Origin of the sequence: Aquabacterium sp. OR-4, from assembly GCF_025290835.2 — a bacterium.
GTDB lineage: Bacteria > Pseudomonadota > Gammaproteobacteria > Burkholderiales > Burkholderiaceae_C > Pseudaquabacterium.
This window is the reverse complement of the sequence record NZ_JAOCQD020000002.1, coordinates 2,207,967-2,251,152: the sequence shown is the minus strand read 5'-3', so window position 1 is coordinate 2,251,152 and position 43,186 is coordinate 2,207,967. Positions and strand designations below refer to the sequence as shown.

The 43,186-nt window shown below is 72.5% G+C and carries 41 protein-coding genes (1 of these 41 running past the window's edge); 25 read left to right on the top strand and 16 right to left on the bottom strand.

The genetic code is table 11. The features are described from left to right. The 3 genes from N4G63_RS22060 to N4G63_RS22050 form a co-directional block, all read left to right on the top strand. The coding region (locus N4G63_RS22060) for a hypothetical protein (protein ID WP_314600208.1) at positions 1-327 on the top strand (327 nt) is incomplete at its 5' end. Positions 328-391: 64 nt separating this feature from the next. Next, positions 392-937 carry a PEP-CTERM sorting domain-containing protein gene (locus tag N4G63_RS22055; RefSeq protein WP_260786753.1) on the top strand — a complete coding sequence of 182 codons (546 nt, stop codon included), beginning with the start codon at positions 392-394 and terminating at the stop codon, positions 935-937. A 3-nt stretch (positions 938-940) separates the two neighbouring features. Next, on the top strand, positions 941-1,897 hold the full coding sequence (locus N4G63_RS22050; protein ID WP_314600207.1) for a peptidylprolyl isomerase: 957 nt from the start codon (positions 941-943) through the stop codon (positions 1,895-1,897). 33 nt (positions 1,898-1,930) lie between these two features. On the opposite strand, the gene N4G63_RS22045 is transcribed toward N4G63_RS22050, so the two are convergent. Genes N4G63_RS22045 through N4G63_RS22035 form a run of 3 tightly spaced genes read right to left on the bottom strand, consistent with a single transcriptional unit; the run spans position 1,931 to position 5,605 of the window. Further along, positions 1,931-3,499, bottom strand: coding sequence for a VWA domain-containing protein (locus N4G63_RS22045; RefSeq protein ID WP_260786756.1), 1,569 nt, complete (start codon positions 3,497-3,499; stop codon positions 1,931-1,933). Next, complete coding sequence (locus N4G63_RS22040) at positions 3,496-4,923, bottom strand: AAA family ATPase (protein WP_314600206.1); 1,428 nt, start codon at positions 4,921-4,923, stop codon at positions 3,496-3,498. The genes N4G63_RS22045 and N4G63_RS22040 overlap by 4 nt, the downstream gene beginning before the upstream one ends. 10 nt (positions 4,924-4,933) lie before the next feature. Beyond that, positions 4,934-5,605: a glutathione S-transferase family protein gene (locus N4G63_RS22035; RefSeq protein WP_314600205.1), complete on the bottom strand. Its 672-nt coding sequence runs from the start codon at positions 5,603-5,605 to the stop codon at positions 4,934-4,936. A gap of 197 nt (positions 5,606-5,802) precedes the next feature. Here N4G63_RS22035 and N4G63_RS22030 point away from each other — a divergent pair, with 197 nt between their 5' ends. The 8 genes from N4G63_RS22030 (at position 5,803) to N4G63_RS21995 (ending at position 13,203) form a co-directional block, all read left to right on the top strand. Continuing rightward, positions 5,803-6,525 carry an ABC transporter permease gene (locus N4G63_RS22030; RefSeq protein ID WP_260786757.1) on the top strand — a complete coding sequence of 241 codons (723 nt, stop codon included), beginning with the start codon at positions 5,803-5,805 and terminating at the stop codon, positions 6,523-6,525. Next, entirely contained in the window at positions 6,522-7,370 is an 849-nt protein-coding gene (locus tag N4G63_RS22025) for an ABC transporter ATP-binding protein (protein WP_260786759.1), read from the top strand. Before N4G63_RS22030 ends, N4G63_RS22025 begins: the two co-directional genes overlap by 4 nt. A 282-nt stretch (positions 7,371-7,652) precedes the next feature. Then, positions 7,653-8,126: a 4Fe-4S dicluster domain-containing protein gene (locus tag N4G63_RS22020; RefSeq protein ID WP_260786760.1), complete on the top strand. Its 474-nt coding sequence runs from the start codon at positions 7,653-7,655 to the stop codon at positions 8,124-8,126. A 16-nt stretch (positions 8,127-8,142) separates the two neighbouring features. Further along, on the top strand, positions 8,143-9,990 hold the full coding sequence (locus N4G63_RS22015) for an aldehyde ferredoxin oxidoreductase family protein (protein ID WP_260786761.1): 1,848 nt from the start codon (positions 8,143-8,145) through the stop codon (positions 9,988-9,990). Positions 9,991-10,060: 70 nt separating this feature from the next. After that, positions 10,061-11,515 carry an NAD(P)/FAD-dependent oxidoreductase gene (locus N4G63_RS22010; RefSeq protein ID WP_314600204.1) on the top strand — a complete coding sequence of 485 codons (1,455 nt, stop codon included), beginning with the start codon at positions 10,061-10,063 and terminating at the stop codon, positions 11,513-11,515. A 97-nt stretch (positions 11,516-11,612) separates the two neighbouring features. Next, positions 11,613-11,870, top strand: a complete 258-nt coding sequence (gene thiS, locus N4G63_RS22005; protein ID WP_260786763.1) for a sulfur carrier protein ThiS — start codon at positions 11,613-11,615, stop codon at positions 11,868-11,870. Between the two features lie 48 nt (positions 11,871-11,918). Further along, entirely contained in the window at positions 11,919-12,224 is a 306-nt protein-coding gene (locus N4G63_RS22000; protein ID WP_260786764.1) for a hypothetical protein, read from the top strand. 64 nt (positions 12,225-12,288) lie between these two features. After that, complete coding sequence (locus N4G63_RS21995; RefSeq protein ID WP_260786765.1) at positions 12,289-13,203, top strand: LysR family transcriptional regulator; 915 nt, start codon at positions 12,289-12,291, stop codon at positions 13,201-13,203. Positions 13,204-13,213: 10 nt separating this feature from the next. On the opposite strand, the gene N4G63_RS21990 is transcribed toward N4G63_RS21995, so the two are convergent. Then, positions 13,214-13,891 carry a glutathione S-transferase family protein gene (locus tag N4G63_RS21990; protein WP_260786766.1) on the bottom strand — a complete coding sequence of 226 codons (678 nt, stop codon included), beginning with the start codon at positions 13,889-13,891 and terminating at the stop codon, positions 13,214-13,216. Positions 13,892-14,021: 130 nt separating this feature from the next. Here N4G63_RS21990 and N4G63_RS21985 point away from each other — a divergent pair, with 130 nt between their 5' ends. After that, entirely contained in the window at positions 14,022-14,630 is a 609-nt protein-coding gene (locus N4G63_RS21985) for a DNA-3-methyladenine glycosylase I (RefSeq protein ID WP_260786767.1), read from the top strand. A gap of 93 nt (positions 14,631-14,723) precedes the next feature. Here N4G63_RS21985 and N4G63_RS21980 read toward each other — a convergent pair whose 3' ends face one another. Both N4G63_RS21980 and N4G63_RS21975 read right to left on the bottom strand, forming a co-directional pair. Continuing rightward, positions 14,724-15,326, bottom strand: a complete 603-nt coding sequence (locus tag N4G63_RS21980) for an ATP-dependent Clp protease proteolytic subunit (protein ID WP_260786768.1) — start codon at positions 15,324-15,326, stop codon at positions 14,724-14,726. A 299-nt stretch (positions 15,327-15,625) separates the two neighbouring features. Next, positions 15,626-15,991 (bottom strand): hypothetical protein, encoded by a 366-nt coding sequence (locus N4G63_RS21975; protein ID WP_260786769.1) that lies wholly within the window; start codon positions 15,989-15,991, stop codon positions 15,626-15,628. An 80-nt stretch (positions 15,992-16,071) separates the two neighbouring features. On the opposite strand from N4G63_RS21975, the gene N4G63_RS21970 reads away from it, so the two are divergent. Beyond that, positions 16,072-16,743, top strand: coding sequence for an ABC transporter ATP-binding protein (locus N4G63_RS21970; protein WP_314600203.1), 672 nt, complete (start codon positions 16,072-16,074; stop codon positions 16,741-16,743). A 128-nt stretch (positions 16,744-16,871) separates the two neighbouring features. Here the strand turns inward: N4G63_RS21970 and N4G63_RS21965 are convergent, their stop codons facing one another. Further along, entirely contained in the window at positions 16,872-17,876 is a 1,005-nt protein-coding gene (locus N4G63_RS21965) for an XdhC family protein (protein ID WP_260786771.1), read from the bottom strand. 232 nt (positions 17,877-18,108) lie between these two features. Between N4G63_RS21965 and N4G63_RS21960 the strand changes: the two genes are divergently transcribed. Next, entirely contained in the window at positions 18,109-19,482 is a 1,374-nt protein-coding gene (locus tag N4G63_RS21960; RefSeq protein WP_260786772.1) for an MFS transporter, read from the top strand. Between the two features lie 7 nt (positions 19,483-19,489). Here N4G63_RS21960 and N4G63_RS21955 read toward each other — a convergent pair whose 3' ends face one another. Further along, positions 19,490-21,043, bottom strand: a complete 1,554-nt coding sequence (locus N4G63_RS21955; protein ID WP_314600202.1) for a putative bifunctional diguanylate cyclase/phosphodiesterase — start codon at positions 21,041-21,043, stop codon at positions 19,490-19,492. A gap of 241 nt (positions 21,044-21,284) precedes the next feature. Here N4G63_RS21955 and N4G63_RS21950 point away from each other — a divergent pair, with 241 nt between their 5' ends. From N4G63_RS21950 to N4G63_RS21940, 3 genes are all read left to right on the top strand, one after another. Beyond that, complete coding sequence (locus N4G63_RS21950) at positions 21,285-22,055, top strand: GNAT family N-acetyltransferase (protein WP_260786774.1); 771 nt, start codon at positions 21,285-21,287, stop codon at positions 22,053-22,055. An 80-nt stretch (positions 22,056-22,135) separates the two neighbouring features. Further along, a complete protein-coding gene (locus N4G63_RS21945; protein ID WP_260786775.1) occupies positions 22,136-23,533 on the top strand; it encodes a TAXI family TRAP transporter solute-binding subunit in 1,398 nt (465 codons plus the stop codon). Positions 23,534-23,636: 103 nt separating this feature from the next. Further along, the gene (locus N4G63_RS21940) at positions 23,637-24,755 is read left to right on the top strand and encodes a substrate-binding domain-containing protein (RefSeq protein WP_260786776.1); all 1,119 of its coding nucleotides are present in this window, start codon (positions 23,637-23,639) and stop codon (positions 24,753-24,755) included. A 33-nt stretch (positions 24,756-24,788) separates the two neighbouring features. Here N4G63_RS21940 and N4G63_RS21935 read toward each other — a convergent pair whose 3' ends face one another. The 4 genes from N4G63_RS21935 to N4G63_RS21920 are packed head-to-tail and all read right to left on the bottom strand — an operon-like array spanning position 24,789 to position 28,656. Beyond that, on the bottom strand, positions 24,789-26,981 hold the full coding sequence (locus N4G63_RS21935; RefSeq protein ID WP_314600201.1) for an alpha/beta hydrolase family protein: 2,193 nt from the start codon (positions 26,979-26,981) through the stop codon (positions 24,789-24,791). 52 nt (positions 26,982-27,033) lie between these two features. Further along, the gene (locus N4G63_RS21930) at positions 27,034-27,720 is read right to left on the bottom strand and encodes a helix-turn-helix transcriptional regulator (protein WP_260786779.1); all 687 of its coding nucleotides are present in this window, start codon (positions 27,718-27,720) and stop codon (positions 27,034-27,036) included. Between the two features lie 16 nt (positions 27,721-27,736). After that, positions 27,737-28,243 (bottom strand): cupin domain-containing protein, encoded by a 507-nt coding sequence (locus N4G63_RS21925; RefSeq protein ID WP_260786780.1) that lies wholly within the window; start codon positions 28,241-28,243, stop codon positions 27,737-27,739. 23 nt (positions 28,244-28,266) lie between these two features. Next, complete coding sequence (locus tag N4G63_RS21920; RefSeq protein ID WP_260786781.1) at positions 28,267-28,656, bottom strand: VOC family protein; 390 nt, start codon at positions 28,654-28,656, stop codon at positions 28,267-28,269. Between the two features lie 259 nt (positions 28,657-28,915). Between N4G63_RS21920 and N4G63_RS21915 the strand changes: the two genes are divergently transcribed. Beyond that, positions 28,916-30,394, top strand: a complete 1,479-nt coding sequence (locus N4G63_RS21915; protein ID WP_260786782.1) for a M16 family metallopeptidase — start codon at positions 28,916-28,918, stop codon at positions 30,392-30,394. Continuing rightward, on the top strand, positions 30,391-31,935 hold the full coding sequence (locus N4G63_RS21910) for a M16 family metallopeptidase (RefSeq protein ID WP_260786783.1): 1,545 nt from the start codon (positions 30,391-30,393) through the stop codon (positions 31,933-31,935). Before N4G63_RS21915 ends, N4G63_RS21910 begins: the two co-directional genes overlap by 4 nt. Here the strand turns inward: N4G63_RS21910 and N4G63_RS21905 are convergent. Then, positions 31,915-32,595 carry a DUF2242 domain-containing protein gene (locus N4G63_RS21905; protein ID WP_260786784.1) on the bottom strand — a complete coding sequence of 227 codons (681 nt, stop codon included), beginning with the start codon at positions 32,593-32,595 and terminating at the stop codon, positions 31,915-31,917. The two genes, N4G63_RS21910 and N4G63_RS21905, sit on opposite strands and share 21 nt — an antisense overlap. A gap of 107 nt (positions 32,596-32,702) precedes the next feature. Here N4G63_RS21905 and N4G63_RS21900 point away from each other — a divergent pair, with 107 nt between their 5' ends. Continuing rightward, positions 32,703-33,518, top strand: a complete 816-nt coding sequence (locus N4G63_RS21900) for a M90 family metallopeptidase (RefSeq protein ID WP_314600200.1) — start codon at positions 32,703-32,705, stop codon at positions 33,516-33,518. Positions 33,519-33,585: 67 nt separating this feature from the next. Here the strand turns inward: N4G63_RS21900 and N4G63_RS21895 are convergent, their stop codons facing one another. Next, on the bottom strand, positions 33,586-34,341 hold the full coding sequence (locus tag N4G63_RS21895) for a tyrosine-protein phosphatase (protein ID WP_260786785.1): 756 nt from the start codon (positions 34,339-34,341) through the stop codon (positions 33,586-33,588). A gap of 116 nt (positions 34,342-34,457) precedes the next feature. On the opposite strand from N4G63_RS21895, the gene N4G63_RS21890 reads away from it, so the two are divergent. The 3 genes from N4G63_RS21890 to N4G63_RS21880 all read left to right on the top strand — a co-directional run bounded on the left by N4G63_RS21890 (position 34,458) and on the right by N4G63_RS21880 (position 38,002). Continuing rightward, a complete protein-coding gene (locus N4G63_RS21890) occupies positions 34,458-34,901 on the top strand; it encodes a hypothetical protein (protein WP_260786786.1) in 444 nt (147 codons plus the stop codon). Between the two features lie 99 nt (positions 34,902-35,000). Next, entirely contained in the window at positions 35,001-36,461 is a 1,461-nt protein-coding gene (locus N4G63_RS21885) for a TolC family protein (RefSeq protein WP_260786787.1), read from the top strand. A 125-nt stretch (positions 36,462-36,586) separates the two neighbouring features. Then, positions 36,587-38,002: a multicopper oxidase family protein gene (locus N4G63_RS21880; protein ID WP_314600199.1), complete on the top strand. Its 1,416-nt coding sequence runs from the start codon at positions 36,587-36,589 to the stop codon at positions 38,000-38,002. A 742-nt stretch (positions 38,003-38,744) separates the two neighbouring features. On the opposite strand, the gene glpK is transcribed toward N4G63_RS21880, so the two are convergent. Together glpK and N4G63_RS21870 are read right to left on the bottom strand one after the other, a co-directional pair. Continuing rightward, positions 38,745-40,244, bottom strand: a complete 1,500-nt coding sequence (glpK, locus tag N4G63_RS21875; RefSeq protein ID WP_260786789.1) for a glycerol kinase GlpK — start codon at positions 40,242-40,244, stop codon at positions 38,745-38,747. Positions 40,245-40,413: 169 nt separating this feature from the next. Further along, on the bottom strand, positions 40,414-41,184 hold the full coding sequence (locus N4G63_RS21870) for a DeoR/GlpR family DNA-binding transcription regulator (RefSeq protein WP_443112092.1): 771 nt from the start codon (positions 41,182-41,184) through the stop codon (positions 40,414-40,416). Positions 41,185-41,430: 246 nt separating this feature from the next. Here N4G63_RS21870 and glpD point away from each other — a divergent pair, with 246 nt between their 5' ends. After that, complete coding sequence (glpD, locus tag N4G63_RS21865; protein WP_443112078.1) at positions 41,431-43,062, top strand: glycerol-3-phosphate dehydrogenase; 1,632 nt, start codon at positions 41,431-41,433, stop codon at positions 43,060-43,062. After that, a protein-coding gene (locus N4G63_RS21860) for an ABC transporter ATP-binding protein (protein ID WP_260786791.1) crosses the window boundary here: on the top strand, positions 43,053-43,186 show its beginning. It continues 952 nt past the right edge of the window; 134 of the gene's 1,086 nt are visible here — the first part of the coding sequence; its start codon is at positions 43,053-43,055; its stop codon lies off the right edge, out of view. Before glpD ends, N4G63_RS21860 begins: the two co-directional genes overlap by 10 nt.

Below are 43,186 nucleotides of genomic sequence, written 5' to 3'. Positions count from 1 at the left end.
GTCGTGCCCCCCACCGCCTCCACCGGCACCGTCCGCCTGGAGCGCGACCGCTCAGGCATCACCCTCCAGATCGTGCCGCGCGTATCCGCTTTCACACCAGACGGAGGAAGCGGCTTCACGTTGACTGGGGACGGATTCGCAGAGGGCCAAACCGAGGTGCTGTTCATCAGCGCGGAAATGGCGGACTACAGTCGGGCCTATGGGCCAGACACGTACAACAGCAGCACGCGGCTTGCTGCTTCAGGCCCCGTAGGCGTCTCCCGCGCCACGCTGCGCGTGCGCACCCCAGGCGGCACCAGTGCCGAGTTCAACACCGGGCAACCCTGATCCGGGTCTTCCGCGGTTCAGCACTTTCAACTACCTTGTGTCACCCATCGAGAAAGGACGTTCCATGTTCAACCTGCGCTCGATCACCCGCGCCGCGCTGATGGCGGCCAGCCTGTGCGCTTCAGGGCTGGCCACGGCCGCGCCCGTGGTCTACCACTCGCTCACCGACGAGGCGGATGTGGTGCCTGGCAGCGACACCTGGCGCTATGACTTGCGCATCGAAGGCTCCGCCAGCGCCTTCGAATCGGTGAGCCTGCTGTTCACGCCCAGCCGCTTTGCCGATCTGGTGTCCAGCGGAGGCGGTGCTGATCTGTCCTTGCTGGATGTGCAGCCCGACACCGGCCTGCCCGTCGATGGCATGGTGACGGCCACGCTCTTGGCTGACCTGACGGCACCGTTGACCTTCAGCGTGGTGTTCAGCTGGCTGGGCCAGGGCGCGCCGGGTGCGCTGCCCTACGAATATCTGGATGCCAACTTCAGCCAGGTGGCCACAGGCAATACGCGTGTTGCGGGCGGCACCACCGTGCCCGAACCCTCGATGCTGGCAACGCTGCTGCTGATGGCCGGCGCGGCGATGCACTGGCGCCGTCGCGCGGCAGGGCACGCTTGACCCATGGCTGCCCTTGCTGCCATAGCCAAAGGTGCTTTGCTGGCCGAAGGCTGGCCCAGTTGGCGCGCCTCTCCCCTGCCGGTGGCACTGAGCATGTTGCTGTTGGCGGGTTGTGGCGGCGGTGGCGGTTCTGCCACCCCGGCCCAGACCAACCAGCCGCCGGTGGCGGCAGCCAAGGTAGCGGGCGAAGCCGTGCTGCAGGCCACCACACGCTTCGACACCGCCGGTACGGCAGACCCAGACGGCAACATTGCCAGCCGAAGCTGGAACTATGGTGATGGTCAGACCGGCAGCACTGACAGCCATATCTATGCCAGTGCGGGCAGCTACACGGCTACGCTGACAGTTCAAGACAACGCGGGCGCCTCGGCCAGCGTGCAAGTGCCGGTGAACGTGGCCAAGTGCAGTGCCGATGGCCTTGCTCTGGCTGCGGGCAGTCCGCAAAGGGCCACCGTGTGTATGCAGACCAACCAGGGCGAACTGGTGTTGGAACTGTTCCCTGCACAGGCCCCGGTGACGGTTGCCAACTTCCTGGCGTATGTCGACGCCGGCTTCTACAACGGCACCTTGTTCCACCGCGCCGAGCCTGGGTTCGTGATCCAGGGCGGTGGCTACACCTCTGGCATGGTCGTCAAAACCGCCACGCAAGCCGCCATTGCCCTGGAAAGCGCCAACGGCCTGCCCAACAACCGCTACACCGTGGCAATGGCGCGCACCAGCGTGCCTGACTCGGCCACCAGCCAGTTCTTCGTGAACCTGGCCGACAACGCTGCTCTTAACTTCAACGCGGCTCTGGGCCAGCTCAATGGCTATGCGGTATTCGGGCAGTTGCTGTTGACCAGCGGTACCGATGCCGTGCTGGCCGCCATTGAGACTGCTCCGGCCACCAACGTGGGCGGATTGCGCGTCATCAACGCTGCCAACGAGGTGGAGATCCGATCGGCGATCCGGGTGCCCTGACCCAGCGCTCACTACAACGCGCGCCGGCCGGCCTCAACCCGGCCGGTGCCGCGCCGCCCGTGCCGACAGCGCGTTGGGAAAGTACAGCGCGGTCAGGCTCTTGCTGTGCACCGGGCTGAAGGCGGTGCCGCCGCCGCGGGTGGCGTCCGCCGGGCCGTGGCGGCGCCAGTCGCGCACCCAGAAGATGTCGTCGGCCACTTCCATCAGGCCCAGTGTCTCGCGGTCGCCCACCAGCACGCCCTGCACGCGCAGGCCCAGCGCGGCGCGGGCCTCGTCCAGCCGTGCCAGCGTGGCCGGCGTGCAGCCGAACTCGCCGTCGCTGACGATCAGCAGGTCGGCGCTGGCCCAGGCCGCCTGGTGCACCCGCGCGATGGCGCGCTCGATCGGGGCCTGCACATCGGTGCCGCCGTCGAAGCCCTGGCCCATCAAATCCATCAACGCGGCCAGGCCGGCCGGGGTGTGGGCCAGCTCGCGTTCGAGCAGCTCGCCCGGGCCGCCGAAGGCGATGACCACGCAGGCCCGGCGCTCGGCGTAGGCGGTGCGCAGCGCCTGCAGCGCCACGGCCTTGGCAATGGCCTCGGGCGCGCCGTGCATCGAGCCCGAGGTGTCCAGGCACAGGATGATCGGGCCGCGCTGCAGCGGCTCGGGCTGCGGCGGTGCGCGGTCGGCGCGCGGGCGCTGGGTGGGGTCGGGCCGCAGGTCGTGCAGCTGGGCCTGGCTGTCGTAGCCCAGCAGACGGGCCTCGGCAAAACGGGCATGCCACAGCTTGCGCAGCACCGGGTGGCGCAGCATCGCCGCCTCGGCCGGCAGCATCTGCGCAATGCGCCCGGTGTGGCGGATGCCGCGCAGCTCGCCCGGCGCGTCGGGCAGGGTGGTGTGCACCACGCGCAGGCCCAGCAGCCGGCGCGCGCGCTCGCTGGGCGTGGGCGGCGGCGAGGGCGGTGGGGGTTGCGGCAGCGGCGCACGCTCGGCGCGGCCCAGGCGGCGGATCAGTGCGGCCAGCTCGGGCAGCTGCTGGAGCGTTTCGGCAATGCGCAGCGCCTCCTGCCACTCGCGCCGGGCCAGCAGGCCGGTCATCTGATCCCAGCGCAGGCGGGCCAGATCGCCCAGGCCCTGCAGCAGCGTGAGCAGTTCTTCCCAGCCGGCGCGCTCGAGCGTCCAGGCCGCGTGGAAGTCTTGCGCCACGCGGGCGATGGCCTCGGCGCGGCTCAGGCGCGGCTGCAGGTCAGCGATGCGGTCCAGATGCCACAGCAGGGTGCGCAGCACCTGTTCGGCCAGCGGTTCGGCGCCGCGGGCCAGTGCGGCCAGACCCAGCTCACCCACCGCCTGGCGCAGCGGCGCGGCGGCGGCGGCATCGCCAAAGTGGGCCTCGGGCGGTGGCATCGTGCCGGCCAGCAGCGCGGTGCGCCAGGTGGCCACGTCGGCCAGGCGCTGGGCGCTGTGGCCGGCGCTGGTGGTCAGGGTGGGCAGCCACAGCGTGCGCGGCAGGGCGGCCAGGCGGTCGAACGGCGCCTCGCAGTCGGCGGCCGGTGGGCCGGGCGTGGCGGGGCCGTCCGCGGCCGCCAGGGCCTCGGCCACCGCCGCGCGCTGCGCCGGGTTCATGCCAGCGCGGGCGCGGGCGGCAGATCCACCGGCTCGGGCGGCGTGGCCGGCAGGCTGTCGTCCTGCGGCTGGGCGGCAAAGCCGGCGTGGGTGTTGTCCAGCCGCGCGGCGCAGGCGGCCAGGGCGTCGAGGTGGGCGCCGTGGCGGCCCAGCCAGTGCGCGGCCAGGCCGGGCGGCAGCCACAGCCGGCCGGCCAGGCGTGCGGCCAGGGCCTGGCGCGCGGCCTGCAGCGTGGCCCGGGCCGCCTGCACCTGCTGGCGCAGCGCATCCACCTGGGCCAGGCGCGCGGCCAGGTGCACGGGGCTCCAGCGCCGCGCCAGCTTGGCCTCGAGCGTGGCCGAGACGATGCGCTGCATGCCGTCGCCACCGTCGTGTCCGCCCAGCGCGCGCGCCAGGGCCAGCTTGCCGGCGGCGTCGTCTTCGCCGTCGGCGGGCATGCGCTGCTCGATCTCGAGCTGTTTCTCGAAGGCGGTGACCGCATGGCCCAGCCAGGGCAGCGGGCCGTCCTGCGCAGCGGGCGGCGGCGGCAGCTGCAGCAGGTGGTCGTCCACCCACTGCTGCAGGCGCGGCACGCTGTCGGCATCGTGTGCCACCACGTAGGGCACCAGCCACAGGTCGATGGCGTCGAGCGTGCTGCGGCCCTCGGTGGCGGCGGCGCAGCGCATCAGGCCCAGCAGCTGGCGCCAGCGCCGGTCAGACACCGGCAGCGCCAGCGCCACGGCCTGGGCACGCAAGGCGGCCAGCGCGGTCAGCGCCTCGTCGCCCAGCGCCACGCCAGCCGCGGCGCGGCGCACGGCCGTGCGCTCATGCTCGGTGATGGGCGGCGGCGCGGCGGCCGCATCGGGCGCGGGTGCATCGCTGAGCTGCAGCAGCGCGGCAAAGCCGGCATCGCTGACCGGGGCCACCGGCACGCGCAGCAGAAATCGGTCATGAAAGGCCTGCAGCGACTCGTCGGCCGGCGGTTCGTTGCTGGCCGCGATCACGCACACCAGCGGCACCGCCAGGCGCTGCGCACCGTTGTCGAACTGGCGCTCGTTGAGCAGGGTCAGCAGCGCGTTGAGGATGGCCGAGTTGGCCTTGAACACCTCGTCGAGGAAGGCGATGCCGGCGGTGGGCAGGTAGCCATCGACCAGGCGCTCGTAGCGGTCGGCCTCCAGCGCCTGCAGCGACAAGGGGCCGAACAGCTCCTCGGGCGTCGAAAAGCGGGTCAGCAGGCGCTCGAAATAGCGCGCACCGGCAAAGGCCCGGTGCAGGCGCCGCGCCAGCTCGCTCTTGGCCGTGCCGGGCGGGCCGATCAGCAGCACATGCTCGCCAGCCAGCGCCGCCAGCAGGGCCAGGCGCACGGCCGTCTCGCGTTCCAGCAGGCCCTGGTTCAGGCGGTCGAGGTGGGCGCGCAGGCGCGCGGTGTCGGGCAGCACGGTCATGGCGCAGATTTCACACCAGCGGCGGCAGCAGGCCTTCGTCGGCGATCAAACGCTGCACGGCCGGGCGCGCCAGCATGCGCTGCAGCCAGGCCGCCAGCACCGGCCGCTCGCGCGCCGGCGCCGAGGCCGGCCCGCTGAAGCCGCGCGTCCAGCGGCACAGCATGAAGGCATAGGCGTCGCACAGGCTGTGCTGCCCGCCCAGCAGCCAGGGACCGCCGTGGCGCTCGAACTCGGCCACCAGGATGTCCAGCTGCCGGCCCACCATGGCCTGGGCATGGGCCTTGACCTGCGCCGCGCCCTCGGTGTTGCCCTCGTCCACCAGGCGCTCGGGGTAGAAGTAGACGATCAGGTTGGCCTGCAGCGTGTTGGTCAGCCAGACCAGCCACTTGGTGGCCTGCGCGCGCGCGGCCGTGCCCGGCGGCGGCATCAGCGGCGGCGCCGTGTCGGGTGCGCCGGGCCGGTCGGCCAGGTGCAGGCAGATCGCCGCGGCCTCGAACAGCACCAGCTCGCCATCGCGCAGCACCGGGATCAGGCCGTTGGGGTTCAGCGCCAGGTAGTCGGGCGCCTTGTGCGCCTGCACCGTGCGGTCGACCAGCACCTTGGTGAACGGCAGGCCGAGCTCCAGCAGCACCAGGTGCGGCGCCAGGCTGGCATTGCTGGGGTAGTAGTGCAGTTCGAGCATCGCGGCGTCCGTCCGGTGCAGGGGTACAGGCAGGGGGCCCATGATGCCGGATGGGCGCTGCGTGGCGGACTATGCACATCGGTGCATATCGCGGCCATCGGGCGTGGCGACGAAAATCGCGCCCCGTCGCCGTCATTGCCGCCACGGCGCTGGCGGCGGCGCGCAGCAACCGGATCAAGCAAAAGAGCGAACAGTCGATGGGATCGATGGCCGAGAGCGTGCAGCTGGCGCTGGCGCTGATCACCGCGGGCGACGCGGCGCTGTGGCAGGTTGTGGCCTTGTCGCTGCGCGTCAGCGCCACGGCGGTGGCGCTGGGCGCCGGCCTGGGCCTGCTGCTGGGCGGCTGGCTGGCGGTGGCGCGGTTTCCGGGCCACGGCCTGGTGGTGGGCGTGCTGAACACGCTGCTGGCCCTGCCCTCGGTGGTGGTGGGCCTGGTGGTCTATCTGCTGCTGTCGCGTTCAGGGCCGCTGGGCAGCTGGGGCATCCTGTTCACGCCGGCGGCCATGGTGCTGGCGCAGACCATCCTGGTGGTGCCGCTGATTGCCGCGCTGTCGCGCCAGCTGGTGGCCGATGCGCTGCGCGAGGGCGGCGACGAGCTGCAGGCCATGGGCGCCGGCCGCCTGCTCAGCGCACTGCTGCTGCTGCTGCACGAGCGCCGCGCGGTGGCCACGGTGCTGCTCACCGCCTTTGGCCGCGCCATCGCCGAAGTGGGCGCGGTGATGATCGTCGGCGGCAACATCCACGGCGTGACCCGGGTGATGACCACCGCCATCGCGCTTGAAACCAGCAAGGGCGATCTGCCACTGGCGCTGGCGCTGGGCCTGGTGCTGCTGGGCGTGGTGGCGGTGCTGAACCTGGCGGCGGGCCTGAGCCGGCGTGGTGGCACCGCGGCCGGGCTGGCCGGCGCAGGTGCGGCATGACGGCCGGCCGCATCCACCCGCCGCTGCCGCTGGACGGCGCCACCGTGGCCACCGCGGCCGTACCCGACAGCCCGGCCGCCCGCAGCGCGCGGGCCGGTCAGCCGGTGCTGATCGCGCTGCACGAGGCCACGGTGCAGTTCGGTGCCACGCTGGCGCTGAGCGGCCTGTCGCTGGCCATCCGGCGCGGTGAGCGCCTGGCCTTGGTGGGCGCCAACGGCGCCGGCAAGACCACGCTGCTGCGCCTGCTCAACGGCCTGCAGGCACCCAGCCGAGGTGAGCGCCTGCTCTCGCCAATCGCCCGCGCCGGCGATGCCGCGGCAGGCGCCCGGCCCCGCAAGCCGATCACCGCGATGCTGTTCCAGCGGCCATTTCTGCTGCATCTGTCGGTGCGCCGCAACCTGGCGCTGGCGCTGTGGCTGGCCGGCGTGCCGGGCCCGGAGCGGGCGGCGCGCTGCGCCGACGCGCTGGCCCGCGTAGGCCTGCAGCCCCTGGCCGATCAACCGGCGCGCGCGCTGTCGGGTGGCCAGCAGCAGCGCCTGGCGCTGGCCCGGGCCTGGGCGGTGCAGCCCGACATCCTGTTTCTCGACGAGCCCACCGCCAGCCTCGACCCCACGGCCAAGCGCGAGGTCGAGCAGCTGATCGAGGATTTCGGCCGCAGCGGCATGGCGCTGGTGATGAGCAGCCACAACCTGGGCCAGGTCAAGCGCCTGGCCGAGCGGGTGCTGTTTCTCGACCGTGGCCGCCTGCTGGCCGACCGGCCGGTGGCCGAGTTCTTTCGCGCCGATGGCGACGGCCTGCCGCCCGAGGCGGTGCAGTTTCTGCACGCCGAACTGCCCTGGCGCTGAGAGGGTGTCCCCGAAATGAGAGGCACCCGCGTGAGGCCCCGGCGCGGTGGTTTTGGTGCCGCGCCTGCTGGGTGAATACGAGGCGTTCGCAACGCCATCCGGCTGCCTGGGGCCAAACGTCACAGCCTGGAACAGGCCTTTGTAAAACCGCGACGTTTTGAGGGTTAAGCCTAGGTTCTCGCCGCTGTCCCGTATGCAGATCATTGCATAGGCCCGTCGGTGCATAGGCTTGCACGCTGCACGGCCAACCCTTCGAAGACCCACTGCGGAGAAGAGAACACCATGCAGAAGAGCCTGCACATCAACCCGGACAAGTGCACCGGGTGTCTGCAATGCGAGATGGCCTGCTCGTTCGAGAACTACGGCACCTACGCCACGGCCAAGTCGCGCATCAAGGTGTTCGACTTCCACCACACCGGCCGCAAGGTGCCCTACACCTGCACCCAGTGCGACGAGGCCTGGTGCCTGCACGCCTGCCCGGTGGAGGCGATCACGGTCGACAAGGCCACCGGCGCCAAGGTGGTGAACGAAACCACCTGCGTGGGCTGCAAGGTCTGCACCATCAGCTGCCCGTTCGGCACCGTGAACTACGTGCAGGAAACCGGCAAAGTGCAGAAGTGCGACCTGTGCGGCGGTGACCCCGCCTGCGCCACGGCCTGCCCCACCGGCGCCATCACCTACATCGACGCCAACTGGACCGGCATCAACAAGATGCAAGCCTGGGCTGAAAAGCTCGGCAACCAGACCACGGCCTGAGCGAAGGAGAACCGACATGTCCTGGGCTGGAAAAATCCTCCGCGTCAACCTCACCACCGGCACCGTGGCCAGCGAACCGCTGAACATGGAGTGGGCGCGCGCCTACCTCGGCTCGCGCGGGCTGGCGAGCAAGTACCTGATCAACGAGATCGATCCCAAGGTCGATCCGCTGTCGCCTGAAAACCGCCTGATCTGGGCCACCGGCCCGCTCACCGGCACCATGGCCTCCACCGGCGGCCGCTACACCGTGGTCACCAAGGGCCCGCTCACCGGCGCCATCGCCTGCTCCAACTCGGGCGGCTACTTCGGCGCCGAGCTCAAGATGGCCGGCTGGGACATGGTGATCTTCGAGGGCGCGAGCCCCAAGCCGGTGTACCTGGCCATCGAGGACGACAAGGTCGAACTGCGCGACGCCGCCCACCTGTGGGGCAAGAGCGTGTGGGAAACCGAGGCCATCATCAAGAAGCAGCACCAAGACCCGCTGACCCGCGTGTCCAGCATCGGCCTGGCCGGTGAGAACCAGGTGCTGTACGCGGCGGTGGTGAACGACCTGCACCGCGCCGCCGGCCGCTCGGGCGTGGGCGCCGTGATGGGCAGCAAGAACCTCAAGGCCATTGCCGCGCGCGGCACCAAGGGTGTGGGCAACGTGGCCAACCCCAAGGAGTTCATGCAGGTCACCTTCGAAAAGAAGAAGATCCTGGCCGACAACGCCGTCACCGGCCAGGGCCTGCCGACCTACGGCACCCAGGTGCTGATGAACGTCATCAACGAGATCGGCGCGCTGCCCACGCGCAACCACCGCGACATCCAGTTCGAAGGCGCCAAGGACATCTCGGCCGAGGCCATGGCCACGCCGCGCGCCACCGATGGCAAGAAGCACCTGGTCACCAACCAGGCCTGCTTCGGCTGCACCATCGCCTGCGGCCGCATCAGCAAGATGGACCAGACCCACTTCTCGGTGCAGAACAAGCCGCAGTACTGGGGCGCCTCGGGCGGCCTCGAGTACGAAGCGGCTTGGGCCCTCGGCGCCGCCAACGGCGTGAACGACCTCGAGGCGCTGCAGTACGCCAACCTGCTGTGCAACGAGCAGGGCTTCGACCCGATCTCCTTCGGCGCCACCATCGGTGCGGTGATGGAGCTCTACGAGATGGGCGTCATCACCAAGGAGATGCTGGGCATCGAGGCGCCGTTCGGCAGCGCCCAGGCGCTGTGCCAGCTGGCCGAGATGACCGCCCGCGGCGAAGGCTTCGGCAAGGAGATCGGCCAGGGCTCGGCCCGCCTGTGCAAGAAGTACGGCCACCCCGAGCTGAGCATGAGCGTCAAGGGCCAGGAGTTCCCGGCCTACGATTCGCGCGGCATCCAGGGCATGGGCCTCACCTATGCCACCAGCAACCGCGGCGCCTGCCACCTGCGCAGCTACACCGTGGCCTCCGAGGTGCTGGGCATCCCGGTCAAGACCGACCCGCTCACCGCCGAAGGCAAGCCCGAGCTGGTGATCGCCTTCCAGGATGCCACCGCCGCCTTCGACTCGGCCGGCATCTGCATCTTCACCAGCTTCGCCTGGGGCCTGGCCGACGTGGCGCCGCAGGTGGCTGCCGCCTGCGGCCCCGAGTTCACGCTCGAGAACCTGGCCAAGATCGGCGAGCGCATCTGGAACATGGAGCGCGAGTTCAACAACGCCGCCGGCTTTACCGCGGCCGACGACACGCTGCCGCCGCGCCTGCTCAACGAAGCCGCCAAGACCGGCCCGGCCAAGGGCCTGACCAGCAAGCTGCCCGAGATGCTGCCCAAGTACTACGCCGCACGCGGCTGGAACGCGGACGGCACGGTCAAGGCCGAGACGCGCGAGCGCCTGGGTCTCTGATCGATCGCTGAGGCCGTACAAACAGGGCGCGGGCCTGCCCCGCGCCCTTTTTCGTTGGAGAGCATTCGCCATGAAACACGTGATCCTGGGCGCCGGACCGGCCGGCATCATTGCCGCCGAAACCATCCGCAAGCATGCTGCGCACGACGAGATCGTCGTCATCGGCGACGAGCCCGAGACGCCGTACTCGCGCATGGCCATTCCCTACCTGCTGATCGGCAAGGTGGGCGAAGACGGCACGCACCTGCGCCACGGTGCGCGCCACTACCAAGACCTGCGCATCACGCTGCGTCGCGGCGTCAAGGCCACCGCGGTGGACACCGCGGCGCGCCGCGTGACGCTCAGCGACGGCAGCAGCGAGTCGTTCGACAAGCTGCTGATCGCCACCGGCTCCAGCCCGGCCAGCCCGCCGGTGCCCGGCATCCACGGCCCCGGCGTGCACACCTGCTGGACGCTGAAGGACGCCCGCGCCATTGCCGCACTGGCCCAGCCCGGCGCGCGTGTGCTGCAGATGGGCGCCGGCTTCATCGGCTGCATCATCATGGAAGCCCTGGCCATGCGCGGCGTGAAGCTCAGCGTGGTGGAGATGGGCGACCGCATGGTGCCGCGCATGATGGGCCCCACGGCCGGCGGCATGATCAAGGACTGGTGCGAGCACAAGGGCGTCACCGTCTACACCGGCGCGCGGGTCGAGGCCATCGAACGGCCGCTGCCCGGCCATGAGCCGGCCGCAGCGCTGGCTGCCGCCCCCGCCCCCGCCCCTGCCCCCCAGCCCGGCCTGCTGAGCCGCCTGGCCCAGGCCGTGGGCCTGGCACCCGCGCCCGCACCCGCACCAGTACCCGCACCGGCACCCGCGGCCAGCCCGGCCGCGGCCGGCGCGCCCATGACCGTGCGCCTGTCCACCGGCCAGCGCCTCGAGGCCGATCTGGTGATCAGCGCCACCGGCGTGCGGCCCAACATCGGTTTTCTCGAGCACTCGGGCATCCGCTGCCTGGTGGGCGTGCTGACCGATGAGCATCTGCAGACCAATGTGCCCGGCATCTACGCCGCGGGCGACTGTGCCGAGGCCTTCGACAAGGTCAGCGGCACCACCATCGTCAGCGCCATCCAGCCCAATGCCGCCGAGCAGGCGCGCGTGGCGGCGCTGAACATGGTGGGCCCCAGCGGCGAACAGCGGGCCGAGCTGAAGGGCGTCACGCAGATCAACGTGCTCGACACCCTGGGCCTCATCTCCTGCAGCTTCGGCAACTGGCAGGGCGTGTCCGGCGGCGAGCACGTGGAGCTCACCGACCGCCAGGCCTCGGGCGGCGGCCGCCACATCAGCCTGCAGTTCAAGGACGACCGCCTGGTCGGCTGCAACGCCATCGGCTTCACCGAGCATGTGGGCGTGATGCGCGGCCTGGTGGAAGGCGAGGTGCGCCTGACGCCCGAATGGAAGCAGCGCCTGCTGCAAGACCCCACGCAGCTGATGCCCGCCTACCTGGCCAGCGCCCAGGCCCAGCAAGACCCCGCCCACGCCAAGTGATCCCCGCCCACGCCAAGTGATGGCCGGATCGGGCCGCCTCGCGGCCCGATCCGGCTTCTGCAACCGTCTCCCCCCGAGCGCTGGCCCTGCCGCCCCAATGAACATCACCTTCAAGCTCTACGCCAGCCTGTCCGAGTACCTGCCCGCCGAGCGCCGCCAGGGCAATGTGCTGGCGCTCGACCAGGTGCCGGAGGGCAGCACCATCGCGCAGCTGATCGAGCCCTACGGCCTGCCGATGAAGCTGGTGCACCTGGTGCTGATCAACGGCGTCTACATCCCGCCCGAGGAGCGCGCCACGCGCGCGCTGGTGGACGGCGACGTGCTGGCCATCTGGCCGCCGGTGGCCGGCGGCTGACAAACCAGCCCCCTGATCCGCCAGCCCACTGATCCGCCAGCGCCCTGCATGCAAGCGCACTACCTGGCCGAGTTCACGCGCGAGCAGGGCTGCACCGAGGCCGAATGGCTGGGCTGGCTGCCTGGCGCCGTGCGCCACCACCCCTGGCACCTGAGCGCGCCCGGCCAGGCTCGCATCGACCTGCCCGGCGGCCCGCTGCACATTGACTGGCAAGCCCTGCCGCCCCGCCAGATCGCGCTGATGCGCATGCCTCGCATGGCCATCCACTACCGCTTTGCCGCCGCCACGCCCGAGGCCGAACGCCAGGCTTTCATGCGCTACTTCGACCTCTACATGCAGCGTGGGGGTGGCTGAGCGCTTGGGCATACTGCCGGCCATGCCGGCCTCCCGATCGCGCCAACCGCCAGCCGTGCCAGCCGTGCCAGCCGCGCCAGACCCACGCGCCGCGCTGCAATGGGACGACCTGCGGCTGACGCTGGCGATCTGCGAAATTGGCACCTTGTCCGGCGCCGCGGCGCAGCTGGGCATCAGCCATCCCACCTTGTCGCGGCGCCTGCAAACCATCGAGCGGCGTCTGGGCACACGACTGTTCGAGCGCACGCCCAACCGCCTGCGGCCCACCGATGCGGGCGAAGAAATGCGCCGATTGGCGCTGCCACTGCGCGAGGCCATCGGCGACCTGGAGCGGCGCATTGCCGGCCGCGACACCGGCAGCCACGGGCCGGTGCGGCTGACCGCGCCCGATGCCGTGGCCGAGTACCTGCTGCCGCCACTGCTGGCCGCGCTGTGCCAGCGGCATGCCGGCCTGACGATCGACCTGCTGGTCTCGAACCAGGTGCTGTCGCTGGCGCAGCGCGCTGCCGACATCGCCTTGCGCGTCACCGATCAGCCCCCCGACACCTTGCGCGGCCGGCGGGTGGGCACGGTGGCCATGGCGGTATACGCCAGCCGGGCGCTGGCGCCCGAGGCCGCGGCACCCGCTGCATGGGCCGGGCTGCCGTGGGTCGGCTTTGATGCGGCGCTGGCCTGCAGCGGGCCGGGCGCGTGGTTGGCGCGGCATGTGCCCGAGCACCGGCTGCGGCTGCGCGCCAACACCCTGCTGGGCGCCGCCCAGGCCGTGCGCCAGGGCATCGGCTGCGGCGTGCTGCCCTGCTTTGTGGGCGCGGCGCTGCCGGAGCTGGTGCGCGTCGGCGAGCCGCTGTGCGAGCTGGCACAGCCGCTGTGGCTGCTGGTGCATGCAGACCAGGCGCGCCTGCCGCGCATCCGCCGCGCCACCGACGCGCTGGCCGAGCAGCTGCAGCAGGCCGCGCCGCGGCTGGCAGGCCTGGCCTGAGGGGCTGCGCTCAGCGCACGGCCGCCATCCGCCGGGCCAGGTGCGACGAACGGCTGGCCAGGTAGTGCTCGAAACAATGGCCATAGGCCGGCAGCGCGGCCTGCTGCACGCTGGCCTGGCCGGCCAGGGCTGCGCGGTAGTCCGCCACCCGCGGCAAGTGGTTCATCACGCCGAAATCGGCAATGCGGTCAAAGCTGTCGAACAGGGTGAACACCGGTGCGAAGGCCGCATCCACCAGGCCGAAGCCGGCGTCATCGAAGAACGGCCCGCGGCCCAGCGCCAGTTGCCGCTCCAGCGCATTGAAGCGCGCGGCCAGTTCGCGGCCGGCGCGGTCGAACCCTGCCGCGTCGGGCGCGCTGTAGAACGCGAACACGTCCGCCAGCATGGCCGAGGCCACGGCCGTCCAGGCCCGTTGCCGGGCGCGGGCCAGTGGTGCCGCGGCCAGCATCGGCTGCTCGGGCCATTGGTCCTCCACGTAGTCGCAGATCACCGAGGTTTCGAACAGGCTGTGCCCCGCCACGCGCAGCAGCGGCACCTTGCCCAGCGGCGCGGCTGCCACAAACCAGTCGGGCTTGGCCGCCAGGTCGATGAACACGCGTTCGAAGGCCAGGCCCTTGGCCATCAACTGGATGGCGATGCGTTGCGAGTAGGGGCACAGGAGGTTGCTGATCAGTTCAACGGCCGGCATGCGGGCTCCACCAGACAAGACAGGCACGACGCTAGGGCCTGCCCGCCCGCCGCACCATCGCCAGCGTGTTCACCCGGCTGTGCAGAAGCTTTCAGGTGCCGGGCCCACGGGCCGGCACGACAATCCGGCGATGACCTCCGCCTTGCCCGCCCCCGACGGCCAGCCGCGTTGCCGCTGGTGCCTGGCCACGCCCGAGTACCTGGCCTATCACGACAGCGAATGGGGCTTTCCGGTGGCCGATGACCGGCGGTTGTTCGAGAAGCTGAGCCTGGAGGCGTTTCAGTCGGGCCTGAGCTGGCGCACCATCCTCGACAAGCGCGAGAACTTCCGTGCGGCCTTTGCCAACTTCGAGATGGCCCGCGTGGCGCGCTTCGATGAGGGCGATGTGGCGCGCCTGCTGGCCGATGCCGGCATCGTGCGGCACCGCGGCAAGATAGCGGCGGTGATCAATAACGCGCAGCGCGCGCTGGAACTGGTGGCGCAGGAGGGCTCGCTGGCGGCCTTCGTGTGGCGCCACCGGCCGCCGGCCGAGCGGCCCTCGCCCGATGTGGGCGCGGCCACGTCACCTGAATCGGTGGCGCTGAGCAAGGCGCTGAAGCAGCGCGGCTGGGCCTTTGTGGGCCCGACCACGGTCTATGCCTTCATGCAGGCCATGGGCCTGGTGAACGACCATGCCGAGGGCTGCGTCACCCGCGCGCGGGCGGATGCCGCGCGCCAGGCATTCAAGCGCCCTGGATAGGCGCCAGCGGGCCGAGCGCCGGGTCGCTTCCAGGCCGGCCCGCCACCCGCTCGGCGGATGGCCCCGCGCAGCAGCGGGGCCGGGTGCTCGAGGTCAGAGCTGATCCTGGCGCTCGATCTTGCGCGACACGATGCCGTAGCTGATCGCCTCGTCGGCGCTCATCCAGAAGTCGCGTTCCATGTCGGCGGTCACGGTGTCCAGCGGCTTGCCGGTCTGGGTGGCGATGACCTTGGCGATGCGCTCGCGGGTGCGCAGGATCTCGCGCGCCTGGATGGCGATGTCGCTGGCCTGGCCACCCGCGCCGCCGGCCGGCTGGTGGATCATGAAGCGGGTGTTGGGCAGGCACAGGCGGCGCTCGGCCGGCGGCGACAGGAAGATGTGCACGCCGGCGCTGGCCACCCAGCCGGTGCCCACGGTGGTGACCGGGGCCTTCACGAAGCGGATCATGTCGTGGATGGCGTCGCCCGATTCCACATGGCCGCCGGGGCTGCTGATCAGCATGGTGATCGGCGCGTCGCTGTCGGCGGCCAGCGCCAGCAGGCGGCGGCAGGTGGCCTGCGCCAGCTTGTCGTTGATCTCGCCAAACACCAGCACGAAGCGGCCCTTGAAGCTGAGCTGGTCTTCCAGGCGGTCACCGCCGGGGCGCTCGGCGTCGGCGGTCTTGTCGTTCTTGGTGGCGAGCTGGGGCTGCATCATGGCAAGGGCTCCCGCAAAGGGATGGTCAAGGGATGGGCGCATGCTAAGCCATCAGGGCTGCCCCAGCGGGCCAGTCAGTCCCGCCGGGCCGCCCCAAGGGACTGAGCGCCCCCGTGGGGGGCACGAGCGCAGCGACGTGGGGGGCCTGTTCAGTCCCGCCGGGCCGCCCCAAGGGACTGAGCGCCCCCGTGGGGGGCACGAGCGCAGCGACGTGGGGGGCCTGTTCAGTCCCGCCGGGCCGCCCCAAGGGACTGAGCGCCCCCGTGGGGGGCACGAGCGCAGCGACGTGGGGGGCCCGTTCAGTCCCGCCGATCACGGCGCGGTTCGTCGTGGTCTTCGGCCGATTCGTCCGGCGCCGGCCGGTGCACCCAGGGCCAGTCCAGCAGCTCGGCCAGGCGGGTGACCACCCAGCGCGCCTCGGCGGCGCCAAAGCCCGCGCCCTCGCTGGCCAGGCCGTCCTCGGTGCGCTGCAGCACGATGTCCTCGCTGACGCCCTGGCCGTGATGCACCTCCTGGCTGCGCTCGACCAGCAGTTGCGCCATGTCCTCGCACAGCTCGTAGCGGGCGCGAAACGCGCTCAGCGGCACGCTCAGGCGGCCGCGCGCGTCGCGGTACACGGCCTCGAACGAGGGCGGGATGTGGATCTGGTAGTCGTCGGAGCTCATGCGTGGCGTTCAGCGGGGTGCTGCACTGTAGTGCCGGCCCGGGCCCGTGCCGGGCCTTGGCGCGCAGCCAGAATGCGCGCATGACCCCGGCCACCGCCCCCCAGCTCGACGCCACCCCCGTGCTGCAGGCCAGCGACCTGCAGTTTGCCTACCCCGGCCAGCCGCCGCTGCTGCGCGGCTTCAGCGCCCGGCTGCCCGCCGGCCTCACGGCGCTGGGGGGCGAGATGGGCAGCGGCAAGAGCACGCTGCTGGCCCTGCTGGCCGGCACGCTGGCGGCGCAGCGCGGCCGCATCACGCTGGCCGGCTGCCAGGCCGCGCCGGGATCGGCCGTCTGGACCGCGCAGGTGTTCGCCTTCGATCACCGCGCCGGGCGCGACGAGGCCACGCCCGCACCGGCGCTGCTGGCCACGCTGCGCGCGCGCCACGCCGGCTGGGACGAGGCCTTGTTCATGCGCCATGTCCAGGGCTTTGGGCTGGCAGAGCATCTGGGCAAGCCCTTGCTGGCACTGTCCACCGGCACGCGGCACAAGCTGTGGCTGGCGGCGGCGCTGGCGGCGCGCTGCCCGCTCACGCTGCTGGACGAACCCACCGCCGGGCTCGACGCGGGATCGGTGGATCAGCTGTTCGAGAGCCTGGCCGCGCTGGCCCGCGCACCCCAGGGCCGCGCAGTGCTGATCGCCAGCGGCGAGCCGCTGGGCGAGCTGCTGCCGCTGGCGGCGGCGATCGTGATGCCGCCGGTGGCGGCGGGCTGACAAGGTGTGAATGAACCTGCTGCGCGGGCCCATGGCGGCCCTGCGCGACTCGCCGTACGGCCGTACGGCTGCGTTGCTCGAACCACCCTGAGCCCGCTCGCGACGGTTCCTTCACACCTTGAGAGGGCTCAGCTCACACAACCGGCCTCCACGCCGGCCTGGGCCTTGACGGCCACCGGCTCGGGCACGCGAAAGCCGTAACGCACGGCCGTGACCTCGGCCAGGATGCTCACCGCGATCTCGGGCGGCGTGCGCGCGCCGTTTTTCAGGCCCACCGGGCCGTGCAGGCGGTCGAGCTGGGCGGCGCTGATGCCGAAGTGCTCCATCAGCCGCTCGCGCCGCTTGGCCTGGTTGGCGCGCGAGCCGATGGCGCCCACGTAGAAGGCCTCGCTGGTGAGGGCCTCCATCAGTGCCAGGTCGTCCAGCTTGGGGTCGTGGGTGAGGGCGATGACGGCGGTGTGGCCATCCACGCGCAGCTCGCGCACGGTGTCGTCGGGCATCGTGCGCAGCAGCGTGGCGCCGTCGATCGCAAAGCCCTCGGCATATTCTTCACGCGGGTCGCACACGATCACCTGGTAGCCCAGCGCGGTGCCCATCTGCGCCAGGTACTGGGTCATCTGCCCGGCACCGATCAGCAGCAGCCGCCAGTGCGGGCCGTGGTGGGTGGTGAGCGTGGCGTCGGAAAGTTCGAGCTCGTCGGTGTCGGTGGGCGGCTGCAGGCTCACCTCGCCGCTGGCCAGGCTGAGCACGCGGCGCACGCGCTGGCCGTCGGCCAGGCGCTGCAGCAGCTCGTCCAGCCGGGTGCGCGGCAGCACCGGCTCGAGCACCAGCTCGATCAGGCCGCCGCAGGGCAGGCCGAAGCGGTGCGCGGCGTCGGCATCGATGCCGTAGCGGATGACCTGCGGCACGCCCGCGGCCAGCACGCCGCCGCGCGCCTTGTCGATCAGGTCGTCCTCGATGCAGCCGCCCGAGACGCTGCCGGCGATCAGCCCGTCATCGCGCACCGCCACCGTGGAGCCCGGTGGCCGCGGCGCCGAGCCCCAGGTGCGGGTGATGGTGCCCAGCACCACGCGGTGGCCGGCGGCCAGCCACTGGGTGATCTGGCGCAGCACATTGAGATCGACGTTGTCCATGGGCTTGAATGGGTCTGGGTCTGGGTCTGGGGCAAGGGCCGCCAGCGGCCGGCCGGTGCCGCGTGCAAAGGCCCGAGCATACGGCGGCGCCAGCGCCAGCGCCGGCGCAGGCCGCTGGCAGCGGCTGCTTGCCGTGGCTGCTTGCCGTGGGTGCTTGCCGTGGGTGCGCCGCTACACTGCCCGGCGGCCACGCCGGTGCGGGTGGATCCGCCCACGTGCCGTACCGTCGCCCATGACCGCCCTGCTGCTTGCCGGAACCTTTCTGATCACCTTCGACTTCTTCGCGATCAGTGTCGCGTTGCCGTCGATCCGTGAGGCGCTGCAGGCCACGCCCAGCCAGCTGCAATGGTGCGTGGCCGTGTTCGGCGTGATGTTCGGTGCCACGCTGGTGGCCGGTGCCCGGCTCGGTGAACGGCTGGGCCCGCTGCGCGCCTTTCGTGCCGGCATGGGCCTGTTCGGCATGGCGGCGCTGGGCTGCGCCGTGGCCCAGGGGCCCTGGCAGCTGATCGGCGCGCGCGCCCTGCAGGGCCTCAGCGCGGCGCTGCTTTCGCCCCAGGTGCTGGCGCTGATCGGCCGGCTGCCGCAGGCCGGCGAACGCGAGCGCGCCTTTGCCGGGTATGGCGCGGCGCTGGGCCTGGGCTCGGGCCTGGGCCAGCTGGTGGGCGGCGCGCTGATCGCGCTCGATCCGGCCGGCCTGGGCTGGCGCGCCGAGTTCGTGCTGAGTGCCTTGTTTGCCAGCGGCGTGGCCTGGCGCCTGCGGGGCTACCGCGGCCCGGCCGGCGTGGCGCAGCGCATCGATGTGACCAGCGTGCTGCTGCTGGCCGTGGCCGTGGTGGCGCTGATGCTGCCGCTGATCGAGGGCCGGCGCCAGCACGGGGCGCCGTGGCTGCTGCTGCCGGCGGCGCTGGGGGCCGTGGGGCTGGTACTGTTTGTCGCGCGCCAGCGCCGCCTGGCGGCCAGCGGCGGGGCGGTGCTGGTGAGCCCGGCGGTGTTCACGCCGCGGTTTGCCACGGCCCTGGTCACGGTGCTCACCTTCTATGCCAGCGTGGCCTCGTTCATGCTGATCTTCTCGCTGACGCTGCAAAGCCAGTACCGGCTGCCGCCGCACTGGGCCGGCCTGGTGTTCAGCGCCATGGTGGCGGGCTTTCTGGCCAGCAACTTCGGTGCGCGGCGCCTGGCCGCGCGCTGGCCGGGTGACCTGCTGGCCGCCGGCACCTGGGTGCTGGCGGCCGGGCATGCCCTGCTGGCCCTGGCCCTGGCCACGCAGCAGGCGCTGGCCTGGCTGCTGCTGCCGATGGTGCTGGCCGGCCTGGGCATGGGCCTGGTGATGGGCCCGCTGATCGCGCGGGCCATGGGCGTGGCACCGGCCGGCCAGCAAAGCCTGGCCTCGGGCCTGGTGGGCAGCGTGCAGTGGTTCGGCAATGCGCTGGGCGTGGCCCTGGTGGGCACGCTGTACTTCACGCTGGCCGGCGAGGCCCCTGCCGCGCCGGCGCTGGCCCAGGCTGGCGCCGCCAGCCACGGCGTGTTCGCCCTGCTGGCGCTGGGCGTGGCCGCCCTGCTGCCGCGCTGGGCGGCCTTGCCGCGGCCGCCGGCCGCGGCGGCCTGACCGGGCCTCACACCACCATCGGGTCCGGCATGGCTGGCTCCAGCGACTGCGGTCGGTGGCTGCGGGCAAAGTCGATGAAGCGGTCCAGCGGCATCGGCCGGCCGTAGCCGTAGCCCTGCACCAGGTCGCAGCGCATGCGGCGCAGCAGCTCGATCTCGGTGTCGGTCTCGGCGCCTTCGGCCACCACCTGCATCTGCAGCGAGTGCGCCAGGCGCACCATGGCGCGCACGATCTTCAGGCTGGCGCCGTTGCGCTGCATGTCGGCCACGAAGGAGCGGTCGATCTTGAGCGCATGCACCGGAAAACGCGCCAGGTACGCGAACGACGAGTAGCCGGTGCCGAAGTCGTCGATGCTGATGGCCACGCCCATGGCGCCCAGCGAGGACAGCACCTGCGCGCTGGTGTCCACGTCCTTCATCACCGCGCCCTCGGGCACCTCCACCTCCAGCAGCACCGGCGGCAGGCCGGCGCTGGCCAGCGCCGTCTGCACCCGCAGCGCCAGCGTGGGGTCGGCCAGCGAGTCGACGCTGAGGTTGATGCTCACCGGCATGGCCAGATCCAGCGCGCGCAGCGCCGCCACCTGCTGCACGGCCATCTCCAGCACCAGCTGGTCGATGCGCAGCATCAGCCCGCACTCGTCGGCCAGCGGCAGAAACTCGGCCGGCGAGATCATGCCGCGCTCGGGGTGCTGCCAGCGGATCAGCGCCTCGGCGCCCACCACATGGCCGCTGTCGAGCCGGCCCTTGGGCTGCAGCACCAGCGTGAACTGCTGCTGCTCGATGGCCGCGCGCAGCTCGGTCTCGAGCCCGGCGCGCTGCTGCGTGGCGGCTTCCAGGGCCGGCTCATAGGCCAGCACGCCGCCGCGGCGCACCTTCTTGGCATGGCGCAGCGCCAGCGCGGCATGCTTGATGCGCTGCTCGGCGCTGTCGGCGCCGTCGCTGCTGACGGCCTCGGCGCGCGCCAGGCCCACGGTGGCGCCCAGCACGAACATCGTGCCCTCCAGCACCACCGGCATGGCGCAGCGCGCGGCCAGCGTGGCCAGCCGCTCGTCCACGCCGGGGCCCTCGGGCAGCAGCAGCGCGAACTCGTGGCCGGTCAGGCGAAACAGCTGCTCGTCGGGCAGGGTGGCCGATTGCAGGCGCGAGGCCATCTCCAGGATGGCCATGTCGCCGCCGGCATAGCCGCGTGCGTCGATCACCTGGCGAAAGCGGTCCAGCCCGATGACGGCCAGGCTGAGCGGCGCATCGGCGGCGCTGCGCGAGCCCAGCACCTCCACCAGCTGCAGCTTGTTGGGCAGGCCGGTCAGCTCGTCCTGGGTGGCGCGCTGGGCCAGCTGATGCTGGCGCACAACACTCTCGGAGGCGTCGTTGGCCAGCATCATGGTGCCGCCCTCGCAGGGAAACACCCGCACCATCAGCCAGCGCTTGAGGATCGTGGAATAGCCGATGCGCGACGCGGGCTTGCGCTCGCGCCGGCAGGTGTCGATGCAGGTGAAAAAGATCGAGCGCTCGAAGCCCGGCTGGTACTCGAACGGTGTGCGGCCGAGAACTTGGTGTCGCAACAGTCCGATATTCTGCAGATAGACCTGGTTACAGAACCTTACGATCCACTGATCGTCGACATGGATCACGGCCTCCCCGGCCTGACCCAGCAGATGGTCCAACGCCATCGCGTCGACAGACTCCAACATCCAACCCATCTCGTCGCGACGCATGCAGTACCTACTTCGTGATGATCCAAACGCTGCCGACCGTGCCCATGCGACGGGTTTCGCCCCTCGCACCTGACGGACACGCCGGCCCATGAACTTCGACTTTCACCAGCTGGCGCTCGAACTCGAGCGCGCGCACAGCCGCCGCATTGCCCTCAGGCCGGTGGCCTTGAGCGATGCGTGGCCGCTGTACCACGCCAGCCGCAATCCCCTGTTCAACCAGCATCTGTTGTGGTCGCAGCCCGAAGCCGAGCGCGATGTGCTGGACCGCATGTCCGTGATCGTCGAGGCGGCCCGCAAAGGCCGTCTGGCTGGCATATCGGCGGTGGTCAAGGAAACTGGAGACTGGATCTCGCTGTTCCGCTTTCTGCCGCACGCCACCCGGCCTGGGGCGGTAGAAATGGGCATCTGGACACATGACCGTTTCTGGCACGGGCGCTACAGCCTCGAGCTGGGGCGGCTGTGCGTCTCGGCGGCCTTTGCGCTGAGCAATGTGGACATGCTGATCGGGGCCGCCTCGCCCGAGAACAAGCCTTCGTGCCAGCTGATGCGCCTGTGCGGCCTGCATCCGCTGGACCTGGTGCTGCGCGACCACGAGGCCGGCCACAAGGTGCTGCTGGAGGAGTTCGGCATCACCCGCGCCGAGTGGCAGGCGCGCCACCGCTCGGCCTTCGACACCGTGCCGCAGCGCGCCTGGCCGGCACCGGCATCGGCACCGGCGGCCGCGGCCGCGCCGATGGCGCCGCCGCAGGAGATGGCGGCCGCCGCCGTCTCGGCCGCCGCCGCCACCTCGGCGCTGGCCACGCTGTCGGCGGCCAACGCCCAGGGCCTGACCCTGGGCACTGGCGAGATGGCGCAGTAGACCCCAGCCCGCTGCGCCGCCGCGGTGGCCAGGCGCTTCGTCGGCCAGGCCGCCGGCAGGGCGCCAGTTAGCATGGCCGCATGCCGCCGCCCGCCACCCCGCCAGAGCGCAGCCGACCGCGTGCCGCGCTGCCGGCCTGGGCGGCCCCGTCGGCGCTGCGTGAGCTGGCACTGACTTTTGGGCCCTTCGTGCTGCTGGGCCTGCTGCTGGTGGCGCTGGCCTACCGCTGGCTCGATCCGGCGCCGCCGCGCCAGGTGGTGCTGGCCACCGGCATTGCGCAGGGCGCCTATGCCGAGTTCGGCCAGCGTTATGCCGAGCAGCTGCGCCGCCACGGCATCCGCGTGACGCTGCGCGCCACCCAGGGCGCGGCCGAGAACCTGGCGCTGCTGCGCGAGGCCGGCTCGGGCGTCGACATCGCCTTCGTGCAGGGCGGCGCCGACGAGCTGGCGCCGGCACCCGGCCAGCCCGCCGCCGACGCCGCGGGCCGGCCCGAGGACGGCCTGGTCTCGCTGGGCCGCATGTTCCATGAGCCGGTGTGGCTGTTCTACCGCGAGGCTGCGGCGCAGCGCCGGCTGGGCCGCGGCGTGCTGCCCACGCGCTTGGTGCAGCTGCAGGGCTGGACGCTGAACGTCGGCGCCGCGGGCAGCGGCGTGCCGCCGCTGATGGCCCGGCTGCTGTCGCTCAACGGCCTGGCGCCGCAGGCGGTGCAGCTGTCGAACCTGGCCACCACGCCGGCGGTGGTGGAGCTGCTGGAGGGCCGGCTCGACGCCCTGGCCCTGGCCACCGCGCCCGAGGCGCCGATGGTGCAGATGCTGCTGCGCACGCCCGGCATCCGCCTGCTCGATCTGGCCCAGAGCGAGGCCTATGCGCGGCGCCTGCCCTTCTTGAACCCGGTGCTGCTGCCGCGCGGCGTGGCCGATCTGGCCGCCGACCTGCCGGCCACCGACATGCACCTGGTGGCCCCCACCGCCACGCTGGTGGCGCGCGAATCGCTGCACCCGGCGCTGGTGCAGCTGTTCATGCAGGCGGCGCAGCAGGTGCACGGCGGCGCCGGCTGGTTTCAGCGCAAGGGCGAGTTTCCGAACGCCGCCGACACCGAGCGGCCGCTGGCGCCCGAGGCGCAACGCTTCTACCGCAGCGGCACACCCTGGCTGCAGCGCTGGCTGCCGTTCTGGCTGGCCAACCTGGCCGACCGCATGTGGGTGGTGCTGCTGGCCATCGTGGCGGTGCTGATCCCCTTGTCGCGCGTGCTGCCGCCGATCTACGAGTTCCGCATCCGCTCGCGCGTGTTCCGCTGGTACGCGCGGCTGCGCGCGGTGGAGGCGGCGCAGGGCCAGCGCCCCGCGGCCGAGCTGCTGGCCGAGCTGGACGCGATCGAGCAGCGCGTCAGCGCGGTGATGGTGCCGCTGTCGCACACCGACGCGCTGTATGCGCTGCGCAGCCACATCCAGCTGGTGCGCCGGCGCCTGCAAGCCTAGACCCCGTGCGCCGGTGCGCCGGTGCGCCGGTGCACCCACCCGGCGTGCGCTATCGTCGCGCCCGGTCCGGCACCGGCCGGCACGTCTTTTTGTTCGAGCTCTGATGAAGTCCCGCGGCGTCCACCTGCAATACAGCTTTGAAGCCACCGACCAGCGCGGCGCGGCCCTGCACAACCCGCTGTTCGAGCTGCTCAGCGCGGTGCGCGAGCACGGCTCGATCCAGCATGCCGCCAAGGCCCTGGGCGCCAGCTACCGCCATGTGTGGGGCGCGCTCAAGCGCTGGGAGGTGACGCTGGGCGAACCCCTGCTCACCTGGGTGCAGGGCCAGCCGGCGCGTCTGACGCCCTTTGCCGACCGCCTGCTGTGGGCCGAGACCCGCGCGCGCACCCGGCTCACGCCGCACATCGAGGCGCTGCGTGCCGAGCTCGAGCGGGTGCTCGACGAGGCGCTGGACGGTGATCAGCATGTGCTGCCCATCCTGGCCAGCCACGACCTGGCCCTGCCGCAGCTGCGCGAGCTGGCCAGCAGCGCCCAGCGCCTGCACATCGAGCTGCGCTTTGCCGGCAGCGTGGACGCGCTGACCGCACTGGCCCAGGGCCGCTGCCTGGTGGCCGGCTTCCATGTGCCGCCGCTGCCGGCCGGCTCGGCACTGTTCTCGAAGGTGATGAAGCCGCTGCTGCAGCCCGGCGTGCACAAGCTGATCGGCTGCGTGCGCCGCACCCAGGGCCTGATGGTGTCGCCCGGCAATCCGCTGGGCCTGCGCGGCCTGGCCGACATCAGCGGCAGCGCGGCGCGATTCGTCAACCGCCAGGCCGGTTCGGGCACGCGGCTGTTGCTGGACCACCTGGTGGACGAGCTGGGCCTCGAGGCCGCCAGCCTCCGCGGCTGGCACGACACCCCCGAGGACAGCCACGTGGCGGTGGCCGCCGCGGTGGCCAGCGGCCAGGCCGACGTGGGCCCCGGCCTGGCGGCCGCGGCGCGGCAGTTCGGGCTGGACTTCGTGCCCCTGCTCGACGAAGACTACTTTCTGGTGTGCCTGAAGGACGCGCTCGAGCACCCGGCCGTGCGCAAGCTGCGCGAGGCCCTGGCCAGCCCGGCCTGGCAGGCCACGCTGGCCGGGCTGCCGGGCTATGCGCCCTGGCACAGCGGCGAGGTGCTGTCGCTGACCCAGGCGCTGCCCTGGTGGCACTACCGCGTGGCCAAACACCCGCCGGCAGCCTGAGCTTCTGGCCGGCCCGCGGCCGCGCGTGGCCGTTCAGCGCACGGGCGTGTCCAGATGCCGGCGCAGAAAAACCTCGAGCCGCTGCGCAAAGTCCACCCGGTGGTCGGTGCGCCGCCAGCCGTGGCCCTCGTCGTCGTACAGCAGCCATTCGGGCGGGTGGCCGGCGGCGCCCAGGGCCTCGCGCAGGCGCTGGGCATGGACGGGCGGCACGCGGCGGTCCAGCCCGCCATGGGCCAGCAGCAGCGGCGCCCGGATGTGCGCGGCCTGGCGCAGCGGCGAGGCGGCGGCCAGCATCCCGGCGTCTTGTTCGGCGTCGCCGATCAGGTCGGGCAGGCGGTGGCGGCGCAGCGCCTCGTTGCTGTCGTCCACCAGCCACCACGGGCTTTGCAGCAGCAGCAGCGGCTCGCTCACCGCGGCCCAGGCGGCGCCGCAGCGGTACAGGTCGGCGTCGCGCACCAGGCCCATCAGCGTGGCATAACCGCCGTAGCTGCCGCCGATGATGCAGGCCTGCGGCCCGGCCAGGCCCTCGCGCCGGGCCCAGCGCAGCGCATCGGCCAGGTCGTCCTGCATGGCGCGGCCCCACTGGCGGAAGCCGGCACGCAGGTGGGCCTGGCCATAGCCGGTGGAGCCGCGGAAGTCGGGGCTGATCACCAGCCAGCCGCGCGAGGCCAGAAACTGCGCCATCGGCTCCCACCGCCAGTGGCCGCCACGCAGCCAGGGCCCACCGTGGGCCAGCACCACGGCCGGCAGCGCGCGGCCGGGCGTGGCGCCGGCCGGCACGGTGAGCCAGACCGGCAGCGGCAGGCCGTCGCGGGCGCGGATCGGGTGCAGCTGCACGCGGGCCATGGCCGCCGGGTCGATGCCGCCCATGCGCGGGCCCAGGTGCTGCATCTGCCCGGTGGCGGCGGTGTAGAGGTAGAGCTGGCCGGGGTCGCGGTCGCTGTGGCTGCTGACCAGGGCCACCAGATCGTCGGCCTCGCAGCGGCGGCAGTCGATGCTGTTCACGCGCTCGGGCAGCGCTGCGTCGATCTGCTGCTGCAGGCGCTGCAGCCGTGGCGTGAACCAGTGGCTGCGCTCGCGCTCGGCCTCGCCGCGATGGCCCAGCAGCGCGCCGCTGCCGGCATCGCGCAGCATCTGGTGGCCCACGTCATAGCCCGGCCAGTGCAGCAGCGGTGTGGCGGCCGGGGCCTGGCGCGCGGGGTCGTAGGTGCCCAGCACCGCTTCGCCGCGCGGGCCGGCGTCATGGCGCAGGTACAGCGTGCCGTCGTCGGCCACGGCCAGCGGCTCGAAGGGCATCTGCAGGACCGGCGCCTCGACCAGCACGCGCCAGCCGGCATCGGCCGGGCCGCGCCAGTGCAGCGTGGCCCGGCCGTCGCGCTCGGTGCGGGCCACGCGCGGCGTGCCCTGGCTGTCGAACCACCAGTGCAGCACCTCGGGCGGCGCGCCGTCCAGATTCATCTCGCGGGTCAGGCCGCTGCGGGTGTCCAGCCACAGCGGCTGCACAAGCGGCTGGCCGTCGCGGCCGCGGCGCAGGTGGCCCACCACCACCTGGCCGGCCAGTGGCGGGCTGGCGTCGCGGCTGCCGCCCGGCGTGGTGTCTGCCGCTGCGGGGCCGGGCCGCGACGCGGCGGGCACCCACAGCAGCCGGTGATCGACCGAGAGCGCGCGGTCGCGCCGCACATCGCCCACAGCGGCCACCGGGCCGGGCCGGCGGCGCACCAGCACCTGGGCGTCGCTGCCGTCGGCGTTGACCGCCATCAGGCCGGCGCCCACGAACAGATCACGGCCGCTGCCGGCAGCCAGGTCGCGCACCGAGTACAGCAGCCGCGTGTCGCTGGCCCAGGTGACATCGACGATGTCGGCATCGCGAAAGCCCGCCACGCGGCGCGGCGGCGCGTCGCTGGCCACATCCAGCACCAGCAGCTGCACGGTGTCGGTGCCGATGGCGCTGGTCACCGCCACCTGGCGGCCCGAGGGTGAAAGCTGCGCCGCCAGCACCTGCGGATGCTGGAAAAAACGCTCGGCCGGCAGCAGGTCGGCGGCCTGCACCGGCACGGCCAGTGCGGTGCCCAGCCCGCAGGCCAGCCCGAACCAGCGCCTGAACGCCGGCCCGAACACCCGCCTGGACAGCGGTTCCCACACCACCCGGCGGGCCAGGCCGGCCCCAGCCCTGGCCCTGGCGCCAGCGCGGCGCACGCCGACGCCCGTGAATCGTTGTTGCAGCATGGGCCTCCCTGCCCGGCACGATGAACCGCGCCGAGCATAAGGGCCGGGTGTGTCAGCCGGCGTCGTCGGCATAACGCCGTTGCAGATCGGCCAGCGTGCGGCCGGGCTCGTCGCGAAAACGCTCGTCCAGCACGGTGAGCTCGCCGATGCGGTCGACGCGAAAGCTGCGGAAGCTGCTGCGCGCCTCGCACCAGGCGGCCAGCGTCCAGACCTGGCCCCAGAAGAAGCAGCCCAGCGGCCGCACGGTGCGCCGGCTGTCGGCGTCCTTCAGGTCGCGGTAGGCAAAGCGCAGCTTGTTGCGGCCCTCGATGGCGCCGCGCAGCACGGTGAGCCGGGCGCGGGTGGCGGGGTCCAGCGCCACATCGGGCGCATACAGCGCCAGCGCCTCGGCCGCCGCCCGCGTGGCCGGCGGCAGCACCGCCAGGATCTTGCCCAGCGCGGCCTCGGCCGCCGCGCCCAGCTCGGCATCCAGCCGCGGCTGGGCCAGGCGCACGGCGGCCACCAGGGCGCGGGCTTCGTCGGTGCTGAACATCAGCGGCGGCAGGTCGAAGCCGGCGCGCATGCGGTAGCCCACGCCGGCCTCGCCCTCGATCGGCACGCCCTGGTGCTGCAGGTCGGCCACGTCGCGGTACACCGTGCGCAGCGACACCTCCAGCCGCTGGGCCAGCCACGCGGCGGTGGACAGGCGCCGGCCACGGATCAGCTGCACCAGGGCAAACAGGCGGTCGGCGCGGCGCATCGTGGCCGGGGAGCGGCTACTCGCCGTCCCAGTAGTCGCGCCCGTCCTCGGGCCGCGCCAGGTGGAAAAACTCGGCCTCGCCCTCGCCCTCGCCGTCGAACACGCCGAACTTGCCGCTGTCGGGGTAGTCGCAGATCTCGGGCGTGTGCTGGCTGCTCAGCGCCAGGTAGCGCAGTGTCTGGCTGCCGGTGTTGAGCAGGGCATGGGCGCTGTGGGCATCGCCCACCGGGCAGCCGATCACGTCGCCCTCGCGCACCGGCTGGCGGTCGCGGCCATGGCGCAGCAGGCCGCTGCCCGACAGGATGATGAACAGCTCGTCGTTGTGGCGGTGGCCATGGAGCGGGAAGGCCTGCCGGCCCGGCGGCACCTCCACCAGGCCGCAGCCCAGGTGGCGCAGGCCCAGGCCGGGCGTCAGCCGCGCGATGCGGGCCTCGATGCGCTGGCCGAGCTTGCCCGGCGGCGCCCAGTCGGCCGGGCGCGCTTCGGGGCGCAGCTCGGCCAGGTTCAGGATGGGGGCGGTCATGGCGGGTACGACGGCGCGGCCGCTCAGCCCATCGGCGTGCACAGCTCGACCAGCGTGCCGTCGGGGCAGCGCACGTAGGCCACGGTCTGGCCCCAGGGCTTGGTCTTGGGCGGGTTCAGCAGCGTGGCGCCGGCGGCCACCGCGCGCTGGCAGGCGGCGGGCACGTCGTCGGTGCACAGGCCCACCTCCATGCCCAGCGGGCGCGCCGATTCTTCGGCGGCCACGTAGTCGTGGCCCACGCTGTCGCGCGCCATCTCGTGGCTGCAAAAGGCCAGCGCGGTGCTGCCGGTGGCCAGCGTGCCGAACTCGGCGCCCTCGGACACGAAGCCGCGCTGCAGGCCGAAAGCTTGTTCAAAGAAGCTCAGCGACGCCTTGACGTCGCGCACATAAACGATGGTGTAGCCGAATTGCATGCTCTTCTCCTGGGTGGGTGGGTTGCGCGGGCCCTGTGCACCGCGCAGGCCCCGATGCTGCCCGGGGGCTGCTGACAGCGCAGTGTCAGCAGCCCGGCAGCGCGTGCGCCGCCCCGCAGCGGGCCTGGCCGCTGCAAACACACACCGCGGGCCTGGCCGCGGCACACACGCAGCACCACGAGTCTGCCAGTGGCCGGCTGCCATCGGCATCCTGCCGCGCGCGGGGGGCGGGTGTGGCTTGATCGGCGATGATCTGCGCATGCACCCTACGGCCTTCTCGATCCTTCGCCCACCGTCCGGCCCGCATCGCCCGGCCGGGGCCACCCGCCGCCAATGGCTGGGCCGGCACGCCGCGCTGCTGGCCTCGGGCGCCTTGGGCACCCTGGGCGTGCTGCCGGCCATGCCTGCTTGGGCGCTGCCCGCCAACGCCAACGCCACCGCGGCCACCACCACGGCCGCCGCGGCGGCTGCGGTGAGCCTGGCGCCCTTGCCGCTGCGCGAGCGCCGGCTGGCCAACGGCCTGCAGGTGGTGAGCGTGCCGCACCGCGGCGCGGTGGTCAGCGTGCAGGTCTGGTACCGCGTGGGCGGCAAGGACGATCCGGCCGGCCGCTCGGGCTTTGCGCACCTGTTCGAGCACATGATGTTCAAGAGCACGCGCCACATGCCCAACGAGATGTTCGACCGCCTGACCGAGGATGTGGGCGGCCAGAACAACGCCTTCACCGCCGAGGACATGACGGCCTACCAGAGCGAGGTGCCCAGCAACCACCTCGAGCGCCTGCTGTGGGCCGAGGCCGAGCGCATGGCCCACCTCACCGTCGACCAGGCCAACTTCGACAGCGAGCGCAAGGTGGTGATCGAAGAGTTGCGCCAGCGCGTGCTGGCCGATCCCTACGGCCGCCTGTTCAATGCGCTGGCGGCCCACACCTATGAGCGGCATCCCTACCAGCGACCGGTGATCGGCAGCGAGGCCGATCTCAACGCCGCCACGCTGGACGACGTGCGCCGCTTCCACGCCACCTACTACCGCCCCGACAACGCGCTGCTGATCGTGGCCGGCGACTTTGATGCGCCGCAGCTCGACGCCTGGATCGACCGCTACTTCGGCCCGCTCCAGGCGCCGGCCACGCCGGTGCCGCGCGTGGCGGTGCAGGAGCCGCCGCGCGCGCGCGATGCACGCGTCACCCTCACCGCCCCCAACGTGCCGCTGCCCGCGGTGGCCCTGCTGTGGAAGGGCCCGCGCGCCAGCCATGCCGATGCCGCGGCGCTGGAGATCGCCTCGGCGCTGCTCTCGGCCGGCGATTCGTCGCGCCTGAACGAGGCCCTGGTGTACCGCGCGCAGGCCGCCCAGGCGGCCGGCTTTGCCACCGAGCTGCATGCCGACGCCGGCATGCTGGCGGCCTATGCCATCGCGGCCAGCGGGCAGTCGCTGCGCACGCTCGAGAAGGCCTTGCTGGCGCAGATCCAGCGCCTGGCCAGCGGCCCCATCGCGCCGGCCGAGCTCGACAAGGTGCGCACCCAGCTGGTCACCGCCGCGCTGCTGGGCCGGCAGACACCGCAGGGCCTGGCCGGCGCCATCGGCCAGGCCGTGCTGCTGCACGGCGATGCCCGCGAGGCCGACCGCAGCCTGGCCCGGCTGCAGGCCGTGGGCGCCGCCGATGTGCAGCGCGTCCTGCGCCAGCATGTGCTCGGCCAGCGCCGCGTCACCATCGACTATCTGCAAGGAGCCGCACCGTGACCGGCCACCCCTGGATGAACCAGCGCCGCGCGCTGCTGCGCGCCACACTGGGCCTGGGCCCCGGGCTGATGGAGGCCGGCGCGCTGTGGCTGCCGCTGGCCGGCCAGGCCGCCACGCCGGGCATCGACGCCCCGCCCGAGCCACTGCCGCCGCGCCCGGTGCAGGTGCCGCCGCTGCAGCAGGCGCAGCTGGCCAATGGCCTGAGCGTGATCAGCGCACCGCTGCCCGGGCTGCCGCTGGTCAGCGCCATGCTGCTGCTGCGCGTGGGCGCCGAGGCCGACGCGCCCGGCCAGCCCGGCGTGGCCGCCATGACCGCCACGCTTCTGGCCAAGGGCACGCGCCGCGGCGGCCGGCCGGTATCGGCCACGGTGCTGGCCCAGCAGGCCGAATCGCTGGGCAGCGCGCTCGATGCCGCCAGCGGCTGGCGCAGCAGCAGCCTGGCGATGACCGTCACCCGGCCCAAGCTCGAGGCCGCGCTGGCGCTGATGGCCGACGTGATGCGCCAGCCGCTGCTGGCCGCCGACGAGCTGGAGCGTGCGCGCGCCCAGGCGCTGGACGGCCTGCGCGTCAGCTTCAAGGACCCCGCGGCGCTGTCGGGCCTGCTGCTGCGCCGCGCCTGGTGGGGTGAGTCGCCCTATGGCGCCGTGGCCGCGCCGGCAGCACTGCAAAAGCTCACGGTGGCGGCGCTGCGCGACTTTCATGCGCGCTGGTACCGGCCCGAGCAGGCCGCACTGGTGCTGGCCGGCGACATCACGGCCGACGAGGCCCAGGCCCTGGCGCAGCGCCTGCTGGGCGACTGGCGCGGCGCGGCGCCGGCCCTGGCGCCGCCGGCCGCGGCCAGCGCACCGGCACCGCTGGCGGCGCCGCTGGTGCTGCTGGACATGCCCGGCGCCGGCCAGAGCGGCGTGGCCGTGGCCGCGCCCTTTGTGGCCAGCGGCGACGCGCAGCGCCGCGTGGCCCAGGTGGCCGGCGCGGTACTGGGCGGCGGCTACTCGGCGCGGCTGAACCAGGAGGTGCGCATCAAGCGCGGCCTGAGCTACGGCGCCTTTGCCGACAGCGAGAGCCAGCCGCCCGGCGGCATGCTGGCCGCGCGCACGCAGACCGACCACAAGACCGCCGCCGAAGCCCTGGCCCTGCTGCGCGGCGAGATCACCCGCCTGGCCGCCGAGCCGCCCACGCCGGCGGAGCTGGCCGCGCGCCAGGCCACGCTGGTGGGCAGCTTTGCGCGCCGGCTCGACACCACCGGCGGCCTGGCCGCGCTGGCCGCCAGCCAGTGGAGCCAGGGCCGGCCGCTGGCCGACCTGCAGCGCACCGTGCCCGAGATCCTGGCCGTCACGTCCGAGCAGGTGGCGGCCTTTGCGCGCAGCCACTGGACGCCCGAGCGCCTGCGCGCCGTGGTGGTGGGCGATCTGGCCGCCGCCGGGGCCGGGCTGGCGCCGGCCGCCGAGCCCCGGGCCCTGCGCCTGACGATGGCCACGCTCGACCTGATGCGCCCGGGGCTGGTGGCCGCCAGGCCGGGCTCAGCGGCCGGCGGGGGTTGAGGGCGGCGCCGCGGCGGCGGAAGGTGTTGCGGTGGCTGCCGGTGCGGTGGAGGGTGTTGCGGTGGCCGCCGGTGCGGTGACGCCCGCCGCCAGCACCGCGCCCAGCAGCCCGTAGAAGCGCTCGTAGAACGCCGCATCGCTGATCGTCTCGATGCCCACCTTGACCAGCGAGTCTTCGCTGGCGCTCAGCGGCAGCGAGATCGAGCCGAAGGCGCTCACGCCCACGCTGGCATGGCTGGGGTTGCGCTTGATGACGAACTGGTCCTGCCAGGCGGTCACGTACACGGTGCCGCGCTGGGCATCGGCCACCTCGTCGGCGCAGGACACGCTGATGGCCAGCTGCACATGCGCGTCGCGCTGCGGCTGGAAGAACTTGCGCCCGCTCAGGCCCAGGCGCTCATGGCCGGTGATCATGTAGCCCTGGCTCAGCAGCGCGCGGCGCGCGGCCTCGCACAAGGCCTCGGGCTGGCCGGCAAAGCGCCGCGCGAAGGGCGCGCTGCGGTCGAAGCGCTCGCTGGCAAAGCTGGGCAGGGGCGGCGCACCGCCCAGCAGGGCCGGCGTGCTGCAGGCCGCCAGCGTGGCGGCCGTGGCCAGCAGGGCAAGGCAGCGAAGGCCTTGGCAAAGGCGGTGGCGACGGCACGGGCGTGGAGGTTGGCGCATGGCGCGCGCATCTTAGCCAGCCTGGGGCAGGCGCCCCGCGGGCCTTGTTCAAGGGGGATTGAACCCGCCGCCGCGCACCGCATCTGCAGTGCATGGACACTGCCGCGATGCTCTCCCTCGGCGCCTTGCTGCTGCTGGGCCTGGTGTTCAGCGCCGCGCTGCTGCTGCAGCCGCGCTGGGTGGCGCGGCGCCAGGCGCGGCTGCGTGCGCAGCCGTTTCCGGCGGCCTGGCGGCGCATCCTGCGCCGGCGCGTGCCGGCGGTGGCGCGGCTGCCTTATCCGCTGCGGCGGCGGCTCGAAGGGCACATCCAGGTCTTCGTGGCCGAGAAGGCCTTCGTCGGCTGCCAGGGCCAGCCGGTGGACGACGAGGTGCGCGTGAGCATCGCCGCCCAGGCCTGCCTGCTGCTGCTGGGCGAGGCGCAGGCGCCGTGTTTTCCCACGCTGCAGCGGGTGCTGGTGTATCCCGGCGCGTTTGTGGTCGACCGGGTGCGCGCGGCGCCCGGCGGCGTGGTGCAGGACCAGCGCCAGGTGCTGGCCGGCGAAAGCTGGCAGCAGGGCCAGGTGATCCTGTCGTGGGCCGATGTGCGCGACGGCGCGGCCCTGCCCGACGACGGCCGCAACGTGGTGCTGCACGAGTTTGCGCACCAGATCGACCAGCACCACGGCAGCGCCGATGGCCGGCCCTGGCGCCCCGGTGCCGCGGCGCGCCGGCGCTGGGACGCGGTGATGGGCGGCCTGTTCGCACGGCTGCAGGTGCAGCCCTCGGCGCTGATCGGCAGCTACGCCGCCAGCGACATGGCCGAGCTGTTTGCGGTGCTCACCGAGCTGTTCTTCGAGCAGCCGCAGGCCCTGGCCGACGAGGCGCCCGCGGCCTACCGCGAGCTGGCCGACCTGTACCAGGTTGACCCACGCGCCTGGCGCTGAGCCGCGGCGCGGTGTGCGCCGGCCGGGCCGATCAGGGCGATCAGGTCAATCAGGGCGATCAGACCGGTCAGGCCGGCTCGAGGTAGCGCGCCGCCAGCGTGCGCAGCGCCGCCGGCGTGAGGCCCAGGCGCTCGGCCTGGTAGCGCGCGAGGCCGCCGTGGTCGGCATCGATGGTCTGCAGCGCGACCTCCAGAAAACTCTGCTGCACGCGCCACAGCACCATCAGCGAGTCGCGCGGGATCTCGGGGTGCTCGCCCGGCACGAAGCGGTAGCGCTCGTTGGTCAGCAGGTAGTCGTGCAGCACGCGCTCGCGCGACACGCCCAGGGCCAGCAGGATCAGCGCCGCGGCCAGGCCGGTGCGGTCTTTGCCGGCGGTGCAGTGAAACACCAGCGGCCGGGTGTCGGTCTCGTCGAGCAGGTGAGCAAACAGCTCGGCAAAGCGGTGCGACTGGTCGTTCACCAGGCGGCGGTAAAGGTCTTGCATCAGCGCGGTGACGGTCGGCACATCGAGCGCCTGGCCCGAGGCCACCAGCGCCTGCATCTGCTGCACCACGGTGGGCTCGATGCTCAGCGCATGCTGGGTCAGGCCCGGCAGATCGTAGGCCGCGGCAGCGCGCTCGGCCACGCCGCGAAAATCGAGCGCGCGGCCCAGGCCCAGTGCGGCAAGGGCCTCGCGGTCGGCCAGGCTCAGCCCGGCCAGGTGGTCGGAGCGGTAGAGCTGCCGGTGCCGCAGTGGCCGGCCGTCCTGGCCGGCATAGCCGCCCAGGTCGCGGAAATTGCTGGCTCCTTCGAGCCGCGGGTGTTCGTCGGGGGTGTCGCGCATCGGGCCATTGTCGGTGGCCGCCCGGGCAGCGCCTGTCGCCCTTGCGCCGCCTGTCAGCTTCGCGCGGCTTGACCCCGGCCAAGCTGCCTGCAGCACGCTGCGCTAGAGTGCCGGCCATGTCGCGTCTGTTGCGTCTGTTGCGCTTGTGCTGTCTGTGCCTGCTGGCGCTGGCCCTGCCCCTGCAGGGACTGGCGGCGGTGGCCTGGCTGCACGGTGTGCCTGGCGCCGTCGGCATGGGCCGGCCGGCCGCGCCGCCCGGGGCGATGCTGCAGCTTGCGCAGGCGGCGCACGGCGCAGCGTCCACGGCCCAGCACGATGCGCAGGCCCTGCCGGCCTGCCACGACGCGGCCGCGGTGGCGCACGACAGCAGCAGCCCCGATGCCGCCCAGCATGCCGGCTGCACGGCCTGCGCCGCCTGCTGCGGCCACGGCACGGCGCCACCCGCTGTGTGGCTCCTGGCGCCGCGCCTGCCCTTGCCCGCAGCGGCGCCGCAGCAGCGCACCACGCCAGCCGTGGCGCCCTGGGTCACCGACGGCATCGAGCGGCCACCGCGCGGCTGATCACCGCCACCGCGGCTGCGGCACCCGCAGGCCGCGCTGCGTCTCGCATCCCACCGTGTTCTCCCGCGCGCCGTGCCGGCGTGCTTTTTCGAGGCTGCCATGCGTCGATCCCCTTCCATCTCCCGTCCGGGCCCCTGGGCCACCCTGGGCTGCCTGGCTGCCATCGGCCTGCTCAGCGGCTGCGCCACGCTGGCCCCCGATGCCGGCCTGGGCCCGGTGGCCGACACCGTGCGCCGCCACACCGGCGCCGAGCTGCCGGCCCTGGCGCCAGCGGCCATAGCGCCCGACGGCGAGGCGGCGGCCATCGCCGAGCGTGCCCAGGCCTTGCTGGCCCGGCCGCTGACGGCCGAGGCCGCGGTGCAGCTGGCGCTGGTTCAGCACCGCGGCCTGCGCGCCCGCCTGCACGACCTGGCCATTGCCGATGCCCGGGCGGTGCAGGCCACGCGTCTGCCCAACCCCGGCGTCAGCTTTGCGCGCCTGCTGCGTGGCGACGAGCGTGAGTACGAGCGCGGCCTGCATGTGGATCTGGCGCGCTGGCTGGCCCAGCCCTGGCTGCGCGAGGCCGGCCGCCGCCAGCAGGCCCAGCTGCAGGCCCAGGTGGCGGCCGATCTGCTGGCCCATGCCGCCGACACCCGCCGCGCCTGGGTGCGCGCGGTGGCCGCCCAGGAGCAGCTGCTGTACGCCCGCCAAGTGCTCGATGCCGCCGATGCCGGCGCCGAACTGGCGCGGCGCATGCAGCAGGCCGGCAACTGGTCGGCCCTGCAGCGTGCGCGCGAGCAGGCCTTTCATGCCGATGCGCAACTGGGCCTGGCCCGCGCCACGCAGCAGCGCGACGCCAGCCGCGAGCGCCTGCTGCGCCTGCTGGCGCTGGACGCCGCGCAGCGCCAGCAGCTGCAACTGCCCGAGCGCCTGCCGCCGCTGCCGGCCCAGGCGCGCGCGCTGCCCGACCTGGCCCGCGCCGCGCTGGACGAGCGCCTGGACCTGCAGGCCGCGCGCGCCGAGGCCGAGGCCTTGTCGGGCACCCTGGGTCTGGCCCAAGCCACGCGCTGGCTCAACGTGCTCGAGCTGGGCGTGGTGCACAACGGCAGCAACGAGGCGCCGACGCAGCGCGGCTTCGAACTGAGCCTGGAGCTGCCGATCTTTGACAGCGGCGACGCGCGCCTGGCCGCCGCCGAGCACCGCCAGCGCCAGGCCGTGCTGCGCGTGGCCGCCGTGGCGCAGGATGCGCGCAGCGAGCTGCACGAGGCCTGGGGCCACTACCGCAGCGCCTGGGACATCGCCCGCCACCACCGCGACGCCCTGGTGCCGCTGAAGGCGCGCATCGGCCAGGAGATGCTGCTGCGCTACAACGGCATGCTGGTCGGCGTGTTCGAGCTGCTGGCCGATGCGCGTGCGCAGATCGCCGGCGTGAGCGCCGCCCTCGAAGCCCAGCGCGATTTCTGGCTGGCCGACATCGAGCTGGACGCAGCCCGCGTGGGCCGGCCCATGCTGGCCTCGGCAACGGGCGCCAGCGCGGCCGCTGCCGTGCCCGCTGCCACGCCCGACGCGGCGGGCCATTGACCGCGGCCCCTGCCGCGCCCAGCCCACGCCCAGCCCGAATCCAGCCCGAAGCCATCCCCCCCCACCGCCTCCCCAGGCTGCCGGCGATGGCGCCCAGAACCCAACACCCATCCGGAGCGAACCCCATGGTTTCCCGACGCCTGTTTCTCGGCCGCAGCGGCGGCGCCGCCACTGCGCTGGCCGCCAGCACCCTGGCCGTGCCCCGCAGCGCGCTGGCCGCGCTGCCCGAGGCCCATCAACAAGCCAGCGCGGCCACCCAGCCGCCGCTGCGCCCGCACGACGGCCGCCCCTACAACCCGGTGGTCACGCTCAACGGCTGGACCCTGCCCTGGCGCATGAACCAGGGCGTCAAGGAGTTCCATCTGGTGGCCGAACCCGTGCGCCGCGAGATGACGCCCGGCTTCACCGCCCGGCTGTGGGGTTACAACGGCCAGAGCCCCGGCCCGACCATCGAGGTGGTGGAGGGCGACCGCGTGCGCCTGTTCGTCACCAACCGCCTGCCCGAGCCCACGGCCGTGCACTGGCATGGCCAGCGCCTGCCCAACGGCATGGACGGCGTGGCCGGGCTCACCCAGCCGGTGATCCCGCCGGGCAAGACCTTCGTCTACGAGTTCGTCGCGCAGCGGCCGGGCACCTTCATGTACCACCCGCATGCCGACGAGATGGTGCAGATGGCCATGGGCCTGCAGGGCCTGTGGATCACCCACCCGAAGGGCCGGCATCCGCTGATCGAGCCGGTCGACCGCGACTTCTGCTTTCTGCTCAACGCCTTCGACATCGAGCCCGGCAGCGCCACGCCCAAGGTGATGACCATGCTCGACTTCAACCTGTGGGCCTGGAACAGCCGCATCTTTCCCGGCATCGACAGCCTGAACGTGCGCCTGGGCGACCGCGTGCGCCTGCGCATCGGCAACCTGACCATGACCAACCACCCGATCCACCTGCACGGCCACGAGTTCATGGTGACCGGCACCGACGGCGGCCCGGTGCCACGCAGCGCGCGCTGGCCCGAGGTGACCACCGACATCGGCGTGGGCCAGATGCGGCAGATCGAGTTCATCGCCGACGCCGAGGGCGACTGGGCGCTGCACTGCCACAAGAGCCACCACACCATGAACGCCATGGGCCACAACGTGCCCACGATGATCGGCGTGCCGCAGCGCGACCTGGCCGAGCGCCTGGGCAAGCTGATCCCCGACTACATGGCCATGGGCGAGCACGGCATGCACGAGATGGCCGAGATGGAGATGCCGCTGCCCGAGAACACCGCACCGATGATGACCGGCCAGGGGCCGTTCGGGCCGCTGGCGATGGGCGGCATGTTCAGCGTGCTGAAGGTGCGGCGGGGGCAGAAACCAGGCGACTACAGCGATCCCGGCTGGTACGAGGCGCCGGCCGGCACGCGGCCATACGAATGGACCGGTGCGCTGCCGGCGGCGGCTTCGGCGGCGGTTGCGGTGCCCGCTGGCGGGGTGGCTGCCGGGGCGGCGGGGGCCGAGGTTCAGGTGCGCAAGCCGGCTGGGGGGCATCACCAGCACTGATGCGGACTGCTGGTTGCGGATTGCAGACTGTGGTCTGTGGTCTGTGGTCTGCGGTGGATGGGTGGCGGGTGCTGGGGTGTTCCCATGGCTCCTTGCAGCGCGCCGGGTGTTCGCCCCGGCGGGCGACCTACTTTCTTTTCGCGAAAAGAAAGTAGGCAAAGAAAGCGCATTGAACTTTCCGACACCGCCGTTCTGCTTCTCGATCATCGGGGCGGGTGCCTCGCCCGCCCGGCGGGCTCGAACAGGCTGCCGACTCAGGGCTTGGCTTGGGAAACGTTGCCGCCGATGGCATGGCCGCTCATCTGTGAAGGCTCTGGCTGCTCGCCGCAAGTGGGCAGGCCGTGCCACCGACAGAGTGCCTGGGCCATGAGCAAGGGCGTTGGCCTGGCACTGGCACTGGCACTGACCAAAACCAAGACCAAGACCAAGACCTGCCCACACCACGCTGCGCCCGCAAGTCTTGACCGGGGGGCCCGCGCGCGGGGACCGGCTACACCTGCATCCGGCTGGCTATGTTCGAGCCCGCGGGGCGGGCGAGGCGCCCGCCTCGATGCACCAAGCAAGATGCTCAGTGGTGTCGGAAAGTTTGGAAGGCGCTTCTCTTTGCCTACTTTCTCTTTCGCCTGAAAGAGAAAGTAGGTCGCCCGCCGGGGCGAAATCCCGGCGCGCTGCAAGGAGCCATGGGAACACCCGGCCCACCGGTCGGGAAGAACTGGCGGCCCGACGGAAGGGCCGCAAACACTCACCCCGCGGTGGTCTGCCGCACCGCCCGCTCCCACCCCGCCATGCGCTCGGCCGCCCGCTCCCGCGACAGCGTGGGATGAAAGCGGCGCTCGGCCTGCCACAGCGCGGCCAGCTCGTCGGTGCCGCGCCACACGCCGGTGGCCAAACCCGCCAGGTACGCGGCGCCCAGCGCGGTGGTCTCGATGACCTGGGGCCGCACCACGGGGATGCCCAGCAGGTCGGCCTGAAACTGCATCAGCAGGTCGTTGACGCAGGCGCCACCGTCCACCCGCAGCTCGCTCACCGCGGCGCCACCGGCCGCCACCGCGTCTTTCGACATCGCCTGCAGCAGCGCGGCGCTCTGGAAGGCAATGCTCTCCAGCGCCGCGCGGGCGATGTGCGCCACCGTGCTGCCGCGGGTCAGGCCCACGATGGCGCCACGGCAGTTGGCGTCCCAGTAGGGCGCGCCCAGGCCGGTGAAGGCGGGCACGAACATCACGCCGCCGGCATCGGGCACGCTTTCAGCCAGGGCCTGCACCTCGCCACTGCCCTGGATGGCCTTGAGCCCGTCGCGCAGCCACTGCACCACCGCGCCGCCGATGAACACGCTGCCTTCCAGCGCGAATTGGGGCGTGGCATTGTCTTGGGCGGCACTGGTGGTGATCAGTCCGTTGGCCGAGAGCTGGAACTTCGGCCCGGTGTGCATCAGCATGAAGCAGCCGGTGCCGTAGGTGTTCTTGGCCAGGCCGGCCGAGAAACAGGCCTGGCCGAACAGCGCGCTTTGCTGGTCGCCGGCCATGCCGGCGATCGGGATCGGCGCGCCCAGCAGCGTGGCCACGCTTTCGCCGTACACGTGCGACGACGCAAACACCTGCGGCAGCAGGCTGTCGGGCACGTGCAGCAGCTTCAGCAGCTCGTGGTCCCAGGTGTTGTGGCGCACGTCGAACAGCATGGTGCGCGCGGCGTTGCTCACATCGGTGGCGTGCACATGGCCGCCGGTCAGCTTCCACAGCAGCCAGCTGTCCACCGTGCCGAAGGCCAGCTCGCCCTGCGCGGCGGCGATGTGCGCGCCGCTCACGTGGTCGAGGATCCAGCGGATCTTGCTGGCCGAGAAGTACGCGTCCACCACCAGGCCGGTGCTGGCGCGGATGGCTTCAGCATGACCGTGCTCGCGCAGCTGCGCGCACAGCGGCTCGCCGCGCCGGTCTTGCCAGACGATGGCGTTGTGGATGGCCTGGCCGGTGCGGCGGTTCCACACCACGGTGGTCTCGCGCTGGTTGGTGATGCCGATGGCGGCGATCTCGGCGGCGCTGATGCCGGCCTTGGCCAGCGCCTCGCGCGCGGTGTCGAGCTGGGTCTGCCAGATCTCCTCGGGGTCGTGCTCCACCCAGCCGGGCTGCGGGTAGATCTGGCGGAACTCGCGCTGGGCCATGGCCACGATGCGGCCCTGGCCGTCAAACACGATGCTGCGCGAGCTGCTGGTGCCCTGGTCGAGGGCGAGGATGTGGGTCTTGGTCATGTCTGTCTCTCGTCCGGCGAGTACGCCGGCCGATCCCCCAAGGGGATGGCGGGCCGGCTGGTGGACTGAGGCCGGACACAAACAGTCCCTGCGGACTGTTTGTGCCAGCCGAAGGCCATCGGCCTCTGGCCGGTGGCCGGCCCGGCGCTCGGCCCGCCTCGGTACGCCATCAGTTGACTCCCGCGACCGTGCACTGCACGCCGGCCTCGGCCAGCAGGGCCTCGAAGGGCGGCGGCGGCGGGGCGTCGGTGAACAGCTGGTCGACCTGGTCGAGCCGGCCCACCTCCACCATCGCCGGGCGATTGAACTTGCTGTGGTCGGCGGCCAGCCACACCTGGCGGCTGGCGCGGATGATGGCCTGCGCCACCTTCACCTCGCGGTAGTCGTAGTCGCGCAGCGTGCCGTCGGCCTCGATGCCCGAGATGCCGATCAGGCCGATGTCGACGCGAAACTGGTTGATGAACTCGACCGTGGCCTCGCCGACGATGCCGCGGTCGCGGTGTCGCACCACGCCGCCGGCCACGATCACCTCGCAGTCGGGGCTGTCGCTCAGGATGGCGGCCACGTTGAGGTTGTTGGTGATCACGCGCAGGCCGCGGCGGCCGGCCAGCTCGCGCGCAATGGCCTCGGTGGTGGTGCCGATGTTGAGGATCAGGCTGCAGCCGTCGGGCACCTCGCGCGCCACGGCGCGGGCGATGCGCTGCTTGGCCGCATCGTGCAGGGCCTGGCGCTGGCGGTAGGCGATGTTCTCGGTGGTGCTGCTGGGCAGGCGCACGCCGCCGTGGAAGCGCGCCACCAGGCCGGCATCGGCCAGCAGCTTGACGTCGCGGCGCACGGTCTGCAGCGTCACGCCGAAGCGCTCGGCCAGGGCCTCCACGCTGGCGGTGCCGAGCTCGCGCACGGCGGCCAGCATGGCGTCGTGGCGGGGGTTGGCGGGCAGCGAACTCATGGGGTCGGGCGGATTGGCGCAGGGTGGGCAGCAAGGGCGCGGCGAAGGGTAAGCCATGTTCGCATCGGGTTCTCCCGGGGTGAACCCGCTTGCATTCGATCATGCAATCGGCTAAAAAAGAAAAGGAACGAACACAAACGAACACGCGTTTGCGTTCAACCGAACATCACATCCGCCGCCAGGCAGCGCCTTCTCCAGGCCGCCCACCCCGCCGCGGCCGGACCCGAGGAGACCCGATTGACCGAGCCCCAGGCCGGCGCCGCCGCGCCGGTGTCGACTGCTGCCGCGCTGCCCACGTCGTGTGACGTGCTGGTGGTGGGCGGCGGCATCAATGGCGCCGGCATCGCACGCGATCTCGCCGGCCGCGGCCTGAAGGTGCTGCTGGCCGAGCGCGACGATCTGGCGCGCCACACCTCGTCGTCGAGCACCAAGCTGATCCACGGCGGTCTGCGCTACCTCGAGTACTACGAGTTCAACCTGGTGCGCAAGGCGCTGGCCGAGCGCGAGCTGCTGCTCAAGAGCGCGCCGCACATCATGTGGCCGCTGCGCTTCGTGATGCCGCACGACCCCTCGATGCGGCCGGTGTGGATGATCCGCGCCGGCCTGTTTCTCTACGACCACCTGGCCCGCCGCGAATGGTTGCCCGGCAGCAGCACGGTGAACCTGCGCCAGCACCCGACCGGTACGCCGCTGAAGCCCGGCTTCCAGCGCGGCTTCGTCTACAGCGACGGCTGGGTCGACGATGCCCGCCTGGTGGTGCTGAACGCGCTCGATGCCCAGGCCCGCGGCGCCACGGTGCTGACCCGCTGCACGGTGCTGGCGGCCCAGCGCCAGGGCAGCGGCTGGCAGGCCACGCTGCAGCCCGAGGGCGCTGCGCCGCAGCAGGTGCAGGCGCGTGCGCTGGTCAATGCCGCCGGGCCCTGGGCCGGCGAGTTTCTGCGTGACCGCGCGCGCCAGGCCAGCGCGCGCTCGCTGCGCCTGGTCAAGGGCAGCCACATCGTGGTGCCGAAGATGTTCGAGCACGACCATGCCTACATCTTCCAGAACCCCGACCGGCGCATCATCTTCGCCATTCCCTACGAGGGCGCGTTCACGCTGATCGGCACCACCGATGTCGAGATCCAGGGCGACCCCGGCAGCGCGCAGATCGATGGCGACGAGACCGCCTACCTGTGCGAGCAGGCCAGCCGCTACTTCGCCAAGCCCGTGCGCCCGGCCGATGTGGTGTGGAGCTATGCCGGCGTGCGCCCGCTGCTCGACGACGACTCGGGCGATGCCGCGGCCGTCACGCGCGACTACCTGCTGGAATTTGACGGCGAGGCCGCGGGTGGCAGCGCGCCGCTGCTCACCGTGTGGGGCGGCAAGATCACCACCTTCCGCAAGCTGGCCGAAGAAGCCGCCGACGAGCTGGTGCGCCGCCTGGGCGGCCCCGCCGGCAGCCAGCGTGCCTGGACCCGCCAGGCCCTGCTGCCCGGCGGCGACCTGAGCGCCTGGATCGGCGCCGCGCAGCGCCCCGATGCCGACATCGCCCGCTTCATCGCCGCGCTGGCGCAGCGCCACCCGCAGCTGCCGGCCGCGGTGCGTGCACGTTGGGCACGCGCCTATGGCAGCCGCGTGAGCCTGCTGCTGGCCGATGGCGCTGCGCCGGGCGCCGAGGTGGCGCCCGGCCTCTTCGAATGCGAGCTGCGCTACCTGCACGCGCACGAGTGGGCGCGCTGCGCCGACGACGTGCTGTGGCGCCGCAGCAAGCTCGGGTTGCACCTGAGTGCGCCGCAGCGTGAGGCGGTGGCGCAATGGTGGGCGCTGAACCACCCGTCAACCCCAACCCAACCCGCACCGGCCCCGCGCCAGGAGACTTCGTGGAATTGACCCTCGACGGCATCACGCACCGCGTGGATGCCGCCACCCACCTCTACCCGCTGAGCCTGGCCCTGCAGCCCGGCACGGTGAGTGTGCTGCTGGGTGCCACCCAAGCCGGCAAGACCACGCTGAT

Bases quoted from the DNA above. Each gene is read 5' to 3' on its own strand.
- N4G63_RS21970 (WP_314600203.1), top strand. From the start codon at position 16,072: ATGACCCCGGCCACCGCCCCCCAGCTCGACGCCACCCCCGTGCTGCAG.
- N4G63_RS22045 (WP_260786756.1), bottom strand. From the start codon at position 3,499: ATGAACCCGGCGCAGCGCGCGGCGGTGGCCGAGGCCCTGGCGGCCGCG.
- N4G63_RS22040 (WP_314600206.1), bottom strand. From the start codon at position 4,923: ATGACCGTGCTGCCCGACACCGCGCGCCTGCGCGCCCACCTCGACCGC.
- N4G63_RS21880 (WP_314600199.1), top strand. From the start codon at position 36,587: ATGGTTTCCCGACGCCTGTTTCTCGGCCGCAGCGGCGGCGCCGCCACT.
- N4G63_RS21890 (WP_260786786.1), top strand. From the start codon at position 34,458: ATGTCGCGTCTGTTGCGTCTGTTGCGCTTGTGCTGTCTGTGCCTGCTG.
- N4G63_RS21905 (WP_260786784.1), bottom strand. From the start codon at position 32,595: ATGCGCCAACCTCCACGCCCGTGCCGTCGCCACCGCCTTTGCCAAGGC.
- glpK (WP_260786789.1), bottom strand. From the start codon at position 40,244: ATGACCAAGACCCACATCCTCGCCCTCGACCAGGGCACCAGCAGCTCG.
- N4G63_RS21920 (WP_260786781.1), bottom strand. From the start codon at position 28,656: ATGCAATTCGGCTACACCATCGTTTATGTGCGCGACGTCAAGGCGTCG.
- N4G63_RS21965 (WP_260786771.1), bottom strand. From the start codon at position 17,876: ATGGACAACGTCGATCTCAATGTGCTGCGCCAGATCACCCAGTGGCTG.
- N4G63_RS22055 (WP_260786753.1), top strand. From the start codon at position 392: ATGTTCAACCTGCGCTCGATCACCCGCGCCGCGCTGATGGCGGCCAGC.
- N4G63_RS21975 (WP_260786769.1), bottom strand. From the start codon at position 15,991: ATGAGCTCCGACGACTACCAGATCCACATCCCGCCCTCGTTCGAGGCC.
- N4G63_RS22025 (WP_260786759.1), top strand. From the start codon at position 6,522: ATGACGGCCGGCCGCATCCACCCGCCGCTGCCGCTGGACGGCGCCACC.
- N4G63_RS22020 (WP_260786760.1), top strand. From the start codon at position 7,653: ATGCAGAAGAGCCTGCACATCAACCCGGACAAGTGCACCGGGTGTCTG.
- N4G63_RS22035 (WP_314600205.1), bottom strand. From the start codon at position 5,605: ATGCTCGAACTGCACTACTACCCCAGCAATGCCAGCCTGGCGCCGCAC.
- N4G63_RS22010 (WP_314600204.1), top strand. From the start codon at position 10,061: ATGAAACACGTGATCCTGGGCGCCGGACCGGCCGGCATCATTGCCGCC.
- N4G63_RS21935 (WP_314600201.1), bottom strand. From the start codon at position 26,981: ATGCTGCAACAACGATTCACGGGCGTCGGCGTGCGCCGCGCTGGCGCC.
- thiS (WP_260786763.1), top strand. From the start codon at position 11,613: ATGAACATCACCTTCAAGCTCTACGCCAGCCTGTCCGAGTACCTGCCC.
- N4G63_RS21900 (WP_314600200.1), top strand. From the start codon at position 32,703: ATGCTCTCCCTCGGCGCCTTGCTGCTGCTGGGCCTGGTGTTCAGCGCC.
- N4G63_RS22000 (WP_260786764.1), top strand. From the start codon at position 11,919: ATGCAAGCGCACTACCTGGCCGAGTTCACGCGCGAGCAGGGCTGCACC.
- N4G63_RS21885 (WP_260786787.1), top strand. From the start codon at position 35,001: ATGCGTCGATCCCCTTCCATCTCCCGTCCGGGCCCCTGGGCCACCCTG.
- N4G63_RS21985 (WP_260786767.1), top strand. From the start codon at position 14,022: ATGACCTCCGCCTTGCCCGCCCCCGACGGCCAGCCGCGTTGCCGCTGG.
- N4G63_RS22050 (WP_314600207.1), top strand. From the start codon at position 941: ATGGCTGCCCTTGCTGCCATAGCCAAAGGTGCTTTGCTGGCCGAAGGC.
- N4G63_RS21930 (WP_260786779.1), bottom strand. From the start codon at position 27,720: ATGCGCCGCGCCGACCGCCTGTTTGCCCTGGTGCAGCTGATCCGTGGC.
- N4G63_RS21960 (WP_260786772.1), top strand. From the start codon at position 18,109: ATGACCGCCCTGCTGCTTGCCGGAACCTTTCTGATCACCTTCGACTTC.
- N4G63_RS22015 (WP_260786761.1), top strand. From the start codon at position 8,143: ATGTCCTGGGCTGGAAAAATCCTCCGCGTCAACCTCACCACCGGCACC.
- N4G63_RS21925 (WP_260786780.1), bottom strand. From the start codon at position 28,243: ATGACCGCCCCCATCCTGAACCTGGCCGAGCTGCGCCCCGAAGCGCGC.
- N4G63_RS22030 (WP_260786757.1), top strand. From the start codon at position 5,803: ATGGGATCGATGGCCGAGAGCGTGCAGCTGGCGCTGGCGCTGATCACC.
- N4G63_RS21895 (WP_260786785.1), bottom strand. From the start codon at position 34,341: ATGCGCGACACCCCCGACGAACACCCGCGGCTCGAAGGAGCCAGCAAT.
- N4G63_RS21915 (WP_260786782.1), top strand. From the start codon at position 28,916: ATGCACCCTACGGCCTTCTCGATCCTTCGCCCACCGTCCGGCCCGCAT.
- N4G63_RS21940 (WP_260786776.1), top strand. From the start codon at position 23,637: ATGAAGTCCCGCGGCGTCCACCTGCAATACAGCTTTGAAGCCACCGAC.
- N4G63_RS21980 (WP_260786768.1), bottom strand. From the start codon at position 15,326: ATGATGCAGCCCCAGCTCGCCACCAAGAACGACAAGACCGCCGACGCC.
- N4G63_RS21990 (WP_260786766.1), bottom strand. From the start codon at position 13,891: ATGCCGGCCGTTGAACTGATCAGCAACCTCCTGTGCCCCTACTCGCAA.
- N4G63_RS21950 (WP_260786774.1), top strand. From the start codon at position 21,285: ATGAACTTCGACTTTCACCAGCTGGCGCTCGAACTCGAGCGCGCGCAC.
- N4G63_RS21945 (WP_260786775.1), top strand. From the start codon at position 22,136: ATGCCGCCGCCCGCCACCCCGCCAGAGCGCAGCCGACCGCGTGCCGCG.